This is a genomic window from Pseudomonas sp. LSJ-87, from assembly GCF_032971465.1.
Classification (GTDB): domain Bacteria; phylum Pseudomonadota; class Gammaproteobacteria; order Pseudomonadales; family Pseudomonadaceae; genus Aquipseudomonas; species Aquipseudomonas putida_Z.
This window is the reverse complement of record NZ_JAWJYQ010000051.1, coordinates 1-49,196: the sequence shown is the minus strand read 5'-3', so window position 1 is coordinate 49,196 and position 49,196 is coordinate 1. Positions and strand designations below refer to the sequence as shown.

The 49,196-nt window shown below is 64.5% G+C and carries 39 protein-coding genes, 3 pseudogenes and 1 riboswitch; of the genes and pseudogenes, 22 read left to right on the top strand and 20 right to left on the bottom strand.

Annotated elements, in window-relative coordinates; all coding sequences use genetic code 11:
- Positions 1–186: 186 nt before the first annotated feature.
- From RYH74_RS23555 to RYH74_RS23545, 3 genes are all read right to left on the bottom strand, one after another.
- The gene (locus RYH74_RS23555) at positions 187–1,206 is read right to left on the bottom strand and encodes a branched-chain amino acid aminotransferase (RefSeq protein WP_013972500.1); all 1,020 of its coding nucleotides are present in this window, start codon (positions 1,204–1,206) and stop codon (positions 187–189) included.
- Positions 1,207–1,342: 136 nt separating this feature from the next.
- Positions 1,343–2,920, bottom strand: coding sequence for an ATP-binding cassette domain-containing protein (locus RYH74_RS23550; RefSeq protein ID WP_317410282.1), 1,578 nt, complete (start codon positions 2,918–2,920; stop codon positions 1,343–1,345).
- Positions 2,921–3,245: 325 nt separating this feature from the next.
- Positions 3,246–3,605 (bottom strand): hypothetical protein, encoded by a 360-nt coding sequence (locus tag RYH74_RS23545; protein ID WP_286101801.1) that lies wholly within the window; start codon positions 3,603–3,605, stop codon positions 3,246–3,248.
- Between the two features lie 98 nt (positions 3,606–3,703).
- Positions 3,704–3,917, top strand: a riboswitch (cobalamin riboswitch).
- A gap of 99 nt (positions 3,918–4,016) precedes the next feature.
- Between RYH74_RS23545 and cobW the strand changes: the two genes are divergently transcribed.
- The 4 genes from cobW (at position 4,017) to RYH74_RS23525 (ending at position 10,541) form a co-directional block, all read left to right on the top strand.
- The gene (gene cobW, locus RYH74_RS23540; RefSeq protein WP_085602303.1) at positions 4,017–5,084 is read left to right on the top strand and encodes a cobalamin biosynthesis protein CobW; all 1,068 of its coding nucleotides are present in this window, start codon (positions 4,017–4,019) and stop codon (positions 5,082–5,084) included.
- Between the two features lie 3 nt (positions 5,085–5,087).
- Entirely contained in the window at positions 5,088–8,849 is a 3,762-nt protein-coding gene (gene cobN, locus RYH74_RS23535; protein ID WP_317410280.1) for a cobaltochelatase subunit CobN, read from the top strand.
- 1 nt (position 8,850) lies between these two features.
- Entirely contained in the window at positions 8,851–9,873 is a 1,023-nt protein-coding gene (locus tag RYH74_RS23530; RefSeq protein ID WP_317410278.1) for an ATP-binding protein, read from the top strand.
- 101 nt (positions 9,874–9,974) lie between these two features.
- The gene (locus RYH74_RS23525; protein WP_317410283.1) at positions 9,975–10,541 is read left to right on the top strand and encodes a vWA domain-containing protein; all 567 of its coding nucleotides are present in this window, start codon (positions 9,975–9,977) and stop codon (positions 10,539–10,541) included.
- A gap of 108 nt (positions 10,542–10,649) precedes the next feature.
- Here RYH74_RS23525 and RYH74_RS23520 read toward each other — a convergent pair whose 3' ends face one another.
- On the bottom strand, positions 10,650–10,916 hold the full coding sequence (locus RYH74_RS23520; RefSeq protein ID WP_013972506.1) for a hypothetical protein: 267 nt from the start codon (positions 10,914–10,916) through the stop codon (positions 10,650–10,652).
- A 341-nt stretch (positions 10,917–11,257) separates the two neighbouring features.
- On the opposite strand from RYH74_RS23520, the gene RYH74_RS23515 reads away from it, so the two are divergent.
- The gene (locus tag RYH74_RS23515; RefSeq protein ID WP_075045084.1) at positions 11,258–12,583 is read left to right on the top strand and encodes a sigma-54 dependent transcriptional regulator; all 1,326 of its coding nucleotides are present in this window, start codon (positions 11,258–11,260) and stop codon (positions 12,581–12,583) included.
- Between the two features lie 871 nt (positions 12,584–13,454).
- Here RYH74_RS23515 and RYH74_RS23510 read toward each other — a convergent pair.
- Together RYH74_RS23510 and RYH74_RS23505 are read right to left on the bottom strand one after the other, a co-directional pair.
- Positions 13,455–15,455: a U32 family peptidase gene (locus tag RYH74_RS23510; protein WP_317410274.1), complete on the bottom strand. Its 2,001-nt coding sequence runs from the start codon at positions 15,453–15,455 to the stop codon at positions 13,455–13,457.
- 204 nt (positions 15,456–15,659) lie between these two features.
- Complete coding sequence (locus RYH74_RS23505; RefSeq protein ID WP_015270613.1) at positions 15,660–16,040, bottom strand: RidA family protein; 381 nt, start codon at positions 16,038–16,040, stop codon at positions 15,660–15,662.
- A 136-nt stretch (positions 16,041–16,176) separates the two neighbouring features.
- On the opposite strand from RYH74_RS23505, the gene RYH74_RS23500 reads away from it, so the two are divergent.
- On the top strand, positions 16,177–16,869 hold the full coding sequence (locus RYH74_RS23500) for a tRNA (adenine(22)-N(1))-methyltransferase (RefSeq protein WP_075045087.1): 693 nt from the start codon (positions 16,177–16,179) through the stop codon (positions 16,867–16,869).
- A gap of 1 nt (position 16,870) precedes the next feature.
- Here the strand turns inward: RYH74_RS23500 and RYH74_RS23495 are convergent, their stop codons facing one another.
- On the bottom strand, positions 16,871–17,134 hold the full coding sequence (locus RYH74_RS23495) for a DUF2790 domain-containing protein (RefSeq protein WP_075045088.1): 264 nt from the start codon (positions 17,132–17,134) through the stop codon (positions 16,871–16,873).
- Between the two features lie 126 nt (positions 17,135–17,260).
- On the opposite strand from RYH74_RS23495, the gene RYH74_RS23490 reads away from it, so the two are divergent.
- Positions 17,261–18,193, top strand: coding sequence for a LysR family transcriptional regulator (locus tag RYH74_RS23490; RefSeq protein WP_286101804.1), 933 nt, complete (start codon positions 17,261–17,263; stop codon positions 18,191–18,193).
- Positions 18,194–18,362: 169 nt separating this feature from the next.
- Here the strand turns inward: RYH74_RS23490 and xthA are convergent, their stop codons facing one another.
- The gene (gene xthA, locus RYH74_RS23485) at positions 18,363–19,175 is read right to left on the bottom strand and encodes an exodeoxyribonuclease III (RefSeq protein WP_317410273.1); all 813 of its coding nucleotides are present in this window, start codon (positions 19,173–19,175) and stop codon (positions 18,363–18,365) included.
- 132 nt (positions 19,176–19,307) lie between these two features.
- Between xthA and RYH74_RS23480 the strand changes: the two genes are divergently transcribed.
- Genes RYH74_RS23480 through RYH74_RS23470 form a run of 3 tightly spaced genes read left to right on the top strand, consistent with a single transcriptional unit; the run spans position 19,308 to position 25,424 of the window.
- Complete coding sequence (locus RYH74_RS23480) at positions 19,308–19,958, top strand: GNAT family N-acetyltransferase (RefSeq protein ID WP_075045090.1); 651 nt, start codon at positions 19,308–19,310, stop codon at positions 19,956–19,958.
- Positions 19,959–20,010: 52 nt separating this feature from the next.
- On the top strand, positions 20,011–21,753 hold the full coding sequence (locus tag RYH74_RS23475; protein WP_084785330.1) for an autotransporter assembly complex protein TamA: 1,743 nt from the start codon (positions 20,011–20,013) through the stop codon (positions 21,751–21,753).
- Positions 21,750–25,424, top strand: coding sequence for a translocation/assembly module TamB domain-containing protein (locus tag RYH74_RS23470; protein ID WP_317410272.1), 3,675 nt, complete (start codon positions 21,750–21,752; stop codon positions 25,422–25,424). Before RYH74_RS23475 ends, RYH74_RS23470 begins: the two co-directional genes overlap by 4 nt.
- A 19-nt stretch (positions 25,425–25,443) precedes the next feature.
- Here the strand turns inward: RYH74_RS23470 and RYH74_RS23465 are convergent, their stop codons facing one another.
- From RYH74_RS23465 to RYH74_RS23450, 4 genes are all read right to left on the bottom strand, one after another.
- Positions 25,444–25,998, bottom strand: a complete 555-nt coding sequence (locus tag RYH74_RS23465) for a DUF2589 domain-containing protein (RefSeq protein ID WP_025338935.1) — start codon at positions 25,996–25,998, stop codon at positions 25,444–25,446.
- 75 nt (positions 25,999–26,073) lie between these two features.
- Positions 26,074–26,733, bottom strand: coding sequence for a DUF2589 domain-containing protein (locus RYH74_RS23460; protein ID WP_317410270.1), 660 nt, complete (start codon positions 26,731–26,733; stop codon positions 26,074–26,076).
- 64 nt (positions 26,734–26,797) lie between these two features.
- Complete coding sequence (locus tag RYH74_RS23455; RefSeq protein ID WP_075045095.1) at positions 26,798–27,178, bottom strand: Mor transcription activator family protein; 381 nt, start codon at positions 27,176–27,178, stop codon at positions 26,798–26,800.
- A gap of 251 nt (positions 27,179–27,429) precedes the next feature.
- A complete protein-coding gene (locus RYH74_RS23450) occupies positions 27,430–27,888 on the bottom strand; it encodes a hypothetical protein (RefSeq protein ID WP_286919468.1) in 459 nt (152 codons plus the stop codon).
- Positions 27,889–28,039: 151 nt separating this feature from the next.
- Here RYH74_RS23450 and RYH74_RS23445 point away from each other — a divergent pair, with 151 nt between their 5' ends.
- On the top strand, positions 28,040–28,228 hold the full coding sequence (locus RYH74_RS23445; RefSeq protein WP_003248064.1) for a hypothetical protein: 189 nt from the start codon (positions 28,040–28,042) through the stop codon (positions 28,226–28,228).
- A 36-nt stretch (positions 28,229–28,264) separates the two neighbouring features.
- Here RYH74_RS23445 and RYH74_RS23440 read toward each other — a convergent pair whose 3' ends face one another.
- Positions 28,265–28,639 carry a fe2+ zn2+ uptake regulation protein gene (locus tag RYH74_RS23440; protein WP_025338939.1) on the bottom strand — a complete coding sequence of 125 codons (375 nt, stop codon included), beginning with the start codon at positions 28,637–28,639 and terminating at the stop codon, positions 28,265–28,267.
- 216 nt (positions 28,640–28,855) lie between these two features.
- Between RYH74_RS23440 and RYH74_RS23435 the strand changes: the two are divergent.
- The 3 pseudogenes from RYH74_RS23435 to RYH74_RS23425 all read left to right on the top strand — a co-directional run.
- A pseudogene (locus RYH74_RS23435) lies at positions 28,856–31,149 on the top strand (acylase).
- A 159-nt stretch (positions 31,150–31,308) separates the two neighbouring features.
- A pseudogene (locus tag RYH74_RS23430) lies at positions 31,309–31,577 on the top strand (penicillin acylase family protein); the annotation flags it as partial.
- Positions 31,578–31,736: 159 nt separating this feature from the next.
- Positions 31,737–32,005, top strand: a pseudogene (locus tag RYH74_RS23425) (penicillin acylase family protein); the annotation flags it as partial.
- Positions 32,006–32,126: 121 nt separating this feature from the next.
- Here RYH74_RS23425 and RYH74_RS23420 read toward each other — a convergent pair.
- Entirely contained in the window at positions 32,127–32,849 is a 723-nt protein-coding gene (locus tag RYH74_RS23420) for a UDP-2,3-diacylglucosamine diphosphatase (protein WP_075045099.1), read from the bottom strand.
- On the bottom strand, positions 32,846–33,346 hold the full coding sequence (locus RYH74_RS23415; RefSeq protein WP_025338942.1) for a peptidylprolyl isomerase: 501 nt from the start codon (positions 33,344–33,346) through the stop codon (positions 32,846–32,848). The genes RYH74_RS23420 and RYH74_RS23415 overlap by 4 nt, the downstream gene beginning before the upstream one ends.
- Positions 33,347–33,593: 247 nt before the next feature.
- Between RYH74_RS23415 and RYH74_RS23410 the strand changes: the two genes are divergently transcribed.
- Both RYH74_RS23410 and cysS read left to right on the top strand, forming a co-directional pair.
- Positions 33,594–35,297 carry a glutamine--tRNA ligase/YqeY domain fusion protein gene (locus RYH74_RS23410; RefSeq protein ID WP_025338943.1) on the top strand — a complete coding sequence of 568 codons (1,704 nt, stop codon included), beginning with the start codon at positions 33,594–33,596 and terminating at the stop codon, positions 35,295–35,297.
- Between the two features lie 9 nt (positions 35,298–35,306).
- Positions 35,307–36,689: a cysteine--tRNA ligase gene (gene cysS / locus RYH74_RS23405; protein ID WP_025338944.1), complete on the top strand. Its 1,383-nt coding sequence runs from the start codon at positions 35,307–35,309 to the stop codon at positions 36,687–36,689.
- Positions 36,690–36,823: 134 nt separating this feature from the next.
- On the opposite strand, the gene RYH74_RS23400 is transcribed toward cysS, so the two are convergent.
- The 3 genes from RYH74_RS23400 to csiR form a co-directional block, all read right to left on the bottom strand.
- Positions 36,824–38,215: a sensor histidine kinase gene (locus RYH74_RS23400; RefSeq protein WP_286101811.1), complete on the bottom strand. Its 1,392-nt coding sequence runs from the start codon at positions 38,213–38,215 to the stop codon at positions 36,824–36,826.
- Positions 38,193–38,873, bottom strand: a complete 681-nt coding sequence (locus RYH74_RS23395; RefSeq protein WP_025338946.1) for a response regulator transcription factor — start codon at positions 38,871–38,873, stop codon at positions 38,193–38,195. The genes RYH74_RS23400 and RYH74_RS23395 overlap by 23 nt, the downstream gene beginning before the upstream one ends.
- 211 nt (positions 38,874–39,084) lie before the next feature.
- Positions 39,085–39,780 carry a DNA-binding transcriptional regulator CsiR gene (csiR, locus tag RYH74_RS23390; RefSeq protein WP_015270630.1) on the bottom strand — a complete coding sequence of 232 codons (696 nt, stop codon included), beginning with the start codon at positions 39,778–39,780 and terminating at the stop codon, positions 39,085–39,087.
- Positions 39,781–39,975: 195 nt separating this feature from the next.
- On the opposite strand from csiR, the gene glaH reads away from it, so the two are divergent.
- From glaH to proP, 6 genes are all read left to right on the top strand, one after another.
- Positions 39,976–40,953 (top strand): glutarate dioxygenase GlaH, encoded by a 978-nt coding sequence (glaH, locus tag RYH74_RS23385; protein WP_075045100.1) that lies wholly within the window; start codon positions 39,976–39,978, stop codon positions 40,951–40,953.
- Between the two features lie 114 nt (positions 40,954–41,067).
- Complete coding sequence (gene lhgO / locus RYH74_RS23380) at positions 41,068–42,330, top strand: L-2-hydroxyglutarate oxidase (RefSeq protein ID WP_075045101.1); 1,263 nt, start codon at positions 41,068–41,070, stop codon at positions 42,328–42,330.
- A 151-nt stretch (positions 42,331–42,481) separates the two neighbouring features.
- Positions 42,482–43,873 carry a GABA permease gene (gene gabP / locus RYH74_RS23375; protein WP_317410265.1) on the top strand — a complete coding sequence of 464 codons (1,392 nt, stop codon included), beginning with the start codon at positions 42,482–42,484 and terminating at the stop codon, positions 43,871–43,873.
- An 87-nt stretch (positions 43,874–43,960) separates the two neighbouring features.
- Positions 43,961–44,854, top strand: coding sequence for a PA4780 family RIO1-like protein kinase (locus RYH74_RS23370; RefSeq protein ID WP_025338950.1), 894 nt, complete (start codon positions 43,961–43,963; stop codon positions 44,852–44,854).
- Positions 44,855–45,061: 207 nt separating this feature from the next.
- Positions 45,062–46,036, top strand: a complete 975-nt coding sequence (gene hemB / locus RYH74_RS23365; RefSeq protein WP_013972900.1) for a porphobilinogen synthase — start codon at positions 45,062–45,064, stop codon at positions 46,034–46,036.
- A 159-nt stretch (positions 46,037–46,195) separates the two neighbouring features.
- Complete coding sequence (proP, locus tag RYH74_RS23360) at positions 46,196–47,698, top strand: glycine betaine/L-proline transporter ProP (protein WP_286919460.1); 1,503 nt, start codon at positions 46,196–46,198, stop codon at positions 47,696–47,698.
- Here proP and RYH74_RS23355 read toward each other — a convergent pair whose 3' ends face one another.
- Together RYH74_RS23355 and RYH74_RS23350 are read right to left on the bottom strand one after the other, a co-directional pair.
- A complete protein-coding gene (locus tag RYH74_RS23355) occupies positions 47,699–48,400 on the bottom strand; it encodes a YoaK family protein (RefSeq protein WP_075045103.1) in 702 nt (233 codons plus the stop codon).
- 10 nt (positions 48,401–48,410) lie between these two features.
- Positions 48,411–49,037 carry a riboflavin synthase subunit alpha gene (locus RYH74_RS23350; RefSeq protein ID WP_075045104.1) on the bottom strand — a complete coding sequence of 209 codons (627 nt, stop codon included), beginning with the start codon at positions 49,035–49,037 and terminating at the stop codon, positions 48,411–48,413.
- Positions 49,038–49,196 lie beyond the last annotated feature (159 nt).

Below are 49,196 nucleotides of genomic sequence, written 5' to 3'. Positions count from 1 at the left end.
GCAGCTTTCTTGCTCAAATTCTAAAAAGGTGGCGCGATCCCTGTGGGAGCGGGCTTGCCCGCGAACACGGGCAAAGCCCGTGCCATCCACTGTTGTGCCAGGGACATGCTTTCGAGCATAAGTTCGCAAAAAAAAACGGGGCATGCCATCGCTGGCATGCCCCGTTTTTCAAACCGTTAAAGCGCCTCAGGCAACCTTGACGATCCAGCCAGCCGGTGCCTCCACGTCACCGCTCTGGATACCGGTCAGCTCGTTGTAGAGCTTCTGGGTAACCGGGCCGACCTTTTCCAGGTCGTGGAACACGTGCAGCTTGCCGTTGTACTCGATGCCGCCGATCGGGGTGATCACCGCAGCGGTACCGCAGGCGCCGGCTTCGATGAAGCGGTCCAGCTTGTTGATTTCCACATCGCCTTCGATCACGGTCAGGCCCAGGCGCGATTGCGCCAGTTCCATCAGCGACAGGCGGGTGATGCCTGGCAGCACCGAAGCCGATTTCGGGGTGACGAACTCGTTGTTGGCAGTGATGCCGAAGAAGTTGGCCGAACCGACTTCCTCGATCTTGGTGTGGGTCAGCGGGTCGAGGTAGATGGCGTCGGCGAAGTTGGCTTTCTTCGCTTCTGCACCCGGCTGCAGGCTGGCGGCGTAGTTGCCACCGACCTTGGCCGCGCCAGTGCCTTGCGGGGCTGCGCGGTCGAAGCTGGAGATCTGGAAGTTGTGCGGCTTCATGCCGCCCTTGAAGTACGAGCCAACCGGGATGGCGAAGATCGAGAAGATGAACTCGGGGGCGGTGCGCACGCCAATGTTGTCACCGGTGCCGATCACGAACGGACGCAGGTAGAGGGCGCCTTTACCATGCGGTGGCACGAACTTCTCGTTGGCCTTGACCACTTGCTTGCACGCCTCGATGAACACATCGGTCGGCACCTGCGGCATCAGCAGGCGGGCGCAGCTGCGCTGCATGCGGGCGGCGTTCTGGTCCGGGCGGAACAGGTTGATCGAACCGTCCTTGCAACGGTAGGCCTTGAGGCCTTCGAAGCACTGCTGGCCGTAGTGCAGGGCCGTGGAGCCTTCACTGATGTGCAGTACGTTGTCTTCGGTCAGGGTGCCTTTGTCCCACTCGCCATTGCGCCATACGGACAGGTAGCGTTTGTCGGTCTTGATGTAGTCGAAACCCAGCTTGTCCCAATTAATGCTTTCGTTGCTCATGACACCCTCATTGTCTTGCAAGTGCCCGATTGCTCGGGCTGCTGTTATATGCGCACCACGCCACCATAATACATCCGTGGCAGATCGGGAACGGCCAGTCACGAATTGATAGCCTGCAATGCATTCATTGCGGCTTCTACAGGTGCAGGTACTCGTCCAGCGCCAGCTGGTCGAGCAGTACCTGGTCGTGGGACGCCACCACCAGCGCCCCGCGAAACTGCCCGAGCATGTGTTCCAGTGCGGCCAGTGACGGCAGGTCCAGGTGGTTGCCGGGTTCGTCCAGCAGCAACAGGTCGAGCGGCCGTTCGCGGTATAGCACGGCGGCCAGTGCTGCCTTCATCCGCTCACCGCCGCTGAGCAGGCCGCTGGGCAGTTCGATGCGGGCCGCATCCAGGCCCAGTTGCGCCAGGCGGCTGCGCAAGTCGCCCTGGGCCAGTGACGGGTTTGCCTGGCGCAGGTGGTCGAGCACGCTGGTGTGGCCTGGTAGTGCGCTGCAGTGCTGATCGAGCAGGGCGGTTTCACCACTGAGGCGCAGGCTGTCGGGCGGTGCTGGCAACTCACCGTTCATCAGCCTGAGCAGGGTGGACTTGCCACTGCCATTGGCGCCGACCAGGCCCACCCGCTGGCCCAGGCACAAGCGCAGGTTCAGTGGTTTGCGCGTGCCGCGGGGGAGGTGCAGCGCCTGCAAGGCAAGCACTTCGCGGCCCGGATGGCGCTGCGGCGTGGGTGCATGCAGGGTAATGGCGCTGTCCTGCTCGACTTCGCGGGCGGCGTCACGCACTTTGCCCTGCAGCGCCTGGCGGGCGTCGCGATGGTCGCGGCGCTGCTTGCCCGCAGTGGCCTGGCTGCGTTCCTGCTGGCGGTCGACCAGGATCTTGGCCTGGTTGGCGTGCCTGGCGTTGCGCCCGGCGCGGGCCTGATGACGTTCCAGGTCTTCGCGCTGGCGCTGCAGTTCGCGCGCCTGGCGTTGCTGCTCCTGTTTCAGCCGGGCAAGTTGCTGTTGGGCCTGCGCTGTCTGGCTGGCTTTTTGGGCCGAATAGAAGCTGTAGTTGCCGCCATAGGCCTGCAAGCCCAGGCTGGACAATTCGACGATGCGCGTCATGTGCGCGAGCAGGCTGCGATCATGGCTGATCACCAGCAAGCCCCGGTCCCAGGCTTCGATCATGCTCAGCAGTTGGGCGCGGGCGTTGCTGTCCAGGTGATTGCTCGGTTCGTCGAGGATCAGGTAGTCCGCTTCGCTGAGCCAGGCGCCGACCAGCGCCACGCGCATGGCCTGGCCACCGCTCAGGCTATGGGCGGGCTGGTGCAAGTCGAGCTGGCCCAGGCCGTGGCGTTGCAGGTGCCCCTGCAATTGCTCGCGGATATCCCAGCGTTCGCCGACAGTGTCGAAGTCACTGGGTGCGACGCTGCCTTGCTCGATGCGCTCCAGCGCAGCGAGCACCGCGCCCACCTGGGCCAGGTCGGCGACCGTGGCGCTACGCTCGATCACCTGCTGGTCCAGAAGATGGATGCGCCCAAGGCGCCGACACTGGCCGCTGCTTGGTTCGCGTTGGCCGGCAAGTATCTGCCCGAGCAGGCTCTTGCCCACACCGTTGCGCCCGACCAGGCCGGTGCGGCGTTGGTCGAAGGTTTCGCTGAGGTCGGTAAATAACAGCCTGCCGTCAGGCAAGGCCAAGGAGACGCTGTCCAGCGTCAGGATCGACGTGTTCGTCATGCACAACTCCACAAATGCCGCGACATCTCCGGAGCGAACCGGAGGCTGAAGACTGGCCGTCGAAGGGACGGCGGCATCAATGGCGCATTGGACGAATACCTCGTGAAAGGGGAATGCGCAGCCTAACGGATAGAGGCATCGTTGTCGCGGGAAAACAGATTCCGCGAGTGCGCCGCGTGCCCTGTAGGAGCGGGTTCACCCGCGAAACAGGCGACGCGGTGGATGGCACGGGCTTCGCCCGTGTTCGCGGGTAAACCCGCTCCCACATGGCCGGCGTCGCCCTTAAGGCGTGCACTGGACCTGTAGGACCGCGCATGCCCCTGGTTCAGCGCCCCATCAAGCGCTTGCTCCAGTTGCCCCCGTGGCTCTGCTGGCAGGCCTCTTCACTGTCAAACCGCACATGCCAGGCCGGATGATCCAGCTGAATGCCAGCCTGTTCCAAAGCCAGGCCGGTCAGCGCCAGCATGCGTACCTTCGCGTCGCCCGCCACGGCGGCGGCCTTGTCGGCCTCTCGCTCGAACACCCAGGTAATGCGCAGGCTGGCCGGAAAATCCTCGGGAGCCAGACGATGGGTCAGCCAGCTGAAACCGACGATCTCCGCCTTGGCGGTTTCGCAGGCTTCGGTCAGGCAAACCACCAGTTCACGCTCCAGGCGTGCCATATCGCGCTTGTTCAGGGGTTTCACCGGTGGGCCTCGCTGCTCAAAGCCACCACTGTAACGCAGTTGCGCCACTTGTTGTCGGCCAGCCCGACTGCAATGGTTGACCACCCGCCAGCCACTGCGTAGCCTTGCCACTTCGAGGTTCTTCGGCCAGGCCGAAGCTAAGACGGGAACGCGGTACAAGCCGCGGCTGCCCCCGCAACTGTAAGCACCGACAACGGATCGACACAGCCACTGCGCCCGCGCGCGGGAAGGCGTCATCCCGCCAGCCCGCTGCACCAGCGGGCACATGGAACGGTGCGAGCCAGGAGACCTGCCTCGTCACGTTTTCGACTTTCAACCGGGCGGGGTGATCCGGTGGCGAACAAGCCCGGCCGGTCTGGCCCGTGGCTGTCGTCCTGCATGCCCGCGCCAATCTGCCAAGGGCAATGCGACATGAAAACACTGGCCAAGCTCCCCGTCACCATCGTCACCGGCTTCCTCGGCTCGGGCAAGACTACCTTGCTGCGCCACATGCTCGACAACGCCCAGGGCCGCCGCATTGCGGTAATCGTCAACGAGTTCGGCGAACTGGGCATCGACGGCGAAATCCTCAAGCAGTGCAGCATCGGTTGCACCGAAGAAGAAGCCACCGGCCGCGTCTACGAGCTGGCCAACGGCTGCCTGTGCTGCACCGTGCAGGAAGAGTTCTTCCCGGTGATGCGCGAGCTGGTGGCACGCCGTGGCGACCTGGACCATATCCTCATCGAAACCAGCGGCCTGGCCCTGCCCAAACCGCTGGTGCAAGCCTTCCAGTGGCCGGAAATCCGCAATGCCTGCACCGTCGACGCGGTGATCACGGTGGTCGACAGCCCGGCCGTGGCCGCCGGCACCTTCGCCGCCTACCCGGATCAGGTCGATGCCCAGCGCAAGCTCGACCCCAACCTGGACCACGAGTCGCCGCTGCACGAACTGTTCGCCGACCAGCTGGCCAGCGCCGACCTGGTGGTGCTGAACAAGGCCGACCTGATCGACGCCGAAGGCCTGGCCAAGGTCCGCGCCGAGGTGGCCGAAGAACTGCCGCCGGCGGTCAAGGTGATCGAGGCCAGCAGCGGCAAGCTGCCGCTGGAGGTACTGCTGGGCGTGGGCGCCGAGTCCGAGGCGCACATCGATGGCCGCCGTACCCACCACGATTCGCATCATGACGGCGATGACCATGACGATCATGACCACGACGCCTTCGACTCCATCTCCATCGACCTGCCCGAAGCCGACGAAAGCCTGCTGCTCGACGCCCTGACCCAGTTGGTGGTGGAATTCGGCATCCTGCGCGCCAAAGGCTTCGCTGCCATCCCGGGCAAGCCGATGCGCCTGCTGGTACAAGGCGTGGGCACCCGTTTCGACAAGCACTTCGACCGCGCCTGGCGCGCCGACGAGCCGCGCATCACCCGCCTGGTGCTGATCGGCCAGGACCTTGACGCCGCCCAGCTGGAAGCGCGCCTGCGCCAGGCACTGGGCGCCTGACCCATGCACCTGCTGCGGACCCAGCCCGGCGGCTTCGTGCCGGATGACAGCATTGCCGACCTCGGCCAGACGCCCGCCGAGCTGGTGATTCTCTGCAGCGGCGATTCGCACCTGGCATTGCTCGCCGATACCGCCGAGCAATTGCCCGAGGATTACCCCAGCCTGCGCCTGGCCAACCCGATGCAGGTACAGAACCATGCCTCGGTCGACCTGTATGTCGACCAGGTGCTGCGCCATGCCAAGGTCATCCTGGTGTCGCTGCACGGCGGCGTCGGTTACTGGCGCTATGGCGTCGAGCAACTAGTCGAACTGGCCGGCCGTGGCGTGCAACTGATCCTGGTGCCGGGCGACGACCGCCCGGACCCGGAGCTGACCAGCCTGGGCAGTGTCAGCGGCGAGCAGGCCGAGCGCCTCTGGCACTACTTGCGCCAGGGCGGCAAGGCCAACGCCATCAACCTGTTCAACTGCCTGGCCAGCCAGTGGCTGGGCCGCGACTATGCCTGGGACGAGCCGCAGCCTTTGCCGCGCACCGCCGTGTATCACCCGGCCAAGGGCAGCGCCACGCTGGAGGACTGGTACCCGCAGTGGCATCCCGAACAGCCGGTGGCGCCACTGCTGTTCTACCGCTCGCACTTGCAGGCGGCCAACACCGCGTTCATCGATGTGTTCTGCCAGCGCCTGCAGGCCGCCGGGCTCAACCCGTTGCCGATCGCCGTGGCCAGCCTCAAGGAAAGCGCCTGCCTGGAGCAGGTCGAAGCCTGGCTGGACGAGGTGGGTGCCGAAGTGCTGGTCAACACCACCGGCTTTGCCCTGTCCAGCCCCGAACGGCCCAACCTGCGCCCGTTCCGTCGCGACATCCCGGTGCTGCAGGCCATCTGCGCGCAAGACAACCAGCCCGGCTGGGAAGCCAGCGAGCAGGGCCTGGGGGCGCGTGACCTGGCCATGCACATTGCCCTGCCCGAACTGGACGGGCGCATCATCACCCGCCCGGTCAGTTTCAAGGACATGGCCTGGCGCAGCGAGCGCAGCCAGTCCGACGTGGTCTGCTACCGCGCCCACCCCGAGCGCATGGACTTTGTCGCCGAACTGGCCCGCCGCTGGGTCGAACTGGCGCGCCTGCCGAATGCGCAAAAGCGCGTGGCCCTGGTGCTGGCCAACTACCCGACCCGGGATGGCCGCATTGGCAACGGCGTTGGCCTGGACACGCCAGCGGCGGCGCTGAACATCCTCAAGGCCCTGCAGGCCGAAGGCTATCCGCTGGCCGACTTGCCGGGCAGCGGTACGCAACTGATCCACCAGTTGCTCGGCGGCGTGACCAACGACCTCGACCATCTGGACCTGCGCCCCTGCGCGCAGAGCCTGAGCCTGGCCGACTACCAGGCCGCCTTCGAGCGCCTGCCCGAGGCCAACCGCCAGGCCGTGCTGGAGCGCTGGGGGCCACCGCAGCAGGACCCGATGTACCGCAGTGGCCGGCTGATGGTGGCCGGCCTGCGCTTTGGCTTGACCTTCGTCGGCATCCAGCCGGCGCGGGGCTACCAGGTGGACCCCAGCGCGGTGTACCACGACCCGGACCTGGTGCCGCCGCACGGCTACCTGGCGTTTCACTTCTGGCTGCGCCATGCCTTTGCCGCCGACGCGTTGATCCACGTCGGCAAGCACGGCAACCTCGAATGGCTGCCCGGCAAGGGCGTCGGGTTGTCGGCGCAGTGCTGGCCGGACGCCTTGCTCGGCCCGCTGCCAAATATCTACCCGTTCATCGTCAACGACCCGGGCGAGGGTGCCCAGGCCAAGCGCCGCACCCAGGCGGTGATCATCGACCACCTGATGCCGCCGCTGACCCGTGCCGAAACCTATGGCCCGTTGCGCCACCTGGAGCAATTGGCCGACGAGTTCTACGAAGCGCAGCTGCTCGACCCGCGGCGCGCCCGCGAGTTGCAGCGCGACATTCTCGAACTGGTCAAGGCCAACCACATCGACCGCGAACTGCAGCTGGAAGGCCAACTGGACGATGCCGCCGTGTGGCTGCCACGCCTGGACACCTACCTGTGCGACCTGAAGGAATCGCAGATTCGCGATGGCCTGCATGTGTTCGGCCAGTCCCCGGAAGGCCGGCTGCGCCTGGATACCTTGCTGGCGCTGTTGCGGGTCGAGCGTGGCGACGGTCGCGGCGGCAATGCCAGCCTGCTGCGGGCTTTGGCCAAGGCGCTGGTGCCAGGTTTCGACCCGCTCGATTGCGAACTCGGGCAGCCATGGCAGGGCGCACGCCCCGAGCAGTTGCAGGCCATGAGCAGCGAACCCTGGCGCACCTGTGGCGATACCCGCGAACGCCTCGAACTGTTGGCGCTGCTGGTAATCGACCAGGCGCTGGGCGGCACCGCACAGTTACCAGCCCAGAGCGAATGGCAGCCGGTGCACGACGTGGTGCAGGCGCTGCGCGAAGCGGTGGCACCCAGCCTGGATGCCTGCGGCAGCGCCGAAATGAATGGCCTGCTGGCGGCGCTGGCCGGGCGTTTCGTGCCCGCCGGCCCCAGTGGCGCGCCCAGCCGTGGGCGCCTGGACGTGCTGCCCACCGGTCGCAACTTCTATACCGTGGACGTGCGCAACCTGCCCACCACCACCGCCTGGCGCCTGGGCTTCGCCTCGGCCAACCTGATCCTCGAACGCCACCTGCAGGACCACGGCGATCACCTGCGCCAACTCGGCCTTTCGGTGTGGGGCACGGCAACCATGCGTACCGGTGGCGACGACATCGCCCAGGCCATGGCGCTGATGGGCGTGCGACCAGTGTGGGCCACCGGCAGCCAGCGGGTCGACGATTTCGAGATCCTGCCGCTCAGCCTGCTCGACCGACCGCGGGTGGACGTGACCTTGCGCGTTTCCGGCTTTTTCCGAGATGCCTTCGGCAACCTCATCCGCCTGTTCGATGCCGCCGTGCAGGCGGTGGCCGCGCTGGACGAACCCGACGATCTCAACCCACTGGCCGCCCGCGTGCGTAGCGAGCGCGCCGCGCTGCAGGCGCAGGGCGTGGACGCCGAGCAGGCCGCGCGCCAGGCTGGCTGGCGGGTGTTCGGTGCCAAGCCCGGGGCCTACGGCGCCGGGGTGCAGAACGCCATCGACGGGCGCCTGTGGCACAGCCGCGACGACCTGGCCGAGGTCTACCTCAACCACGGCGGCTATGCCTACGGCGCCAGCGACGACGGTACCCCGGCGCGCGCCCAGTTCGCCCAGCGCCTGGCCAAGGTGCAGGCGGTGCTGCAGAACCAGGACAACCACGAACACGACCTGCTCGATTCCAACGACTACTACCAGTTCCAGGGTGGCATGCTGGCGGCGTCGGAAACCTTGTCCGGTGCGGCAGTGGCCAGTTACCACGGCGACCACAGCCAGGCCGACCGGCCGCGCATCCGTACCCTCAAGGAAGAGCTGAACCGGGTCATCCGCGCCCGGGCGCTGAACCCGAAGTGGATCGACGGGGTCAAGCGCCATGGCTACAAAGGCGCCTTCGAGATGGCGGCGACGGTCGACAACCTGTTTGCATTCGACGCCACCACGCAGCTGATCGACGACCATCATTACCAGGCGCTGGCCGATGCCTACGTGCTCGACCCGGCGACCCGCGACTTCATGCGCGAGCACAACCCCGAGGCCCTGCGCGACCTTACCGAACGTTTGCTGGAGGCCCAGCAGCGCGGCCTGTGGCAGGCGCCTGGCGACTACCGCGAAGCCCTCGAGGAACAACTGCTCGACGGCGAGGAACAGGCTTGAAATGAGTGAACCCGTGCAATTTCCACTGGCAGCCGTGGTCGGTGCCGATGACCTGAAACTGGCGCTGTGCCTGACCGCCATCGACCCGAAGATCGGCGGCGTGCTGATCGAGGGACCGCGTGGCATGGCCAAGAGCACCCTGGCCCGTGGCCTGGCCGACCTGCTCGGCGAGGGCCCGTTCGTCACCCTGCCACTGGGCGCCAGCGAAGAACGGTTGGTCGGCACCCTCGACCTGGATGCCGCGCTGGGGCAGGGCAAGGCGCAGTTTTCCCCGGGGGTGCTGGCCCAGGCCGATGGCGGCGTGTTGTATGTCGATGAGGTCAACCTGCTGCCCGATACCCTGGTCGACCTGCTGCTCGACGTGGCGGCCAGTGGCACCAACCGCATCGAGCGCGACGGCATCTCGCACCGGCACAGTGCCCGCTTCGTACTAATCGGCACCATGAACCCGGAGGAGGGCGAACTGCGCCCGCAGTTGCTCGACCGCTTTGGCCTCAACGTGGCCCTGGAAGGCTTGCCCGAGCCCGAGGCGCGTCAGCAGATCATTCGCCGCCGCCTGGCCTTCGACAGCGACCCGCAGGCCTTCTGCGCGCAATGGGCCGAGGCCCAGGCGCAATTGCGCGAGCGCTGCCAGGCGGCGCGCCAGGCCCTGGCCGGTATTGCCCTGGACGACCAGGCGCTGGCCTGGATCACCGAACGCTGCTACGCCGCCGGGGTCGACGGCCTGCGCGCCGACCTGGTCTGGCTGCGCGCCGCACGCGCCCACTGTGCCTGGCGCGGTGGCGAGGCCATCGAAGAGGCCGATGTCGATGCAGTGGCCGAGTTCGCCTTGCGCCATCGCCGCCGCGTTGCGCCCCAGGCCAACCCCCCTGCGGCACCGCAGCAGCCTGAGAAACAACCCGATCGGGAAGGCGCAGGCAACCCTGGCGAACAGGGCGGGCAGGGCGACTGGGGTGCGATGGCGGCGCAGCCAGTGGCCAGCGGCGCCCGCCGCGAGGTGCCGAATTGGGCAAAAAAGCCCTGAGCATCCCCCAGCCACCTGCCAAAGGGGCGGATGCCAGAGCAGGCGCAGGTAAACAGTACGGTGCCAGCCGAGGCCGGGCGCGCAGTGCCGCGGCCGGTCGGGTGGCCTGGCTGCCGACCCTGCTCAAGGGCCGGCCACGCCAGCGCCAGGACCTGTGCTGGCAGCAACGCCAGGCCAAGCCTGCAGAACTGTGGCTGGTAATCGTCGATGCGTCGGCCTCGACCCGCCGCCACCAGGCGCTGGCACAAACCAAAGGGCTGCTGGCGGCGCTGTTCGACCAGGCCTACCGCCAGCGTGCCCGGCTGGCCCTGCTTACCGCCAGCGGGCGCACGCCGCAGTGGCAGCGCCACGGCCTGAAGGCCTCGGCCGCTTTGCAACCTTGGCTGCAAGCCTTGGGTGCCGGTGGCGGCACGCCGTTGATCGCAGCACTGGAACAGGCTCGGCACTGGTTGCAGGCGCGGCAACGGGCCCACCCTGAAGAAGCATTGCGCTGCCTGGTGTTTACCGACGGTCGGCTGCAGCACTGGAATACCGTGCAGCCGATGCCGTGTGCCACTTTGCTGGTGGATATGGAACTGGCGCCAGTGCGCCTGGGCCGTGCGCAGCGTCTGGCGCAACAACTTCAGGCTGAATACCAGCACCTGCAACAGTTCAGGTTGGTGGATTGAAAAAGTATCGATGCGACACTATGTCGCAATAAGAAAAGTTGCCAGAACAGCAACCCGGAAGTTTGTACAAGTGCGTGGCGGTGCACGCACTTGGTTTGCCGGCCGATATTATTTCGGCATCGACCACGGTTGCAGGTCGTAACCTTTTTCGCACAGTTCGGCGCGCACTTCCTCGATCAGGCTGGCCCACTGGGCCGGGTCGGAGTAGATACGCGAGGACACTTGCTTGCTGCCGATGCGGGTGCTGGTCCGGTCGATCACTGCCAGGCTCAGTTCACCAGTACCGTTGGGTGCATCCCAGGCTACGCACTGGAAAGGTTCGAAGGCGTGGTCGGCAATCAGCAGTGCTTCGTTGACACGGAGCGGGGCATTCATGGTTCGGTCTCTCTATGGTCCCAAACATCCAGGTAAGTCCGCGTTGCTTCAAAGTCGCCTCGGTTATCGCGAAGTGCAGCGCGGGGTTATGTGTACTGATGCTCGTTGTCCTGGGGCGAGTCACACATTGGTTGTAAAAAAATTTGCCAGGTTCGAATCCGTTCTTGCCCATGCCGCCATGTGATGTCGATAAAGTGCGAAAATTCCCGTCACTGATTGTAAAAAAATGATTCGGCAGACAGACGGTACTGGGAACCGTCAACTTCGTTGCTACTGTTAATCGGGCGCCACAACTTACTGTTTTATTTCACAAAACCGAAAACTGGCGCCAAGGATCGGTCATGCAGCAGCCTGCCGCCCAACGCCGTTTGCTCATCGTTGACCCCTGCGATGACTGCCACCGTTTGTTGCCTGGATTGCGCAGCGCAGGCTGGGATGTGGACAGCTGCATGCTCGGCGCCGCGCTGGATCATCCTTGCGATGTGGGCCTGTTGCGCTTGCAGGCGTCGCACCTCAGGCGCCCGGACGGGGTCAAGGACTTGATCAAGCGCAGCAACACCGAATGGATTGCCGTGCTCAGCGCCGAACAGCTGCGTATGCCGGCTGTCGGCGATTTCGTTTGTGAATGGTTCTTCGACTTCCACACCTTGCCGTTCGACGTTTCCCGCGTGCAGGTCACCCTGGGCCGGGCCTTCGGCATGGCGCGACTGCGTGGCAAAGGGCTGGCGAGGGTGGATGAAACCAGCCACGAACTGCTCGGTGACAGCCGCCCGATCCGCGAGTTGCGCAAGCTGCTGGGCAAGCTGGCGCCTACTGAATCGCCGGTGCTGATCCGCGGTGAAAGCGGTACCGGCAAGGAACTGGTGGCCCGCACCCTGCACCGTCAGTCGCAACGCAGCGAGCAGCCGTTCATTGCCATCAACTGCGGGGCGATCCCCGAGCACCTGATCCAGTCGGAACTGTTCGGCCATGAGAAGGGCGCCTTCACCGGTGCTCATCAGCGCAAGGCCGGGCGCATCGAAGCGGCCCATGGTGGTACGTTGTTCCTCGACGAAATTGGCGACTTGCCGCTGGAGTTGCAGGCCAACTTGCTGCGCTTTCTGCAGGAAAAACACATTGAACGCGTGGGGGGCAGCCAGCCGATCCCGGTGGATGTGCGGGTGCTGGCGGCTACCCACGTGGACCTGGAAAGGGCCATTGAGCAAGGGCGTTTTCGCGAAGACCTGTATTACCGCCTTAACGTGTTGCAGGTTGTGACCGCGCCTTTGCGCGACCGGCATGGCGACCTGTCGATGCTGGCCAGCCATTTTGCCCATTTCTACAGCCTGGAAACCGGGCGTCGACCGCGTTCGTTCAGCGACCATGCCCTGGCGGCCATGGGCCGGCATGACTGGCCGGGCAATGTCCGCGAGTTGGCCAACCGTGTGCGGCGCGGGCTGGTGCTGGCCGAAGGTCGGCAAATCGAGGCGCAGGACCTGGGATTGCAGACCCTTGACCAGATGCAGCAACCGCTGGGTACGCTGGAGGAGTACAAGCACCGGGCCGAGCGCCAGGCGCTGTGCGATGTACTCAGCCGGCACAGTGACAACCTGAGCGTGGCGGCCAAGGTGCTAGGTATATCGCGGCCGACTTTCTATCGGTTGCTGCACAAGCATCAGATTCGCTGAGCAGCAGCGCAAAGGCCATGTATTGGCGTGATCCCTGTGGGAGCGGGCATGCCCGCGAAGCAGGCGCCGCGGTGGATGGCACCGGCTACGCCGGTGTTCGCGGGCGTGCCCGCTCCCACACTGACCGTGCAGGCCTCAAGGTCTTTGAGTCAGACCATTGCCTCTACAGGCATGGCGCAAGCCCCTGGGGCCTTGAGCGATCCCCTGTGGGAGCGGGTTCACCCGCGAAGCAGGCGCCGCGGTGGATGGCACCGGCTACGCCGGTGTTCGCGGGCATGCCCGCTCCCACATTGACCGTGCAGGCTTCGAGGTCTTGAGCAAGGCCATTGCCACTACAGGCATCGCGCCACGCCTAGGTCTTGCACGATCCCTGTGGGAGCGGGTTCACCCGCGAAGCAGGCGCTGCGGTGGATGGCACCGGCTACGCCGGTGTTCGCGGGCATGCCCGCTCCCACATTGACCGTGCAGGCTTCGAGGTCTTGAGCAAGGCCATTGCCACTACAGGCATCGCGCCACGCCTAGGTCTTGCACGATCCCTGTGGGAGCGGGTTCACCCGCGAAGCAGGCGCTGCGGTGGATGGCACCGGCTACGCCGGTGTTCGCGGGTAAACCCGCTCCCACACCTACCGTGCAGGCCTCAAGGTCTTTGAGTCAGACCATTGCCTCTACAGGCATGGCGCAAGCCCCGGGGCCTTGAGCGATCCCCTGTGGGAGCGGGCATGCCCGCGAAGCAGGCGCCGCGGTGGATGGCACCGGCTACGCCGGTGTTCGCGGGCACGCCCGCTCCCACAGGTACTGCACAGGTATGGAGGACTGTGGAGATCCCTGTGGGAGCGGGCGTGCCCGCGAAAGGGCCCTTACAAGCTACCGATCAATGCGGCCCGCGCGGAATGGTCTTCAGCAGGTCTTCCGGGCTGATATGCCCAACCACCTGCGCAACCGCGCTGCCCGGGGGCGGCAGGTCGATGATGTGGCTTTTCATCTTGCCGATCACGTGCATTTCGCACGGCTTGCAGTCGAACTTCAGGGTCAGCACTTCATCACCCTGAATCAGCTGCATCGGCGCCACCTTGGTGCGCACGCCTGTCACGCCCTTGGCCTGCTTGGGGCACAGGTTGAAGGAGAAGCGCAGGCAGTGCTTGGTGATCATCACCGGCACTTCGCCGTGCTCTTCATGGGCCTCGTAGGCCGCGTCGATCAGTTGCACGCCGTGGCGGTGGTAGAAGTCGCGGGCCTTCTGGTTGTACACGTTGGCCAGGAACGACAGGTGCGACTCGGGGTATACCGGCGGTGGCGTGGTCTCGGCCTTGCGCCCGCCACGCGGGTGCGCCTGCACCCGTGCTGCAGTCAGTGCCTCGATGGCTTCGCGGCGCAGGGCCTTGAGCTGCGAGTTGGGGACGAAGTACGCCTGCGGGGCGTCCAGGTCGATGCTGTCGGCGTGGTACATGGTGGTACCCAGCTGGCCGAGCAGGTCGTGCAGCTGCTCCAGCGCCTGCTGCGGCTTGTTGGCCGGGCCGAACGGGCCGTCCAGTGCCACTTGCGCGCTCACGCCTTCCTCGCTGGTGACGGTCAGCGCCAGGCGTTGTTCGCGCAGTACCGCGTGCCATTGCACGCCGACGCGGCGCTCGGCCGAGGTGCGTTGCAGGGCTTGCTGCCAGTTGTGGTCTAGGTTGCGCGACAGCGGGTGATTGGGCCGCAGCTTGTGCAGGCCTTCGGGCATTTCGTTGGGCTCGACGCGGTAGCGGTAGCGCTTCTCGCCGTCTTCCTCGAACTCGCCACGCGGTTCGGCAATGTTGGCGCGGAAACCCACCACTTCGCGCTTGACCAGCACATTGAGGCCGTCGCCGTTGGTCAGCGGCACCTCGGTAACCACCTGCAGGTCACGCTTGCCGACCTTTTCCACCACACCCACCGGCAGGCCGGTGAAGGTTGGCGAGTCGAAGGCGCCGATGTCGACCTTGCGGTCGGTGACGAAGTAGTCGGTGCTGCCGCGGTGGAAGGTCTTGTCCGGGTCGGGCACGAAGAAGTGCTCGGTTCGGCCGCTGGAGGCGCGGGCCAGCTCCGGGCGGCCTTCGAGGATGGCGTCGAGCTCCTTGCGGTAGTGGGCGGTGATGTTCTTCACATAGGCCACATCCTTGTAGCGGCCTTCGATCTTGAACGAGCGCACGCCGGCATCGACCAGGTCAGCCAGGTTGGCGGTCTGGTTGTTGTCCTTCATCGACAGCAGGTGCTTCTCGAACGCAACCACGCGGCCCTGGTCATCCTTCAGGGTGTAGGGCAGGCGGCAGGCTTGCGAGCAGTCGCCGCGGTTGGCGCTGCGGCCGGTCTGCGCATGGGAGATGTTGCACTGGCCGGAGAAGGCCACGCACAGCGCACCGTGGATGAAGAACTCGATGGCGGCGTCGGTTTCGGCGGCGATGGCGCGGATCTGCTGCAGGTTCAGCTCACGCGCCAGCACCAGCTGGGAGAAGCCGGCCTGGTCGAGGAACCTGGCCCGTTCCAGGGTGCGTATGTCGGTCTGGGTGCTGGCGTGCAGCTCGATCGGCGGGATATCCAGCTCCATCACCCCCAGGTCCTGCACGATCAGCGCGTCGACACCGGCGTCGTACAGCTGGTGGATCAGCTTGCGCGCGGGCTCCAGCTCGTTGTCGTGGAGGATGGTGTTGATGGTGGTGAACACGCGTGCATGGTAGCGATGGGCGAACTCGACCAGTTCGGCGATATCGCTGACTTCGTTGCAGGCGTTATGGCGCGCGCCGAAGCTCGGGCCACCGATGTAGATGGCGTCTGCGCCGTGCAGGATCGCTTCGCGAGCGATGGCCACGTCACGGGCAGGGCTGAGCAGTTCCAGGTGATTCTTTGGAAGGGACATGTCGTTATAGGTTCGGGCTGTCACGGTTTAGGCGGGCATTGTAGCGGCGAAACGGGCTGGCGGCATCATCGGGGTGCCGAGAGGTGTATTGCCTGCACCGGCCCTATCGCCGGCAAGCCAGCTCCCACAGGTACTGCACAGGCCTGAGGGCAGCGCGGTCGAGGTGGGAGCTGGCTTGCCGGCGATAGGGCCCTTGAAGGTGAATCAGCGCTTGGCGGCCATTGCGGTCACTTCCACGCGCATGCCTTCGAATGCCAGTGCAGCCACGCCCACGGCGGCGCGTACCGGCCAGGGCTTGCTGAAGAAGCGCTGGTACACCTCGTTGAATGCCGCGCGGTCGGCCATGTCGGTGAGGTAGATGGTCAGGTGCAGCACGCGGTCCATGCCGCTGCCGGCCTTCTCCAGCGCCACTTTCAGCGCCTGCAGGGTGCACTCGCTCTGCTCGACGATGCCGCCCAGTTCCAGGCTGCCATCGGCGTGGGTCGGGATCTGCGTGGTGACCAGCACGCCGTTGTATTCGGCAACGTCGGAGGAAATCGACTCGGCGTCCGGGTCCGGGGTGTAGATGATGTCTGCTTGTGCCATGGTGTGTCTTGCCTTGCTACGGAAGGAAAGCGGCAAGCCTACGCGAGCGCGCCGGCACGGTCGAGGGCACCCCGGTGTTTGAAATGCGCGGCGTTCGCCGTCAGAATCGCGGCCGATTGCAAAGCAGGGGTTTACGTTGAACGAACAGACATTGTCCAGGCGCCTGGAGCGCGTGGCTGCACAAGTACCGCAAGGCGCGCGCCTGGCCGACATCGGCTCGGACCATGGCTACCTGCCGGTGGCCTTGATGCTGCGCGGCGTGCTGGACGCGGCGGTAGCGGGCGAAGTGGCGCAGACGCCGTTTGCTTCGGCCCAGCGCAACGTGCGCAGGAACGGCCTGGAAGGGCGGGTCAGCGTGCGCCTGGCCAATGGCCTGGCAGCGGTCGAGGCGGAAGACCGCATCACGGTGATCAGTATCTGCGGCATGGGTGGCGACACCATGTGCGAAATCCTCGAGGCCGGCAAGCAGCGCCTGGCTGGCGTCACCCGCCTGGTGCTGCAGCCCAATGGCGCCGAGCGCGAATTGCGCCAGTGGCTGGTGGGCAATGGTTACCGGATCGTCAGCGAAGAGCTGCTGCGGGAAAACCGCTTCGATTACGAGATCATCGTCGCCGAGCCGGGCGGGGCGGCGTACACCGCTGAACAGCTGTACTTCGGCCCGGTGCTGGTGCAGGAGAAAAGCGAGGCGTTCCTGGTCAAGTGGCGGCGCATGCTGCGGCAGAAGCAGCAGACCCTGGCCAACTTCGAGCGGGCCCGCGGTGCGGTGCCTCAGGCGAAAATCGACGACTTCAGGCAACAGGTCGGCTGGATCACCGAGGTGCTGGCCTGACTCACTGCTGCGAGCAGTTGCCCATTTCCCGGTAGTCGATTTCGCGCTTCTGGCCCTGGTGGTCGACATACACCATGTGCGCGGTGCCAACCTGGCAGTCGGCGGCGTTGCTGGCCGGAGTGATGGAGATGACCTTGGCCACGTCCAGCGGCATGCCGTATTCGTAGTTGCTGCTGCTGACCGGCTGGTTGCTGCCGGTGTCGGCAAGGGCACCGAACGAGGCGAGAGTAGCGGCAACGGCAAGGACAGCGATCGAACGTTTCATGGCAGGCTCCTTTTTTTCAATGTATGGCTAATGATCCATTCATTGGTCATCCACAATAAATGGGCTAACCCGTGATAGATTCCTGCCTGTAACGCAAGAATAAGACCGAACAAGGAGCACACCTTCATGGACATGCTGCATGCCATGCGTACCTTCGCCCGTGTGGTGGAATGTGGCAGCTTCGCTGCGGCCGCCAATGCCCTGGACATTTCTGCGGCGCAGGTTTCGCGCATCGTTGCCGAGCTGGAAAACCAGCTGCAGACCCGCCTGCTGCACCGCACCACGCGGCGTTTGCGCATGAGCGAGGCTGGCGAGCGGTTTCTCGAGCGCTCGCGGCAGATCATGTTGCTGACCGAAGAGGCGGTGGGCGAAGCCCGTGGCGCGCACCTCACGCCTCGAGGCCGCCTGCGTTTGCATTGCCCGCACGGCCTGGGCCTGTTGCTGATGCCGCTGGTGGCCGGCTACAACGCATTGTGCCCAGAGGTGGTGATCGAGCTGACCCTGTCCCAGCGCAACCCCGACCCCCTGGCCGAAGGGCATGACGTGGTGATTACCGTGGACGGGGCGCTGCCGGATTCGCAGCTGATCGCCGTGCCGCTGGGCAACATTTTCAGCATCCCCTGCGCGGCGCCGAGCTACCTGGTGGCCCACGGTGTGCCAGAGTGCCCGGAAGACCTGCACCAGCACCGTTGCCTGCGCATGGCTTATCCGATGTACGAAGGTGACTGGGTGTTCCCGCAAGGGGTGGACCAGTGCGTGATCGCACCGAACGACAGTTTTTCCACCAACGTCGCCGACGCCATGCTGGTGGCCAGCGAGCTGGGCATGGGCATTGGCCTGCTGCCGTTCTACACCGCCAGCCAGGCGATCGAGCAGGGGCGGTTGTGCCGGCTGCTGGCGCCGTATCGCCTGCGCGAGAGCGCGCTGTATGCGATCTACCCGTCACGGCACTATCTGGATGCCAAGGTGCGCACCTGGATCGACTACCTCAAGGAGCAGTTGCCGGCGCTGTTCGAGGGGCATGCGAGGGTGGTGGATGATTCGCGCTATTGGCGATAGCCGAGTGCGGGGCGGTTAACGCTGGCCCTTGTAGGAGCGGCCTTGTGTCGCGATAGGGCCGCAACGCGGCCCCAGCAATTTGTGCATCGAAGCTGACATCCTGGGGCCGCCATGCGGCCCTATCGCGACACAAGGCCGCTCCTACAGGTGCTGTGCGTTCAGCTGGTGATCAGCTCAATTCCAGCCAGATCGGCGCATGGTCCGACGGCTTTTCCATCCCGCGCAGTTCATAGTCCACACCCGCCGCCTTGATCCGCGGCACCAGGTGCTGCGAGGCCATGATCAGGTCGATGCGCAGGCCGCGCTTGGGTTCGTCCTCGAAGCCACGGCTGCGGTAGTCGAACCAGCTGAAGCGGTCGGAAACTTCCGGGTACAGGTGGCGGAAACTGTCCACCAGGCCCCAGCCTTTCAAACGTTCCATCCACTCGCGCTCTTCCGGCAGGAAGCTGCACTTGCCGGTCTTGAGCCAGCGCTTGGCGTTGTCCGGGCCGATGCCGATGTCGCAGTCCTGCGGCGAGATATTCATGTCGCCCATCACCAGCAGTGGCTGGTCGTTGCGGAACTGGCCTTCCAGCAGCGCCTGCAGGTCGCTGTAGAAGCGCTGCTTGGCCGGGAACTTGGTGGGGTGGTCGCGGCTTTCACCCTGGGGGAAGTAGCCGTTCATGATGGTGATCGGGTTGCCATCGGCATCGGCGAAGGTGCTCCAGATGAAGCGGCGCTGGGCGTCTTCTTCATCGCTGGCAAAGCCCTTGTGCAGGCTCAGCGGTGCCTGGCGCGACAGCAGGGCCACGCCATAGTGGCCTTTCTGGCCGTGGTAATGCACGTGGTAGCCCAGCGCCTGCACGTCGGCCAGCGGGAACTGATCGTCGCTGACCTTGGTTTCCTGCAGGCCGATCACGTCCGGCTGGTGCTTTTCGATCAGCGCCGCCAGCTGGTGCGGGCGGGCCCGCAGGCCGTTGATGTTGAAACAGACGATCTTCATGGAAAGATAATCCCGGTAAAAGGCGCGATGCTAGCCGACATCGCTTGCCATCACCAGCATGGCGGCTTCGGGAGCCTGCTGCTAACGTCCTTTCCAGGGCACTGTAAGCCCATTCCAGGAGGACTGCCCGCAATGCCCGAAACCACTGCCACTCCGGCCCGTGTCTGCCTGCTCGATGACGGCTACAGCCGCGAGGCGCGTTCGCTGCTGTACAACGCCTACCGTCACGAACCTACATTCGCCTATATCTTCGAGGCCCAGCGCCCAGGCTACGAGCGGCGCCTGCGGGTGATGGTGCGCGAGTGGGTACGCCAGCACTTCTACTTGCAACTGCCCGCCATCGGCCTGCTGGTGGAGGACCGCCTGATCGCACTCGCCCTGATCGTGCCGCCGCTGCGCCGGTTGGGCGTGGCCGACAGCTGGGCCTGGCGCCTGCGCATGATGATGGGCACCGGCCTGCGCTGTACGCGCCGTTACATGGACTACCAGGCCGCCTTGGCCACCTGCCTGCCCACCGACGAGGTGCATGTGCTGCCGCTGTTGGGCGTGCACCCGCAATTTCAGGGCAAGCACTACGGCGAGCAATTGTTACAAGCTGTGCATGACTGGTGCGCAGACGACCCTGGTACCCAGGGTGTGGTGCTGGACACCGGCAACGAGCACTACCTGGCCTTTTACCAGCGCCAGGGTTATGAGGAAATTGGCGAGGTGGCTGTAGGACCAATCCGTGAGAGGGTGTTCTTCCATCCCAATCCGGTCTCTTCCAATTCTGCTTTTGCCTGAGCAGACGGCGCGGCGGCTCCCTTGAGCGCCCGGCTCTGGTAGCATGCGCCGCATGACGTATTCAGGAAGATTGACCTGGGGCCTGGTTATCTGGGCCGCCAGTTTCGCAGCATGGGGCCAGAGCGAGTTGCTGGTGAAGGTCAAACCGGCCAACAAGGCGCTCAAGGCCAATGTCGAAGGCTATATCGGTACCCTTGGTGACCGCGATGAAGAAGCGCTGCTGCGCTTCAGTCGCGGCGCCCAGGAGCAGGCGCGCAAAGCCGCGCAGGCACTTGGCTACTACCAGGCGCAGATCGACACAGAGGTCAAGCCCGCCAGCGAGGCTGACCGCTCCCCGCAACTGATCATCACCATCGACCCCGGCGAGCCGATTCGCCTGCGCAACGTGACCGTACGCATCGAAGGCCCCGCCAGCGAGATGAAGGCCTTTCGCGTGCCCGACAGCAAGGCCCTGCGCGCGGGCGAACAACTCAACCACGGCCATTACGAGGATGCCAAACGGCTGATCCAGAACCAGGCGTCGCGCTATGGCTTCTTCAGTGGGCGCTTCAGCCGCCAGCGCCTGGCGGTCGACCCCCAGGCGGGTGTGGCCGATATCGAACTGGTCTACCAGAGCGGCCCGCGCTATCACCTGGGCGCCGTCACCTTTGGTGGCGACACACCGCTGGACGACGACCTGCTGCAGCGCATGGTCTCGTTCAAGCCGGGTACACCTTACGACTCGGAACTGATCGCCGAGCTGAACAACGACCTGCAATCGAGCGGCTACTTCGAAGGCGTGCGCGTGGATGCGGCGCCCACCGCCGCCGTGGGCGAAGAAATCCCCGTGGATGTCCGCCTGGAAACCCGCAAGCCGCGCACCATGGGCCTGGGCCTGGGCTTCTCGACCGACGTCGGGCCACGCGGCAAGGCCAACTGGACCCGCCACTGGGTCAACCCGCAGGGCCATAGCTACGGTTGGGAAACCGAACTGTCGGCGCCCCGGCAGAACGTCGGCCTTTGGTACGACATCCCCCTCGACCCGCCGCTGACCGACAAGTTGCGCTTTGCCGGCGGCTACCAGAACGAAGAAATTGCCGGCACCGACACCCTCAGCAAACTGCTGACGGTGGGCCCCGAGTGGCACAGCAAGCTGCCAAGCGGCTGGCAGCGGGTGATTTCCCTCAAGTACCAGCGCGAGGAGTACCGCCTGGGTGATGACTCCGGGCTGAGCAACCTGCTGATGCCGGGGGTGAGCTACTCCTTCCTGCGCAGTGACAACCGCATCGACCCGCATAACGGCTACCGCCTGCAGTTCGATGTACAGGTGGCCAAGGAAGGGCTGGTCTCGGACACCAACCTGCTGCATGGCAACGTGCTGCTCAAGGGCCTGACCACGCTTGGCCATGACCACCGCTTGCTCGGCCGGGTGCAGTTCGGTGGCAGCGCGACCAATGGCTTCAAGAACAACATTCCGCCGTCGCTGCGCTTTTTCGCCGGTGGTGACCAGAGCGTGCGTGGCTATGACTACCAGACCCTGTCACCGAAGAACAGCGACGGCGACCGCATTGGCGGGCGCTACCTGGTCGCCGGCAGTGTCGAGTACCAGTATTCGCTGACCGAAAAATGGCGGCTGGCAACCTTCGTCGACCAGGGCAACTCGTTCAACGACCTGGAGCTGCCAAGCCTCAAGACCGGTGTAGGTTTTGGCGTGCGCTGGGTGTCGCCGGTCGGGCCGCTGCGCCTGGACCTGGCCAAGGCGCTGGATGATGAAGGGGGAATTCGCCTGCACTTTTCCATGGGGCCTGAGCTGTGAAACGCGTGATCAAGTACATTTTGGCAGGCCTGCTCGGGGTAGCCGCAAGCCTGGGCCTGGCACTCGGCCTGCTGCTGGGGACCGAGGCCGGCAGCCGCTGGGTGCTGGGCAAGGTGCCCGGGCTTGAGGTGGCTGACTTCCAGGGCCGCCTGGCCGGTAGCTGGCAAGCCAGCCGGCTGAGCTGGGCCGATGCCGGCAGCACGGTAGAGGTGCAGGCACCGCTGCTGGCTTGGTCGCCGGCATGCCTGCTGCGCTCTACCTTGTGCATTGACCAGTTGCAGGCGCAGCGCATCGACATGGCCTTTGCGCCCAGCGCCGAATCGGCCGACAGTGGCCCGCTACAGTTGCCGGCCCTGCGCTTGCCGCTGGCCATCGAACTGGGAGAGGTCAAGGTTGGCCAGTTGCGCCTGGATGGCAGCGACCTGCTTGGCGACTTGCAACTGGCGGCGCACTGGACCAATACCGGGCTGCGCATCGACAGCCTGCACCTGCAGCGCGATGACCTGCAATTGAACCTGCAGGGCGACCTGCAGCCCGAAGCTGACTGGCCGGTGCAACTCCAGGCGCAGCTGCAACTGCCAGCGGTGGACGGCAAACCTTGGCAGCTGGCGCTGACCGCCACCGGCGAGCTGCAGAAAACCCTGAAACTCGCCGGCACCAGCAGTGGTTACCTTGACGCCACGCTGAACGGGCAATTGCAGGCGTTGGCCGAGCACCTGCCGGCGACCTTGCAGATCCGCTCCGAAGCATTCAAGCCGGCCGCTTCGTTGCCCGACACCGTGCAGTTCAACCAGCTCAAGCTCGACGCCCGGGGCGACCTGCTCAAGGGCTATCAACTGTCGGGGTCGGCCAGCCTGCCGGCCGAGCAGTCGCCGATCGCCGTGCTGTTGTCCGGGCTGGTCGACAGCAAAGGCGCCAGGCTCGATGCCCTGGACCTGAACGCCAGCGATACCCAGCGGGTCAAGTTGCAAGCCACGGCTGACTGGCAGCAAGGCCTGGTCGCCGACGCCCGACTGGACTGGCAGGACTTCCCGTGGCTGCGCCTGTATCCACTGGAGACGCCGCCCGAGGTTACCCTCAAGCGGTTCATGGCCCAGGTGCATTATCGCGATGGCAACTACCAGGGCACCTTCAATGGCGACCTGGATGGCCCGGCCGGCGCGTTCAGCCTGGCCAGCCCGTTCGAAGGTGACCTGAGCCAGGTGAAGCTGCCGCAGTTGGCGCTGAGCGCCGGGCAAGGCAAGGCTGCCGGCAGTGTCGCCGTGCGCTTTGCCGACACCCTGGCATGGGATGTCGACCTGCAGTTGTCGGCGCTTGACCCAGCCTATTGGCTGGCCGAGCTGCCGGGTACCTTGGCGGGGCCGCTGCGCAGCAAAGGCGAGATGAAAGGCGACGCCCTGAGCCTCGATGCCCAGCTTGACCTGAAAGGCCGCCTGCGCGGCCAGCCGGCAATGCTCAAGGTCGAGGCCCAGGGGGCAGGGCAGAGCTGGACCTTGGGCGCCCTGGCAATCCAGCTGGGGGACAACCGCATCAATGGCAGTGGCAGCCTGCAGCAGCGCCTGGCCGGGCGGGTCGACCTCGACCTGCCGCGCCTGGGCCAGTTGTGGCCAAGGTTGCAGGGCCAGGTCAAGGGTCGGCTGGACGTCGCCGGCACCTTGCAAGCCCCGCAAGGTACGCTGACCCTGCAGGGCCAGCGCCTGGCCCAGGCGGAAAACCGTTTGCAGCAGCTGGACCTGGATGCCCGCCTGGACAACGCCCAGCGCGGCGTGATCGAACTCAAGGCCGGCGGCATTCACCTGGGTGACACGGCATTGGGCACCTTGCAGGCCCACGGCAAAGGCGACATTCGCCAGCAAGCGTTGACCCTGGCGCTGGACGGCCCGCAGCTCAAGCTCGATCTCGGCCTGGACGGCCAGTTGAACAAGGGTGACTGGCGTGGGCGCCTGGCCAGTGGGCGGATCCAGGCCGGCGGCCAGGACTGGCAGTTGCAGGCACCGGCGCGCGTGCAGCGGCTGGCCAGCGGCCAGCTGGACTTTGCTGCGCACTGCTGGCGTTCCGGCCAGGCCAGCTTGTGTGGCGACGACCAGCGCCTGGCCCCCGAGCCACGCTTGCGCTACCACCTCAAGCAGTTCCCGCTGGACAGCCTGGCCCAGTGGCTGCCGAAGGACTTCGCCTGGCAGGGCCTGCTCAATGCCGACATCAATCTGGACATCCCGGCCAGTGGCCCCAAGGGCAACATCGTCGTCGACGCCAGTGGCGGTACCCTGCGCGTGCGCGACAAGGACCGTTGGATCGACTTCCCGTACCAGACCCTGCGCCTGGACAGCACGCTGACGCCAAGGCGCATCGATACCCGCCTGGCGTTCCGCGGCCAGCGCCTGGGCGAGCTGAACGTCAACACCCGCCTCGATCCACTGGGCAAGAACAAACCGCTATCGGGTGATTTCCGCCTTGCCGGTCTCGACCTGTCGGTGGCGCGCCCGTTCGTGCCTATGGTCGAGCGCCTGGCCGGGCAGCTCAATGGCAGTGGCCGGCTGTCGGGCACCTTGCTGGCGCCGCAGGTCAACGGCAACCTGATGCTCAGCGGCGGCGAAGTCAGTGGCGCCGAACTGCCGGTCAGCCTCGAGGACCTGTCATTGCAGGCATTGATTGCCGGCGAGCAGGTACAGCTCAATGGCGGCTGGCGCAGTGGCGAGGCGGGGCGTGGCCAGTTGAATGGCAACCTCACCTGGGGCCAGGCCCTGGGCATGGACCTGCGTCTGCAGGGCCAGCAACTGCCCGTCACGGTCGAACCCTATGCGACGCTGGAGGTCGCCCCGGACCTGACCTTGCGCCTGATCGACGACAAGCTGGCGGTGACCGGCAAGGTACAGGTGCCCAAGGGCACGATCACTGTACGCGAGCTGCCACCGTCCACCGTCAAGGTATCGGATGACACGGTGATCGTCGGCCACCAGACCGAAGAGGGCAAGCCACCCATGGCGATGGCCATGGACATCGATGTCGATGTGGGCCGTGACAAGCTTTCGTTCAGTGGCTTTGGCCTCAAGGCCAACCTGCTCGGCCATGTGCACATCGGCGACAACCTCGACACCCGTGGCGAGCTGAGCCTGGCCGACGGCCGCTACCGTGCCTACGGCCAGCGCCTGACCATCCGCCGTGCGCGGCTGCTGTTCGCAGGCCCGATCGACCAGCCGTACCTGGACATTGAAGCGATCCGCAAGGTCGACGACGTGATTGCCGGCATCCGCCTGAGCGGCAGTGCCGAGCAGCCCACCAGCAAAGTGTTCTCGGAGCCGGCCATGAGCCAGGAGCAGGCGCTGTCGTACCTGGTACTGGGGCGGCCTCTGGGCGCGTCCGGCGAAGACAACAACATGCTTGCCGAAGCGGCCTTGGGCCTGGGCCTGGCGGGTAGCGCCGGCATCACCGGCAGCCTGGCCTCGAGCCTGGGTATCGACGACTTCCAGCTGGACACCGAAGGTTCGGGCAATACCACCAGCGTGGTCGCCAGCGGCAACCTCACCGAGAAGCTGAGCCTGCGCTATGGGGTAGGGGTGTTCGAGCCTGCGAACACCATTGCATTGCGCTACAAGCTGAGCAAGAAGGTGTACCTCGAGGCTGCCAGCGGGCTGGCCAGCTCACTGGACATCTTCTACAAGCGCGACTTCTGAGCCGTCGCGGGGGCGGCCGTCAACGGACGATGGCCGCCTCGATGAACTCATTGGTGTCGGGCGAGGGCGGCGGGCTGGGGGCGCGTACCGGGATGATCAGGCTGGTGTACTCCTCGATCAGCCGGTTGAGGGCTTCTGGTGGTTCGCTGGCCTGGAACTGCATGCGGATCTGCACTTCATCGGGGTCACGGTTGTCGCCCTGACGGCTTTGGCCACCGATGGTGACCTTGAAGCTGGCCGCCTTGTTCTCGCCTGCGGTCAGCAGTGCCTGCTGTGCTTCGGTGCCTTTGACCCTTACCGAAAGGTCGACCTGCATGCGCTCGAGGGCCAGGCCCTTGGGCGACACCAGCGCGAACAGCGGTACGCGCATGATGTGCTGGCCGTCCATGGCCACCTCGACCATCTTGGCTTTCATGGGCGCGCCCAACGCTTCGGTGTCGCATTCGAAGAACTGGTCGAACAGGTTGATGTACTGCTGCGCGATCAGGCTGTTGGTAGCACTGGCGGCTTCCTGCAGGCCACGGGTGATTTCGCGCAGGTCGATGGAAGTCATGGGGGCGGGGGATTTATCCAATGCTTCGACTCCTCAGGCCAGGTGGTGCCCCCCTGTTGCTGGTCAGGGGGGCTGTTCGGGGCGGGGAGGTGCGCCTCAAGAGGTGGCGGCGCCGAGGGCCGGAGCGCCTTCGGCCGCAGGGTTCTTCAAGGTATCGGCCTGGGAAATTGCGTCCTGGCTGTTCAGTGTGGCGGTTTGGACCACGGTCGGCTTTGTCGCGGCGTCGGTCAGGAAGTCGATCACCCGCATCATCGCTTCAGGCGGGTCCTGGCGCTTCAAGGTCGTGTTGAAGGCGTAGCGGGCGCGGGTGTCAGTCTTGCGGGTTTGCGTGGACTTGTGGCTGACGCTGCCTTTCACGTTGAGCCTGAACGGCCCCCAGCCCAGCGAACCGCTTGCCTCGGCGCTCATGTCCTTGCTGGAAACGTCTTCCGACATCTGGTTGATGACCAGCTCGAACTCGACATTACCTTCTTCGATGGAAATGTTCGGGTGGGTGATGGCTGCCACCAGCGGCACTTTCATGGTCTTGCTGACCACGCCCTTGTACTCGCCTTGTTCGTCGACGATGGTTTCGTCGTAGTCGAACTGGATGGCCACGGCCTTGCCGTCCTGGACGCACACCTGCATCAGGAAGTCGGCGTAGGATTTGCTGGCGGTGACCTGGGCCTGGACCATGGCCTGCAGGGGGCCTGCGATCATGCGGTCCATCGGCAAGGCATTGATTACGGAACCGATGAGGCTGTTATCTATCGACATTGCTGGGTTCTCTTCTGGTTGGGTTAAAAACGTGGCTATCAATCGTGGTCACGATGCCTGGGCTTCAGCGCACGCAATGTTCCTGGCGGCGGATGTTGCCGATCTGGCGCAGGCTCAGGCCGTACTTGTCAGCGAGCAGGCTGCGAGACAAGCCGCTGGCGCTTTCCTTCTGGATCTGCAGGTTGCGCAACTGGCGCATGAAATGGTCAGCCTTGGGAATTTCCAGGGCGACACCGGCAAAGCGCTTGATCAGTGCGTCGAGCGCTTCGGCCGGCAGCACGTCGGCAAGCTTGGTGCGCTCGCGGTGCTTGGGGATGTACTTGGGCCTGCCGCCATAGGCGCAGGTCAGCTGATAGGCGTTGTCGATGCCGATGCAGTCGATCAGGGCCTGCAGCGAATGGGGCAGTTGGCTGATATCGATGTGGCTCAAGTCTGGCAGTTGCATATGGCGCTCCTTCGGGACGGATGGGCTGTGCTAACCGATCACCAGCGGCGTTATGTCGAAGGTGTGGCTGGATTTTCTGTGACAGCCGAGGCATGTCGCTAGGCGCCATATGGGTTGGGGCTTGTAGCTTCCGCGAACAGGTTTTGCAGGCAGCGATATCCGGCGTTGTAGGACATGGCTTCAACATTTGGCTGTGGCGGGTGATTTCCCATCAGGCCACTCCCTGCGCAGCGCGTTGGGTGTGGTACCCCTCAATCGCACGGATAGCTGCTCAGCAGGCTGGCGCTGCGCAGGTAGGCCTGGGGGGAGTCGCGCATGCCTTGTGGCAGCGTGCGCCAATCGACCAGCAGGCACAGCGCATGCAGCGGCTGCCCGTCACGGTGGCCGATGACCTGGTCGGCAAAGCTGCGGCGGTACAGTGCCTGGGTCTGCTGCTGCGCTTGTACCTGGTCGGCCTGGGCCAGGGTTTGCCGGGCCAACTCGGGCAGTTGCGCCAGGGGGACACTGAAATGCACCGACGCACCTTTTGCCTGCAGGTAACCGGCCTGGCGCACGCGCTGCCACAGTTGTTGCCATTGGCTGGCGCCAGCTTGGGCAGCCAGTTCGCGGCCCAGTTCGAACAGTTGCTCGGCCGAGGTCTGGCGGGTGTCCAGCGCATGAAGGGAAAAGGGTGTCAGCAATAGCGACGCGAACAGAAGGGGTTTGTACATGGTGCCTCCGGCATGGGTGCTTGGGAGCCCCATGCTTTCAGGCAGGCGCCGGCCCACCCAGCAGGAAATGCAGCGCCGGGGCCGGTGGCCGTTGTATCATTGCCGCGGCTCGTTGCGAGCCATTTGCCCCTGATGTTGCAAGGAACCTTCGATGACACACGTGCAGCGCCTCAAATATTCCCTTCTGATCATCCTGGTGGTACTGGGCCTGATGCTGGGCCTGTCCCACCTGCAGAAGCAGGGCACGATCAGTGAGCAGACCTTCCAGATGCTGGCCATTGCCATCGCCGTGGTGGTCGTGGTGATCAACGGCATCCTGCGGCGCAAGGTCAAGCCCTGATCCTGGCGGGCCGGCCAGTCATGGCCGGCCATGCGCTCAGCGCACAGGCGTTCGCTCCAGCACGGCGCGCGCCTGCGGGTCGAGGCTGTAGCATTTGTCGCTGCCCAGCTGGATGACGCCCTCGCTGCACAGCCGCTTGAGCACTTCGCGCACGCTGAGGAACGACAGCGGGATATCCAGCTGTTCCAGTTGCGCGTGCACGCCGCGCACGCCAATGCTGCGGCCATTGCGGTCGGCGGCGTGCAAGGCATCGATGACCTTGAGGCGGATCAGGCTGGTACGCAGGCCGAAACTGCGCAATAGCTCGCGGATCTGTTCGTTGCCGATGCGTTCGTCAGCAAAAACGTCCTGTTCCCTGGGCGCTTTGCCTGGGACGCGCCCAGCCTGGATCGAGGGTTGCGGGTTGTACATGTGAATGCTCCTTTTCGTGGACGAACCCGAAATTTGGGTGCCTCACTTACTAGGACGAATGAGAACGGAAAAACTGCAGCCCACGCGCAAAAAAAAGCCTGGTTCTGTTCAAGACGTTCCATTGCCTGGTAATACGTAAAATTTTCATGTGGCCATTCGTCTGATCGGGATGACCCCCGAACCCGAGGAGTGCCCGTGTTTCCACTTTCCCGCCCCATGACTTGCGCTGGCCTGGCTGCCGCCCTGGTAGCCTTCAGCGTTGGCGCAGCGCCGGTGCAGTCCGCCGCCGCCGATGCCAGTGCGCAGATTCGACGAACCAGTTACGGGGTGCCGCACATTGTGGCCAAGGACGAGCGCGGCCTGGGCTATGGCATCGGCTACGCCTACGCCCAGGACAACCTGTGCCTGCTGGCCAATGAAGTGCTGACCGTGAGTGGCGAGCGCTCACGCTACTTCGGTGCCAAGGGCAAGACCCTGGAACAGCGTGACAACCTGGCCAGCGATGTATTCTTCGCCTGGCTCAACACGCCGGCGGCAGTCGATGCGTTCTTGCAGGCGCAGCCCGCGCCGGTACAGGCGCTGCTGGCAGGTTATGCCAGCGGCTACAACCGGGCGCTGGCCGAGCGCCGCAGCCAGGGGTTGCCTGCCGAATGTGGCAACGGCGAGTGGCTGCGGCCGATCAGCAGCGAGGACCTGGTCAAGCTGACCCGTCGACTGCTCGCCGAAGGCGGTGTCGGGCAGTTCGTCGAAGCGCTGGCGGGGGCGCAACCACCAACGCTGGCCAGCCAGCAGGCGCCGGAAGGGTTTGCCGCGGCGCTGGCCAGGCAGCAGCGTTTTGCCACGGAACGCGGTAGCAATGCGGTGGCCGTCGGGGCGCAACGTTCGGCCAATGGCCGCGGCCTGTTGCTGGCCAACCCGCACTTCCCGTGGATGGGGGGTATGCGCTTCTACCAGATGCAGCTGACCATTCCCGGCCAGCTCGACGTGATGGGGGCGGCATTGCCGGGCCTGCCGGTGGTCAACATCGGTTTCAACCAGCATCTGGCCTGGACGCACACCGTCGACACATCGAAGCACTTCACCCTGTACCGCCTGCAACTCGACCCCAAGGACCCGACCCGCTACCTGCTCGATGGCAAGTCGCTGCCGCTGGCCCGGCAAACCGTCAGCGTTGCGGTCAAGGCCGAGGATGGCAGCCTGAGCCAGGTACAGCGCCAGGTCTACAGTTCGCAGTTCGGCCCGGTGGTGCAATGGCCGGGGCGCCTGGACTGGGATGCGCATGCTGCCTACAGCTTGCGCGACGCCAACCTCGAGAACACTCGGGTGTTGCAGCAGTGGTACCAGATCAACCATGCCGACAGCCTGGCTACGTTGAAAGGCTCGATCGAACAGCTGCAGGGTATTCCCTGGGTCAACACGCTGGCGGTGGACCCGGCAGGCAAGGCCTTGTACCTGAACCAGTCCGTGGTGCCATATGTGGATCAGCAACTGCTGAGTGCGTGCAGCAACCCGCAGGCACAGGGGCGCCTGGTGGTACTGGATGGCTCACGCAGCGCGTGCCAGTGGAAGGTCGATGCGCAGGCCGCGCAGCCGGGGATCTTCCCTGCGCGGCTGCTGCCGAGCCTGGAGCGCGAGGATTTTGTGCAGAACTCCAACGACCCGGCCTGGATGGCCAACCCGGCGCAGCCGCTGACCGGTTACTCGCCGCTGGTCAGCCGCAGTGACCAGCCGCTGGGCATGCGTGGCCGCTTTGCCCTGCAACGCCTGCAGGGTACGGCCCGCCTGGGCGTTGATGACCTGCAGCGCATGGTGACCGATGACGAGGTGTACCTGGCCAGCCTGCTACTGCCTGACCTGCTGCAGTGGTGCAAGGGCGCCGATGCGGATGTGCGGGCGGTATGCAGCAGTCTGGCGGCCTGGAATGGCAAGGCTGACCTGGACAGCGGCATTGGCCTGGTGCATTTCCAGAACCTGTTCGATGCCCTGGCCGAGCACCCGGAAAGCTGGCGGGTGGCCTTCGACCCGGCCGACCCGCAGCACACCCCGCGCGGGCTGGCGGTAGAGCAGGCGGCCGTGCGCAAGCTGCTGCACCAGGCCGCGCTGGCGTCGCTCAAGCAGGTGCGTGACAGCGGCATGGCAGGGGACGCGCGCTGGGGGCAGGTGCAACAGGCGAGCGATGGCACGCCGGTGCCGGGTGGCCCGCAGGCGTTGGGCGTGTACAACGCGATCTACAGTGTGCCGCACGGGCAGGGCAAGCGGCTGGTGTCAGTGGTACCAGCTACCTGCAACTGGTCAGCTTTACCGACAAGGGGCCGCAGGCCCGTGGGCTGTTGGCGTTTTCCCAGTCGAGTGAAGCGGCTTCGGTGCATGCCGGTGACCAGACCAAGGCGTTTGCGGCCGGAAAACTGGCGGTGATTCCGTTTACCGAGGCGCAGATCAAGGCTGACCCGGAGTACCGGGAAGTGGTGATCAGTGAGCGGGACAAGGGGGCGCTGGTCAGCCGGCCTTGAGGCGTTAGCCTGTGCCTGCCTCTTCGCGGGTAAACCCGCTCCCACAGGTACTGCACCAGGGCTGCAAGCGGCACGATACCTGTGGGAGCGGGTTTACCCGCGAAGAAGGCGACTCGGTCGGTCAGGAAACTCGAGCGACGCCAGCTGAAACCCTTGGCGCACGGGCAGGGCAAGCGGCTGGTGTCAGTGGTACCAGCTACCTGCAACTGGTCAGCTTTACCGACAAGGGGCCGCAGGCCCGTGGGCTGTTGGCGTTTTCCCAGTCGAGTGAAGCGGCTTCGGTGCATGCCGGTGACCAGACCAAGGCGTTTGCGGCCGGAAAACTGGCGGTGATTCCGTTTACCGAGGCGCAGATCAAGGCTGACCCGGAGTACCGGGAAGTGGTGATCAGTGAGCGGGACAAGGGGGCGCTGGTCAGCCGGCCTTGAGGCGTTAGCCTGTGCCTGCCTCTTCGCGGGTAAACCCGCTCCCACAGGTACTGCACCAGGGCTGCAAGCGGCACGATACCTGTGGGAGCGGGTTTACCCGCGAAGAAGGCGACTCGGTCGGTCAGGAAACTCGAGCGACGCCAGCTGAAACCCTTGGCGCACGGGCAGGGCAAGCGGCTGGTGTCAGTGGTACCAGCTACCTGCAACTGGTCAGCTTTACCGACAAGGGGCCGCAGGCCCGTGGGCTGTTGGCGTTTTCCCAGTCGAGTGAAGCGGCTTCGGTGCATGCCGGTGACCAGACCAAGGCGTTTGCGGCCGGAAAACTGGCGGTGATTCCGTTTACCGAGGCGCAGATCAAGGCTGACCCGGAGTACCGGGAAGTGGTGATCAGTGAGCGGGACAAGGGGGCGGTGGTCAGCCGGCCTTGAGGCGTTAGCCTGTGCCTGCCTCTTCGCGGGTAAACCCGCTCCCACAGGTACTGCACCAAAGCTGCAAGCGGCACGATACTTGTGGGAGCGGGTTCACCCGCGAAGAAGGCGACTCGGTCGGTCAGGAAAACTCGAACGGCGCCAGCTGAAACCCTTGCTCGTCAACCTGCAAGGCCCAGCCACGGCGGTCCCAGTCGCCCAGCACGATACGCCGTGCCGGTTGCCCGTCGACCACCAGCTTGTGTATCGCCGGCCGATGGGTATGCCCATGCACCAAGGTACGTACACCATGCGCCGCCATCACCTTCGGCACTTCCTCCGGCGTGACATCGACGATCTCGGTGGACTTCATCCGCGTTTGCGAGCGGCTTTCGCTGCGTAGCTTGCGTGCCAGCTTGTAGCGGGCCGAAAGCGGCAGGTGCCGCAACACCCACAGGCTCAGCGGGTTGCGCAGCAAGCGGCGCATTTTCATGTAGGCCAGGTCGCGGGTGCACAGGGTATCGCCATGCATCAGCAGCACCTGCTCACCACCCAGCTCGATCACGCAGGGGTCGTGCAGCAACGTGCAGCCCGCAGCGTCGCAGAAGGCCTGGCCAATCAGGAAATCACGGTTGCCATGCATCAGGTAGATGGCCGTGCCGCTGTCGCTCAGCCGCCGCATGGCCTGGCAGACCGACTGCTGGAAGGGTGTCATGGCGTCGTCGCCGATCCAGGCTTCGAAGAAGTCGCCAAGGATGTACAACGCCTTGGCGTGGCGGGCACGGCCATCGAGCAGATCAAGAAACGCCCGGGTAATGTCCGGGCGTTCTTCTTGCAGGTGCAGATCGGAGATCAGCAGGATCACTCAACGATCTCGGCTTTCTCGATGACCACGTCGTCCTTCGGCACGTCCTGGTGGCCAGCCTTGGAACCGGTGGCGACCTTTTCGATGGCGTCGACGATTTCACGGCCTTCGATCACTTCGCCGAATACCGCGTAGCCCCAGCCCTGCACGTTCTTGCCGCTGTGGTTGAGGAAGTCGTTGTCGGACGAGTTGATGAAGAACTGCGCCGAGGCGGAGTGCGGCTCCATGGTACGGGCCATGGCGATGCTGTACTTCTTGTTCTTCAGGCCGTTGTCGGCTTCGTTCTGGATGCTGGCGCGGGTCTTCTTCTGGCTCATGCCAGGCTCGAAGCCGCCGCCCTGGATCATGAAGCCCTTGATCACACGGTGGAACACGGTGCCATTGTAGTGGCCGTCCTTGACGTACTGAACGAAGTTTTCGGTAGTCAGCGGCGCTTTCTCGGCGTCCAGTTGCAGGACGATGTCGCCGTGGTTGGTGCTCAGTTTGACTTTGGACATGCTGAAACTCGCTCTTTCAAGGCAATCGGAATTAGGATGCGCAGGGCGCGGGTTATCACCTGACGCAGGATCAGGCGATCGCGACACATGGCGCGCACTGGCCATTTTGCCAGGCTGCGGCAAAAAGCCGTGATAAATCACGCCAGTTTGTCCGGGCCCGACTGTCAGCAGCTTGACTGCTTCGGCTATGATAGGCCCTTTGATTCAATCGGCCTACCCAGGCCGGACACGTGCATTCAAGGATCCTATGAGCAAGCCCACTGCCGACAACGCGCCCAACGCCGCTGCCAAAGGCGCCCCCGCTGTCCCTGCGAACTTCCTGCGGCCGATCATCCAGGCCGACCTGGACTCGGGCAAGCACAGCAGCATCGTCACCCGTTTCCCGCCGGAGCCCAATGGCTACCTGCACATCGGTCACGCCAAGTCGATCTGCGTCAACTTCGGCCTGGCCAAGGAATTCGGGGGCGTCTGCCACCTGCGTTTCGACGATACCAACCCGGCCAAGGAAGACCAGGAGTACATCGACGCCATCCAGAGCGATGTCAAGTGGCTGGGCTTCGACTGGGCCGGCGACGTGCGCTACGCCTCCGACTACTTCGACCAGTTGCACGACTGGGCGGTCGAGCTGATCAAGCGCGGCAAGGCCTACGTCTGCGACCTTACCCCCGAGCAGGCCAAGGAATACCGTGGCAACCTCAAGGAGCCGGGCAAGAACAGCCCGTTCCGCGAGCGCAGCGTTGACGAGAACCTCGACCTGTTCGCCCGCATGAAAGCCGGCGAGTTCAAGGATGGCGAGCGCGTGCTGCGGGCCAAGATCGATATGGCCTCGCCGAACATGAACCTGCGCGACCCGATCCTGTACCGTATCCGCCATGCCCACCACCACCAGACCGGTGACAAGTGGTGCATCTACCCGAACTACGACTTCACCCATGGCCAGTCGGACGCCATCGAGGGCATCACCCACTCGATCTGCACCCTGGAGTTCGAAGGGCATCGTCCGCTGTACGACTGGTTCCTCGACAACCTGCCGGTGCCGGCACACCCGCGCCAGTACGAGTTCAGCCGCCTGAACCTGAACTACACCATCACTTCCAAGCGCAAGCTCAAGCAGCTGGTGGACGAAAAGCACGTCGAAGCCTGGGACGACCCACGCATGTCGACCCTGTCCGGCTTCCGTCGCCGTGGCTACACCCCGGCCTCGATCCGCAACTTCTGCGAAATGATCGGCACCAACCGTTCCGACGGTGTGGTCGACATGTCGATGCTCGAGTTCAGCATCCGTGACGACCTGGACCGCACCGCACCGCGCGCCATGTGCGTGCTGCGCCCGCTGAAGGTGGTCATCACCAACTACCCGGAAGGCCAGGTCGAGCAGCTCGAACTGCCGCGCCACCCGAAGGAAGACATGGGCGTGCGCGTGCTGCCGTTCTCCCGTGAACTGTACATCGACCGTGACGACTTCATGGAAGAGCCGCCGAAGGGCTACAAGCGCCTGGAACCGGCCGGTGAAGTGCGCCTGCGCGGCAGCTACGTGATCCGCGCCGACGAGGCGGTCAAGGATGCCGACGGCAACATCGTCGAGCTGCGCTGCTCGTACGACCCGGACACCCTGGGCAAGAACCCGGAAGGCCGCAAGGTCAAGGGCGTGATCCACTGGGTGCCGGCCGAGGGCAGCGTCGAGTGCGAAGTGCGCCTGTACGACCGCCTGTTCCGCTCGCCGAACCCGGAAAAGACCGAGGAGGGCGGCAGCTTCCTGGACAACATCAACCCAGGCTCGCTGCAAGTGCTCAGCGGCTGCCGTGCCGAGCCGTCGCTGGCCCAGGCGCAGCCCGAGGACCGCTTCCAGTTCGAACGCGAAGGCTACTTCTGCGCCGACCTGAAAGACAGCCAGCCGGGCCGCCCGGTGTTCAACCGCACTGTCACCCTGCGTGACTCCTGGGGCAGCTGAGGAACCGCCGTGCTTACCATCTACAACACGCTGAGCAAAGCGAAGGAAACCTTCAAGCCGCTGGATGGCAACAAGGTGCGCATGTACGTGTGCGGCATGACCGTATACGACTACTGCCACCTGGGCCATGGCCGCAGCATGGTGGCCTTCGACCTGGTCACCCGCTGGCTGCGCAAGAGCGGCTACGAGCTGACCTATGTGCGCAATATCACCGACATCGATGACAAGATCATCAACCGGGCCAACGAGAACGGCGAAAGCTTCGACGCCCTGACCGCCCGCATGATCGACGCGATGCACGAAGACGAGCGCCGCCTGAACATCCTGCCGCCGGACCAGGAGCCGCGTGCCACCGACCATATCGCCGGCATGCACGCGATGATCCAGACCCTGATCGACAAGGGTTATGCCTACGCACCGGGCAATGGCGACGTGTACTACCGCGTCGGCAAGTTCGTCGGTTACGGCAAGCTGTCGCGCAAGAAGATCGAAGACCTGCGCATCGGTGCCCGTATCGAGGTCGACGAAGCCAAGCAGGACCCGCTGGACTTCGTGCTGTGGAAGGGCGTCAAGCCGGGCGAACCGAGCTGGGAATCGCCATGGGGCCCGGGGCGTCCGGGCTGGCACATCGAGTGCTCGGTGATGTCCACCTGCTGCCTGGGTGAAAGCTTCGACATCCACGGTGGCGGCAGCGACCTGGAGTTCCCGCACCACGAGAACGAGATTGCCCAGAGCGAGGCGGCCACCGGCAAGCAGTACGCCAACGCCTGGATGCACTGCGGCATGATCCGGATCAATGGCGAGAAGATGTCCAAGTCGTTGAACAACTTCTTCACCATCCGCGACGTGCTCGAGAAGTACCACCCTGAAGTGGTGCGTTACCTGCTGGTGGCCAGCCACTACCGCAGCGCGATCAACTACTCGGAAGACAGCCTGCGCGATGCCAAGGGCGCACTGGAGCGCTTCTACCACGCCTTGCGCGGCTTGCCACGGGTGGCGGCCAAGGGTGGCGAAGAGTTTGTCGAGCGCTTCAGCGTGGCCATGAACGACGACTTCGGCACCCCCGAAGCCTGCGCCGTGCTGTTCGACCTGGTGCGCGAGATCAACCGCCTGCGCGACAGCGACCTTGAGGCCGCTGCCGGCCTGGCCGGTCGCCTGCGCGAGCTGGGTGATGTGCTGGGTGTGCTGCAGCTGGAAGCCGATGACTTCCTGCGCGCCGGTGCCGAAGGCAAGGTGGATGCCGCTGAGGTCGAGGGCTTGATCCAGGCGCGCCTGCAGGCGCGTGCGGACAAGAACTGGGCCGAGTCCGACCGCATTCGCGACCAGTTGACCGCCATGGGTGTGGTGCTGGAAGACAGCAAGGGTGGGACTACCTGGCGTCTGGCCGACTGATCGATGTCATTGGGGCTGCTGCGCAGCCCATCGCCGGCAAGCCAGCTCCCACAGGAACCGCGCAATACTGAAGAACTGCGCAGTCCCTGTGGGAGCTGGCTTGCCGGCGATGGGCCGCATAGCGGCCCCAGCTTCTATCTGGCTAGCCCGGCGAGCGGGCAGTGCAGTACCAGCCTCGCCCCACCCAGCTCGCTTTCCCCCACCTCCAGCCCGAACCCATGCAGGTCGACGATCGCCGCAACGATCGACAACCCCAGCCCGAACCCCGCATGGCGGTGGCCTTCATCGCTACGGTAGAAGCGCTTCAGCACTGCCGCCCGTTCCTCTTCCGGAATACCCGGCCCGCTGTCCTCGATCGCCAGGTGCAGCCCTTTGTCGTCCTGCGTCGCAGTAATCCGCACCAGCCCACCCTCGGGCGTGAACTTGATGCCGTTGCCCACCAGATTGGCCAGTGCCTCGAACAGCAGTTCGCGGTCACCATGCAACGCTGGCAGTTCGGCTGGCTGCTGCAGTTCCAGGCGGATGCCGACGTCTTCGGCCAGCGGCAGGTAGAAGTCGTGCAACTCCACCAGCAGTTCGTGCGGGTCAAGCTGGACGAAACCGGCCCGCCGCTGGCGGTCTTCCAGTTCGCTGATACGCAACAAACCGCGAAAACGCGCCATCAGGGTATCGGTTTCGCCGATGGCCTGGTCCAGTGCCTCGGCCTGGGTGGAGTCGACGTCACTTTGCTGGCGAATGCGGTACAGCTGGGCGCGCAGGCGGGTGAGCGGGGTGCGCAGGTCGTGGGCGATGTTGTCGCACACGCCCTTGACCTCGTGCATCAGCCGCTCGATGCGGTCGAGCATGGCGTTGACGATGGCCGCCAGCATGTCCAGCTCGTCACGCCGGGCCGACAGCGGCAGGCGGTGGGTTAGGTCACCGGCGACGATCAGCTCGGCCTGGGCCTGGATCGCGCGAATGCGCTTGAGCGGGCGGCGCCTGAGCAGATACCAGCCGGCAAAGCCCGGGATCAGGGTCAGCGAGATCCCCCAGAGCAGGGCATGCAGGATGATCCGGGTGACCACGAACAGCGAGCCGTTGTCGCGCACCAACACCAGCCAGCGGCCATCCTGCACCTTGATCGCCACCGCGTCGCAGCTGTCACGCGGCATGTGCGGGTCGTCGGCGTCCAGGCAGCGCTTGAGTTCGTGAACCTTGCCGTCCAGCCCCAGCTCTGGCGGGATGGCGCGAATGCGCCCGCCGATCGGGTTGAGCTGGTTGTCGAACAGGCCGTAGGCGTCGAAGCTGCGCTCTTCGAAGGCCTGGCTGGCGACCAGGGCGTCGTCCAGCTGTTTGCCGCTCATGTGCGCGAACAGGTGCTGGCGCTGCAGCATCGAATGGCGGGTGAGTTTGTTCAGGTAGCTGGACACCTCGAAGTACAGCACCCCCATGAGGATGCTGCTCCAGGCCACGAACAGAAAGCTGTACAGCGCCAGCAGGCGGCTGGTCGAGGAGCTCCAGCCCTTAGACGGGTTCAGCAATGGCATAGCCGGAGCCCCGTACCGTACGGATCAGCGGCGACTGGCCGGGTGAGTCGATTTTCTTGCGCAGGCGGCCGATGTGCACATCGATCAGGTTGGTGCCCGGGTCGAAGTGGTAGCCCCAGACTTCCTCGAAAATCATCATCCGCGTGATCACCTGGCCGCTATGGCGCATCAGGTACTCCAGCAGCTTGTATTCGGTGGGCAGCAGGTTGAGGGTCTGTTCGCCGCGGCGGGCTTCGTGGCTGATCAGGTCCAGTTGCAGGTCGGCGACCTGCAGGCGGGTCTGGGTCATGGGCACGCTGTTGCGGCGCAGCAGCACTTCGACCCGCGCGGCCATCTCGTCGGAGGCGAACGGTTTGGTCAGGTAGTCGTCACCCCCGGCACGCAGGCCGCGTACCCGCTCGTCGACGTCGGAGAGGGCGCTGATCATCAGGATCGGCGTGGCGATCTTGAGGCTGCGCAGGGTGGTGACGATGGTCAGGCCATCGACCTCGGGCAGCATGCGGTCCAGGGTAATCAGGTCGTAGCCGCCGGCAATGGCCTTGGCCAGGCCTTCACGGCCATTGTCGGCCCAATCCACCTCAAGGCCGTGGCTGGTAAGTTCGGCGACGATTTCCTGGCCGGTGACGGCGTCGTCTTCGATGGTCAGTACGCGAGGCATGCTGGTTCCCGGGCATCTAATGGAGACTTGATTGTGCCAAAGAATAGCCAAACGGCGATTTAAGAAAAATTCATCTGGCGCGTTTTGCCTGCACTGGCCCTATCGCCGGCAAGCCAGCTCCCACAGAGACCCCACAGGCCCCGAAGGCAGCGCAGTACCTGTGGGAGCTGGCTTGCCGGCGATAGGGCCCTGAAAGGTACAAAGCAACCCTCTAGCGTGCGCCGATACCCTCGGCATGCATGATCTGCGCAATGATCGGCACCGGAGTCATCAGGTGCGAACGCATCATGGCGCTGGCGCGCTTGGCGTCCCGGGCCAGAATCACTTCGACCAATGCCGCATGCTCCTGGCGCTTGAGCTCCAGGGCCTGTTCGGAAAACACCGTCTGGGTCAGCCACAGGTGCCGGTAGCGCTCGGCCTGATCGAACAGATAGGTGCGCGCCTGCAGCAGGTGCTTGGAGCCGCAGCCTGAGGCAATGGCCGTGTGGAACGCCTTGTGCCGTTCGTCCCATACATCCAGGCGTTGCTCGCGGGTTTTCACTTCCACCACCTTGGCCAGGGTATGCGAATGGGCCAGTACCGACGCCTCCCAGGCGTCGTCGCCACGTTCGATGGCCAGGGTGATGATCATCGCCTCCAGGTTGGCGCGGGCATCGTAGATGTCGTTCATCTCGTCCAGCGACATGGGCGCCACACGGTAGCCCTTCTGGCTGATCGCGTTGACCAGGTGCTCGGCCACCAGCTGCGACAGTGCTTCGCGCAGCGGGCCCACGCCCAGGTCGTAGCGTTCCTTCAGGGTGCTCATCAGCAGCTTTTCTCCGGGCTTGAACACGCCGCGGATGATGTCCTTCTTGAGCCTCTCATACCCGCTGAATGCTGAGTTTTGTCGGGGGGCGAGCGCTTCCAAGGTCCTGTTCCTCAAACGGTTTTGTCGATCATACCGAAAGCGTTCGCTGGCGAAAAACAATGGACAAACACTCGTTTTGTCTGTGAAAAATAAAAATGTAGACATTTTGTGTTTATGGCGATAATTTTAGCTCGCCCGCACTGATCCAGGTCATGACCGGACGGCGCCACTCACTTTCTCTGCCAGGACACTGCCATGAACGCTTTTACGCAGATCGACGAACTTGTGATGCCACTGCCGCTCGAACCGCGTGGTTTCACCATCGCCCCCTCGAAACAGTCGCCGCGCCTGCTTGAGCTCACCTTTGCCCGCGAAACGGTCGAAGCGTTCGTCCAGGCTGTTGCCCAGTGGCCGGTGCAGGCGCTGGAGTACAAGTCGTTCCTGCGCTTCCGGGTTGGCGAGATCCTTGACGAGCTGTGCCAGGGCACCCTGCGGCCGGTGCTGCTCAATACCATCCTCAACCGCGCCAGCGGCGGCATGCTGATCACCCCGGTCGGCCTGGATGACGTGAGCCAGGCCGAGGACATGGTCAAGTTCACCACCGCCTGCGCACACCTGATCGGCCGCTCCAACTACGACGCCATGAGCGGCCAGTTCTATGCCCGCTTCGTGGTGGTCAACACCGACAACTCCGACAGCTACCTGCGCCAGCCGCACCGGGTCATGGAGCTGCACAACGACGGCACCTTCGTCAACCAGATCACCGACTACGTGCTGATGCTGAAGATCGACGAAAAGAACATGGAAGGCGGCAACTCGCTGCTGCTGCACCTGGACGACTGGGAACAGTGCGACGAATTCTTCCGCCACCCGCTGGCCCGTCGCGAGATGCGCTGGACCGCACCGCCGAGCAAGAAGGTGTCCGAGGATGTGTTCCACTCGGTATTCGACACCGATGCCGAAGGCCGCCCGACCATGCGCTACATCGACCAGTTCGTGCAGCCGGAAAACTACGAGGAGGGCATCTGGCTGAACGCCTTGTCCGAATCGCTGGAAGGCAGCGAGAAGAAGCTTTCGGTTCCGGTTGGCGTGGGTAGTTTCCTGCTGATCAACAACCTGTTCTGGCTGCATGGTCGCGACCGCTTCACGCCGCACGAAGGCCTGCGCCGCGAGCTGATGCGCCAGCGCGGTTACGTGGCCTTCCCCAAACCGCTGTACCAGCGCGGGCAATAATGACAGGGCGCGGGGCGGGCGCCCGCCCACGCGTCTTTGCACAAAACGATGCCACCAGGGCCCGCGCGGGCCTTGGTGAGCCAGTCAGGCAATGCCTGCGTGTGAGGTAAGGCTGTGTACGATTTCATCATCATTGGCGGTGGCATTGTGGGCATGTCCACGGCCATGCACCTGATCAAGGTCTACCCGGATGCGAAGATTCTCCTGCTGGAGAAAGAGTCCGGCCCGGCCCGCCACCAGACCGGCCACAACAGCGGCGTGATCCACGCCGGCGTGTATTACACCCCCGGCAGCCTCAAGGCGCGCTTCTGCCTGGAAGGCAACAAGGCCACCAAGGCCTTCTGCACCCAGCACGGTATCCGCTTCGATGAGTGCGGCAAGCTGCTGGTGGCCACCAACGACCTGGAAATGCAGCGCATGAAGGCGCTGTGGGAACGTACCGCGGCCAATGGCCTGGAGCGCTACTGGCTGTCGGCGGCCGAGCTGCGCGAGCGCGAGCCCAATATCGTTGGCATGGGCGGCATCTTCGTGCCCTCCAGCGGCATCGTCAATTACGCCGAAGTGACTGCGGCCATGGGCGCCGAGTTCCAGCGCGCCGGCGGTGAAATCCGCTATGGCGCCGAGGTGGTCGGCCTGCAGGAGCTGGCCAGCGAAGTGGTCGTGCGCACGCGTGGCGACCATCATGACGATGAGTTGCGCAGCCGTTTCCTGGTGACCTGCTCGGGCCTGATGGCCGACCGCGTGGTGAGCATGCTGGGCCTGCGGACCGAGTTCGTCATCTGCCCGTTCCGTGGCGAGTACTACCTGCTGCCCAAACAGCACAACCAGATCGTCAACCACCTGATCTACCCGATTCCCGACCCGTCCATGCCGTTCCTGGGCGTGCACCTGACACGCATGATCGACGGCACCGTGACCGTTGGCCCCAACGCCGTGCTGGCGATGAAGCGCGAGGGCTACCGCAAGCGCGATGTCAGCCCCAGCGACCTGTTCCAGACCTTGACCACCCCCGGCATCCTCAAGGTGCTGGCGAAGAACTTCCGCCCTGGCCTGATCGAGATGAAGAACTCGCTGTTCAAGGGTGGCTACCTCAAGCAGGTCCAGAAGTACTGCCCGAGCATCACCAAGGCCGACCTCACGCCTTACCCGGCCGGCGTGCGTGCCCAGGCCGTGTCGCGTGACGGCAAGCTGATCGACGACTTCCTGTTCGTCAACACCGCTCGCAGCGTCAATGTGTGCAACGCACCGTCGCCGGCCGCCACCTCCGCCATCCCGATCGGCGCCTACATCGTCGACAAGGTATGCGAGCAGGTCGGCCGTCAGGGCGGCAGTTTCCCCAAGGCCGATCTGGCGCCCCGTCAGCGGGCTGCCGGCTGACCTACCCGTAATACGTTCTGCGGTTTCGTTTTACTCAACCCGTGCTGCCCTACTCACCATCTGGGGCAGGGCGGGCTTTTTCGCGCCTGCGTCGGTGACGTGCAAGCCGGCGGCCCCTGCGTGGGCATGACAAAAACAACAAGGTAGCGCCATGCAAACCCACAAGAACAATTTGAGTCATGGATTGAAATCCCGGCATGTCACCATGCTGTCCATTGCCGGCGTGATCGGTGCCGGCCTGTTCGTCGGCTCCGGCCGTGCGATTGCCGAAGCAGGGCCCGCCACCATCCTGGCCTATATCCTGGCCGGCGCGCTGGTGGTGCTGGTGATGCGCATGCTGGCCGAAATGGCCGTTGCCTCGCCGGACACCGGTTCGTTCTCTACCTATGCCGACCTCGCCATCGGCAAGTGGGCCGGCTACACCATCGGCTGGCTGTACTGGTGGTTCTGGGTACTGATCATCCCCATCGAGGCCAATATCGCCGCCACCATCATCAATTCCTGGGTCCCGCAGCTGGAGATCTGGGTCTTGTCGCTGGTGATTACTCTATTGCTGACTGCCACCAACCTGTTCAGCGTGAAGAACTACGGTGAGTTCGAGTTCTGGCTGGCGTTGGTGAAGGTGGTGGCCATCGTCAGTTTCATCGCGCTGGGGGTGTGCGCCATCTTCGGCCTGCTGCCAGGCTCAGGTGTCAGCGGCGTGTCGCGCCTGTGGGATAGCGGCGGCTTCATGCCCAACGGTTTTGGTGCGGTGCTCAGCGCCATGCTGATTACCATGTTCTCGTTCCTCGGTGCCGAGGTGGTGACCATCGCCGCGGCCGAATCCGACGAAGCGGGCAAGCATATTTCCAAGGCCACCAACTCGGTGATCTGGCGAATCACCCTGTTCTATATCCTGTCGATCTTCATCGTCATCGCGCTGGTGCCGTGGACCGACCCGCGCCTGGCCACCGAAGGTTCCTATGTCACGGTGCTGGACACCCTGGGCGTGCCGAATGCCAAGGCCATCATCGACTTCGTGGTGCTGACGTCGGTGACCAGCTGCCTCAACTCGTCGCTGTATACCGCGTCGCGCATGGTCTACTCGCTGAGCCGCCGCGGTGATGCACCGGCCTGTGCCCAGGTGACCAGCCGCAGCGGCACCCCCGTGGTAGCTGTGCTGCTGTCCACTGGCGCAGCTTTCCTGGCGGTGATCGCCAACTACCTGGTACCGGCCAAGGTGTTCGGCTTCCTCATGGCAAGCTCCGGCGCCATTGCCTTGCTGGTGTACCTGGTGATCGCCGTTTCCCAGTTGCGCCTGCGCCAGCGCCTGACCGCACAGGGCAAGACACTGGGCTACCGCATGTGGCTGTTCCCGTGGCTGACGTGGGGCGTGATCCTGTTCATCAGTGGCGTGCTGGTGCTGATGCTGTTCCGCCCGGACCACCGCCTGGAAGTGGTATCGACCATGGTGCTGGCGGTGCTGGTGGTGTGTTCGGGCCTTCTGGTCACACGGCGCCGGGCGCGCGAGGTGGCGGTTGGCCGCGTAGGGCAGGGCGCCTGAGCCGTTCGGCCTGAAGACAGACGAGCAAGTCGCATCAGGCTGTGAGAGGATGTCCGTCATCACAGCCAGGACCCCGAACGCAGCCTGATGAAGACACCCAAAAGAATCGAACCCCTGATCGAAGACGGCCTGGTCGACGAAGTACTGCGGCCCTTGATGAGTGGCAAGGAAGCCGCCGTGTATGTGGTGCGCTGTGGCAGCCAGGTGCGCTGCGCCAAGGTTTATAAAGAAGCCAACAAGCGCAGTTTCCGCCAGGCTGCCGAGTACCAGGAAGGCCGCAAGGTTCGCAACAGCCGTCAGGCCCGGGCGATGGCCAAGGGCAGCAAGTACGGCCGCAAGGAAGCCGAGGACGCTTGGCAGAACGCCGAAGTGGCGGCGCTGTTCCGCCTGGCCGGCGCTGGCGTGAGGGTACCCAAGCCTTACGATTTCCAGGACGGCGTGCTGTTGATGGAGCTGGTGACCGATGCCGACGGTGACGCGGCGCCACGCCTGAACGACGTGCACCTCGAGGCCGAGGATGCCCGCGCGTTCCATGCCTTCGTCATTCGCCAGATCGTGCTGATGCTGTGTGCCGGGCTGGTGCATGGCGACCTGTCGGAGTTCAACGTGCTGCTTGGCCCGGACGGGCCGGTGATCATCGACCTGCCGCAGGCGGTGGATGCAGCGGCCAACAACCATGCCTTCAGCATGCTGCAGCGCGATGTGGCCAACATGGCCCATTATTTCGGGCGCTTTGCGCCGGAGCTGAAAAGCACCCGGTATGCGCAGGAAATGTGGGCCCTGTACGAGGCGGGCGAACTGCGCCCGGACAGCCCGCTGACGGGCCTGTTCGAGGATGACGAGCATGCGGCTGACGTGGCCGGGGTGATGCGCGAGATCGATGCGGCCCGGCTGGATGATGCCCGCCGGCGCGCCGCGCGGGCCGAGGCTGAGCATGGGGCGGCCAGGGCAGAGGAGCCTGCGCCGCCCTGGCTGCAGTAATAGGTTGCCTGCACTGGCCTCTTCGCGGGTAAACCCGCTCCCACAAGTACAGCGCGAATCCTGTGGGAGCGGGTTTACCCGCGAAGAGGCCGGCACAGTAAAAATGCAGCCATTGCCTTTGACGCAAGACAATATCTCGTCATCTGGCCTTTTCACTGGCGCGTGACAGGCATAAGGTATACGCCGTTCAAATTCCCTGGAGCTGTCATGTCCAACCAATTCCCGTCCGTTCGTCCACGCCGCCTGCGCCAGAACGAGTCCCTGCGCACGATCTTCCAGGAAACCGAGTTCCGCCTTGAAGACCTGATCCTGCCGATCTTCGTCGAAGAGGGCATCGATGACTTCGTGCCGATCACCAGCATGCCGGGCGTCAACCGCATCCCCGAGAAGCTGCTGGCCCAGGAAATCGAGCGCTATGCCCGCGCCGGTATCAAGTCGGTGATGACCTTTGGCGTTTCGCACAACCTGGACGCCGTCGGCAGCGACACCTGGAACGAAAACGGCCTGGTCGCGCGCATGTCGCGCATCTGCAAGGACACCGTGCCGGAAATGGTGGTGATGTCCGACACCTGCTTCTGCGAATACACCAGCCACGGCCACTGCGGCGTGCTGCACGACCACGGCGTGGACAACGACGCCACCCTGGCCAACCTGGGCAAGCAGGCGGTCATCGCCGCTGCTGCCGGTGCCGACTTCATTGCCCCGTCGGCGGCGATGGACGGCCAGGTCCAGGCCATCCGCAGCGCGCTGGATGGTGCCGGCTTCCACGACACCGCGATCATGGCCTATTCCACCAAGTTCGCCTCGTCGCTGTATGGCCCGTTCCGTGAAGCCGGTGGTACCGCGCTGAAGGGCGACCGCAAGAGCTACCAGATGAACCCGATGAACCGCCGCGAAGCCGTGCGTGAGTCGCTGCTCGACGAGCAGGAAGGGGCGGATGTGCTGATGGTCAAGCCGGCCGGTGCCTACCTCGATGTGATCGCCGATATCCGTGCCGCCTCGCGCCTGCCGCTGGCGGCGTACCAGGTGAGCGGCGAGTACGCGATGATCAAGTTCGGCGGCCTGGCTGGCGCCATCGATGAAGGCCGTGTGGTGCGTGAAAGCATTGGCGCGATCAAGCGTGCCGGTGCCGACCTGATCCTCACCTACTTCGCCATGGACCTGGCCCGCGAAGGCATCTGACCGCGAGCCGTTGCCCATGCGAGCCGCTGCCATCGCAGCGGCTTTTCTTTGCCTGTGCCGCAACCGGTGAGGAAAAGCACAAAAAAACCGTAAGCGCTGAATTATTTAGTGTCCCGTTGTATCTCATCCCTTAGAGCATTCATCGACAGGGATACGGACATGAAACCTCGCAAGAAAAGCCTCCAGCCAATCGGCCTGAAGGACATCACCATCGTCGACGACGGCAAGATGCGCAAGGCAATCACCGCGGCAGCCCTGGGCAATGCCATGGAGTGGTTCGACTTCGGCGTCTACGGCTTCGTCGCCTACGCCCTGGGCAAGGTTTTCTTCCCCAATGCCGACCCGAGCGTGCAGATGATCGCGGCGTTGGCCACGTTCTCGGTGCCGTTTCTGATCAGGCCTCTGGGCGGGCTGTTCTTCGGTGCCTTGGGTGACCGCTTCGGGCGGCAGAAAATCCTCGCTGCGACCATCGTGATCATGTCGCTCAGCACCTTCGCCATCGGCCTGATACCGTCCTATGCCAGCATCGGTATCTGGGCGCCGATCCTGCTGCTGCTGGCCAAGATGGCCCAGGGCTTCTCGGTGGGGGGCGAGTACACCGGCGCGTCGATCTTCGTCGCCGAATATGCCCCTGACCGAAAACGGGGGTTTCTCGGCAGTTGGCTGGACTTCGGCTCGATTGCCGGGTTCGTGTTGGGTGCCGGTGTGGTGGTGTTGATCTCTACGGTGCTGGGTGAGGACAAGTTCCTCGAGTGGGGTTGGCGCCTGCCGTTCTTCCTCGCCTTGCCGCTGGGCATCATCGGCCTGTACCTGCGCCATGCGCTGGAGGAGACGCCAGCCTTCCAGCAGCACGTCGACAAGCTGGAGAAAGGCGACCGCGAAGGCCTGGCGACCGGGCCCAAGGTGTCGTTCAGGGAAGTGGCCACCCAGCACTGGCGCAGCCTGGTGACCTGCATTGGCGTGGTGATCGCCACCAACGTCACTTACTACATGCTGCTCACGTACATGCCCAGCTACCTGTCGCACAACCTGCACTACAGCGAAGACCATGGCGTGCTGATCATCATCGCGATCATGGTCGGCATGCTGTTCGTGCAGCCGATGATCGGGCTGCTCAGCGACAAGTTCGGCCGTCGACCGTTCATCATCGTCGGCAGTATCGGCCTGTTGGTGCTGGCCATCCCGGCATTCATGCTGATCAACAGCGGCGTGCTGGGGGTGATTTTTGCCGGGTTGCTGATCATTGCCGTGCTGCTGAACTTCTTCATCGGCGTGATGGCCTCGACGCTACCGGCAATGTTCCCCACGCACATCCGCTACAGCGCCCTCGCCAGCGCCTTCAATATCTCGGTGCTGATCGCCGGCCTCACCCCGACCATCGCCGCCTGGCTGGTGGAAAGTACTGGCAACCTGTACATGCCGGCCTATTACCTGATGGTGATCGCCGCCGTGGGGCTGGTCACCGGCCTGACCATGAAGGAAACCGCCAACAAACCGCTGCGCGGCGCTGCACCGGCAGCATCGGATATCGAGGAAGCGCGTGAGCTGCTGCAGGAACACCACGACAACATCGAGCAAAGGATCGAGGACATCGATGCGCAGATTGCCGAACTGGAGGCCAAGCGCAAGTTGCTGGTGCAGCAGCACCCGCGCATCGAGTGATCAGTGTGGCATGTAGCCACGCTGCCACGTCCGTGGAATGAACCGCGACACCAGGGCCAGCACGCAGGCCAGCGAGCAGCTGCCGGCCAGCGCTTGCAGGCCCAGGTGGTGCTCCAGCCAGGCACCCAGCGCGGCGCCCAGCAGCATGCCGGCCCAAGGCACCAGTTGCACCCGCCAGCCATTGCGCCGCTCGCCCAGCAGCCAGCGCCCCAGCCCACGACCGAAGCGTGACAGGGCGCCGGTGACGTAGGTCAGGCCGATGGGCAGGCCGTTCACCTGTTCGACCACGGCATTGATCATGCCCATGGCCAGTGTGGCAGCGAGCAGCGCTGGAAAGGTGGCTGCCAAGGGCCATGCGGCTGCAAAGCCCAGCAGGGCGGCGACTACCAGCAGCACCGGCCACGCCCGACGGCGGAAAGCGCGCGCCAGCAGCACGCCCAGGGCGTTGCCGACGACGAAGCCCAGCACCGCAGCACTCAGGCGCAGCACCAGGGCCAGGTCCGCATCGCTGATGGCGACGGCCAGGCGCGTGGTGTTGCCACTCATGAACGACACGAAGTCGCCCAGCGCCAGCAGGCCGATGGCATCGGTCATGCCGGCCAGTACGGACAGGCCGGCGACCAGGCCGAGGCCCACGCGGCCACGCAGCATCTGCAGGCGCAGCCGCTTGGCTGTGCGCGCGTGGAGGGTGTTGGGCAGCATCCTAGGGAACTCAGCGAGGCATTTCGCGGGCCAGGGTGCTCTTGATGGTGCGCTCCACTACATCGACCAGCACCATTGTCTGGTGGTCCACTTCGATGTTGAGCAGCTCGCCGGCCTTGTAGCTGGGGAAGGTAGTCTGGCGCAGGGTTTCCGGGATCAGGTTGATGGTGATCACATTGTCCTCGACATCGGCTACGGTCAGGCTGCAGCCGTTGACCCCGATGAAGCCGCGCGGGAACACGTACTTGCCCCATTCCGGTGGCATGCGGAACTTGATGAAGGCGCCGGTTTCCTTGATCGACAGCTCGACGATTTCGGCGGTGGTGGCGATGTGGCCGGCCATCAGGTGGCCGCCGACTTCGGCGTTCATCTTCGCCGAGCGTTCGATGTTGACGCCCTGGCCGGCCTTGAAGTTGCGCAGGTTGGTGCGCTCGAGGGTGGCGGTCATGGCGTCGAACCTGACCTGGGTGCCGTGGATTTCGGTGACCGACAGGCAGGTGCCTTCGACACTGACGCTGGCGCCGATCTTCAGCTCGTCGAGCAGTTCGGGGGTGAGGTCGATGGTGAACTGGTTGTGGCCCGGGTAGGTGGTCACATCAAGCAGAGGGCGGACGGCCTGGACGATGCCGGTGTACATGGAGTTGCTCCTGGGCACGGAAAAGAAAACTTCCGAACGCTATGCCCGTGGAGCGGTAAAAGCAAGCCGGCCATTTGTCTGGACACTTGAAACCCACAGGTATGGCGCACTCTGTCAGCTGGAGGTGACCCTGTGGGAGCGGGTTCACCCGCGAAGCAG

Bases quoted from the DNA above. Each gene is read 5' to 3' on its own strand.
- RYH74_RS23555 (WP_013972500.1), bottom strand. From the start codon at position 1,206: ATGAGCAACGAAAGCATTAATTGGGACAAGCTGGGTTTCGACTACATC.
- RYH74_RS23550 (WP_317410282.1), bottom strand. From the start codon at position 2,920: ATGACGAACACGTCGATCCTGACGCTGGACAGCGTCTCCTTGGCCTTG.
- cobW (WP_085602303.1), top strand. From the start codon at position 4,017: ATGAAAACACTGGCCAAGCTCCCCGTCACCATCGTCACCGGCTTCCTC.
- cobN (WP_317410280.1), top strand. From the start codon at position 5,088: ATGCACCTGCTGCGGACCCAGCCCGGCGGCTTCGTGCCGGATGACAGC.
- RYH74_RS23530 (WP_317410278.1), top strand. From the start codon at position 8,851: ATGAGTGAACCCGTGCAATTTCCACTGGCAGCCGTGGTCGGTGCCGAT.
- RYH74_RS23520 (WP_013972506.1), bottom strand. From the start codon at position 10,916: ATGAATGCCCCGCTCCGTGTCAACGAAGCACTGCTGATTGCCGACCAC.
- RYH74_RS23515 (WP_075045084.1), top strand. From the start codon at position 11,258: ATGCAGCAGCCTGCCGCCCAACGCCGTTTGCTCATCGTTGACCCCTGC.
- RYH74_RS23510 (WP_317410274.1), bottom strand. From the start codon at position 15,455: ATGTCCCTTCCAAAGAATCACCTGGAACTGCTCAGCCCTGCCCGTGAC.
- RYH74_RS23505 (WP_015270613.1), bottom strand. From the start codon at position 16,040: ATGGCACAAGCAGACATCATCTACACCCCGGACCCGGACGCCGAGTCG.
- RYH74_RS23495 (WP_075045088.1), bottom strand. From the start codon at position 17,134: ATGAAACGTTCGATCGCTGTCCTTGCCGTTGCCGCTACTCTCGCCTCG.
- RYH74_RS23490 (WP_286101804.1), top strand. From the start codon at position 17,261: ATGGACATGCTGCATGCCATGCGTACCTTCGCCCGTGTGGTGGAATGT.
- xthA (WP_317410273.1), bottom strand. From the start codon at position 19,175: ATGAAGATCGTCTGTTTCAACATCAACGGCCTGCGGGCCCGCCCGCAC.
- RYH74_RS23480 (WP_075045090.1), top strand. From the start codon at position 19,308: ATGCCCGAAACCACTGCCACTCCGGCCCGTGTCTGCCTGCTCGATGAC.
- RYH74_RS23475 (WP_084785330.1), top strand. From the start codon at position 20,011: ATGACGTATTCAGGAAGATTGACCTGGGGCCTGGTTATCTGGGCCGCC.
- RYH74_RS23460 (WP_317410270.1), bottom strand. From the start codon at position 26,733: ATGTCGATAGATAACAGCCTCATCGGTTCCGTAATCAATGCCTTGCCG.
- RYH74_RS23455 (WP_075045095.1), bottom strand. From the start codon at position 27,178: ATGCAACTGCCAGACTTGAGCCACATCGATATCAGCCAACTGCCCCAT.
- RYH74_RS23450 (WP_286919468.1), bottom strand. From the start codon at position 27,888: ATGTACAAACCCCTTCTGTTCGCGTCGCTATTGCTGACACCCTTTTCC.
- RYH74_RS23445 (WP_003248064.1), top strand. From the start codon at position 28,040: ATGACACACGTGCAGCGCCTCAAATATTCCCTTCTGATCATCCTGGTG.
- RYH74_RS23440 (WP_025338939.1), bottom strand. From the start codon at position 28,639: ATGTACAACCCGCAACCCTCGATCCAGGCTGGGCGCGTCCCAGGCAAA.
- RYH74_RS23415 (WP_025338942.1), bottom strand. From the start codon at position 33,346: ATGTCCAAAGTCAAACTGAGCACCAACCACGGCGACATCGTCCTGCAA.
- RYH74_RS23410 (WP_025338943.1), top strand. From the start codon at position 33,594: ATGAGCAAGCCCACTGCCGACAACGCGCCCAACGCCGCTGCCAAAGGC.
- RYH74_RS23400 (WP_286101811.1), bottom strand. From the start codon at position 38,215: ATGCCATTGCTGAACCCGTCTAAGGGCTGGAGCTCCTCGACCAGCCGC.
- RYH74_RS23395 (WP_025338946.1), bottom strand. From the start codon at position 38,873: ATGCCTCGCGTACTGACCATCGAAGACGACGCCGTCACCGGCCAGGAA.
- glaH (WP_075045100.1), top strand. From the start codon at position 39,976: ATGAACGCTTTTACGCAGATCGACGAACTTGTGATGCCACTGCCGCTC.
- gabP (WP_317410265.1), top strand. From the start codon at position 42,482: ATGCAAACCCACAAGAACAATTTGAGTCATGGATTGAAATCCCGGCAT.
- RYH74_RS23370 (WP_025338950.1), top strand. From the start codon at position 43,961: ATGAAGACACCCAAAAGAATCGAACCCCTGATCGAAGACGGCCTGGTC.
- hemB (WP_013972900.1), top strand. From the start codon at position 45,062: ATGTCCAACCAATTCCCGTCCGTTCGTCCACGCCGCCTGCGCCAGAAC.
- proP (WP_286919460.1), top strand. From the start codon at position 46,196: ATGAAACCTCGCAAGAAAAGCCTCCAGCCAATCGGCCTGAAGGACATC.
- RYH74_RS23355 (WP_075045103.1), bottom strand. From the start codon at position 48,400: ATGCTGCCCAACACCCTCCACGCGCGCACAGCCAAGCGGCTGCGCCTG.
- RYH74_RS23350 (WP_075045104.1), bottom strand. From the start codon at position 49,037: ATGTACACCGGCATCGTCCAGGCCGTCCGCCCTCTGCTTGATGTGACC.